General features: G+C 67.4%; 43 protein-coding genes (1 of these 43 running past the window's edge). 7 read left to right on the forward strand and 36 right to left on the reverse strand.

Annotation, left to right across the window (positions count from 1 at the left end; all coding sequences use genetic code 11):
• The first annotated feature begins 314 nt into the window (after nt 1-314).
• Both SX243_05500 and SX243_05505 read left to right on the forward strand, forming a co-directional pair.
• Nucleotides 315-1847, forward strand: coding sequence for a glycosyltransferase family 39 protein (locus tag SX243_05500; GenBank protein MDY7092415.1), 1533 nt, complete (start codon nt 315-317; stop codon nt 1845-1847).
• 116 nt (nt 1848-1963) lie between these two features.
• Nucleotides 1964-3850 carry a hypothetical protein gene (locus SX243_05505; protein ID MDY7092416.1) on the forward strand — a complete coding sequence of 629 codons (1887 nt, stop codon included), beginning with the start codon at nt 1964-1966 and terminating at the stop codon, nt 3848-3850.
• Between the two features lie 274 nt (nt 3851-4124).
• Here the strand turns inward: SX243_05505 and SX243_05510 are convergent, their stop codons facing one another.
• From SX243_05510 to SX243_05605, 20 genes are all read right to left on the reverse strand, one after another.
• The gene (locus SX243_05510) at nt 4125-7679 is read right to left on the reverse strand and encodes an ABC transporter permease (protein ID MDY7092417.1); all 3555 of its coding nucleotides are present in this window, start codon (nt 7677-7679) and stop codon (nt 4125-4127) included.
• Nucleotides 7664-8386 (reverse strand): ABC transporter ATP-binding protein, encoded by a 723-nt coding sequence (locus tag SX243_05515; GenBank protein MDY7092418.1) that lies wholly within the window; start codon nt 8384-8386, stop codon nt 7664-7666. The genes SX243_05510 and SX243_05515 overlap by 16 nt, the downstream gene beginning before the upstream one ends.
• The gene (locus SX243_05520; GenBank protein ID MDY7092419.1) at nt 8383-8862 is read right to left on the reverse strand and encodes a thioesterase family protein; all 480 of its coding nucleotides are present in this window, start codon (nt 8860-8862) and stop codon (nt 8383-8385) included. The genes SX243_05515 and SX243_05520 overlap by 4 nt, the downstream gene beginning before the upstream one ends.
• Before the next feature lie 2 nt (nt 8863-8864).
• Entirely contained in the window at nt 8865-10199 is a 1335-nt protein-coding gene (locus SX243_05525) for a glycosyltransferase family 4 protein (protein ID MDY7092420.1), read from the reverse strand.
• Nucleotides 10196-11707 carry a sodium:solute symporter family protein gene (locus SX243_05530; GenBank protein MDY7092421.1) on the reverse strand — a complete coding sequence of 504 codons (1512 nt, stop codon included), beginning with the start codon at nt 11705-11707 and terminating at the stop codon, nt 10196-10198. Before SX243_05530 ends, SX243_05525 begins: the two co-directional genes overlap by 4 nt.
• Nucleotides 11704-11916, reverse strand: a complete 213-nt coding sequence (locus tag SX243_05535; protein MDY7092422.1) for a hypothetical protein — start codon at nt 11914-11916, stop codon at nt 11704-11706. The genes SX243_05530 and SX243_05535 overlap by 4 nt, the downstream gene beginning before the upstream one ends.
• A 483-nt stretch (nt 11917-12399) precedes the next feature.
• Nucleotides 12400-13110 carry an antitoxin Xre/MbcA/ParS toxin-binding domain-containing protein gene (locus SX243_05540; protein MDY7092423.1) on the reverse strand — a complete coding sequence of 237 codons (711 nt, stop codon included), beginning with the start codon at nt 13108-13110 and terminating at the stop codon, nt 12400-12402.
• A gap of 258 nt (nt 13111-13368) precedes the next feature.
• Nucleotides 13369-14643 carry a tryptophan 7-halogenase gene (locus tag SX243_05545; GenBank protein ID MDY7092424.1) on the reverse strand — a complete coding sequence of 425 codons (1275 nt, stop codon included), beginning with the start codon at nt 14641-14643 and terminating at the stop codon, nt 13369-13371.
• On the reverse strand, nt 14640-15986 hold the full coding sequence (locus SX243_05550; protein MDY7092425.1) for a PQQ-binding-like beta-propeller repeat protein: 1347 nt from the start codon (nt 15984-15986) through the stop codon (nt 14640-14642). Before SX243_05550 ends, SX243_05545 begins: the two co-directional genes overlap by 4 nt.
• 131 nt (nt 15987-16117) lie before the next feature.
• Nucleotides 16118-17449 carry a coproporphyrinogen-III oxidase family protein gene (locus SX243_05555; GenBank protein ID MDY7092426.1) on the reverse strand — a complete coding sequence of 444 codons (1332 nt, stop codon included), beginning with the start codon at nt 17447-17449 and terminating at the stop codon, nt 16118-16120.
• Nucleotides 17436-18653 (reverse strand): PQQ-binding-like beta-propeller repeat protein, encoded by a 1218-nt coding sequence (locus SX243_05560; protein MDY7092427.1) that lies wholly within the window; start codon nt 18651-18653, stop codon nt 17436-17438. The genes SX243_05555 and SX243_05560 overlap by 14 nt, the downstream gene beginning before the upstream one ends.
• On the reverse strand, nt 18650-19858 hold the full coding sequence (locus SX243_05565; GenBank protein MDY7092428.1) for an iron-containing alcohol dehydrogenase: 1209 nt from the start codon (nt 19856-19858) through the stop codon (nt 18650-18652). Before SX243_05565 ends, SX243_05560 begins: the two co-directional genes overlap by 4 nt.
• Complete coding sequence (locus tag SX243_05570; protein MDY7092429.1) at nt 19839-21290, reverse strand: aldehyde dehydrogenase family protein; 1452 nt, start codon at nt 21288-21290, stop codon at nt 19839-19841. Before SX243_05570 ends, SX243_05565 begins: the two co-directional genes overlap by 20 nt.
• A complete protein-coding gene (locus SX243_05575) occupies nt 21290-22384 on the reverse strand; it encodes a hypothetical protein (protein ID MDY7092430.1) in 1095 nt (364 codons plus the stop codon). Before SX243_05575 ends, SX243_05570 begins: the two co-directional genes overlap by 1 nt.
• A 203-nt stretch (nt 22385-22587) precedes the next feature.
• Nucleotides 22588-24090 carry a PQQ-binding-like beta-propeller repeat protein gene (locus SX243_05580; protein ID MDY7092431.1) on the reverse strand — a complete coding sequence of 501 codons (1503 nt, stop codon included), beginning with the start codon at nt 24088-24090 and terminating at the stop codon, nt 22588-22590.
• 41 nt (nt 24091-24131) lie between these two features.
• On the reverse strand, nt 24132-26423 hold the full coding sequence (locus tag SX243_05585; GenBank protein MDY7092432.1) for a PQQ-binding-like beta-propeller repeat protein: 2292 nt from the start codon (nt 26421-26423) through the stop codon (nt 24132-24134).
• Nucleotides 26424-26565: 142 nt separating this feature from the next.
• Nucleotides 26566-28284, reverse strand: a complete 1719-nt coding sequence (locus tag SX243_05590; GenBank protein ID MDY7092433.1) for a sigma 54-interacting transcriptional regulator — start codon at nt 28282-28284, stop codon at nt 26566-26568.
• A gap of 653 nt (nt 28285-28937) precedes the next feature.
• Nucleotides 28938-30119, reverse strand: coding sequence for an ABC transporter permease (locus SX243_05595; protein ID MDY7092434.1), 1182 nt, complete (start codon nt 30117-30119; stop codon nt 28938-28940).
• Entirely contained in the window at nt 30116-30850 is a 735-nt protein-coding gene (locus tag SX243_05600) for an ATP-binding cassette domain-containing protein (GenBank protein MDY7092435.1), read from the reverse strand. The genes SX243_05595 and SX243_05600 overlap by 4 nt, the downstream gene beginning before the upstream one ends.
• A gap of 19 nt (nt 30851-30869) precedes the next feature.
• Nucleotides 30870-32468 (reverse strand): alpha/beta hydrolase, encoded by a 1599-nt coding sequence (locus tag SX243_05605; GenBank protein ID MDY7092436.1) that lies wholly within the window; start codon nt 32466-32468, stop codon nt 30870-30872.
• Between the two features lie 723 nt (nt 32469-33191).
• On the opposite strand from SX243_05605, the gene SX243_05610 reads away from it, so the two are divergent.
• Nucleotides 33192-33710, forward strand: coding sequence for a peptidylprolyl isomerase (locus SX243_05610; GenBank protein ID MDY7092437.1), 519 nt, complete (start codon nt 33192-33194; stop codon nt 33708-33710).
• 93 nt (nt 33711-33803) lie between these two features.
• Here SX243_05610 and SX243_05615 read toward each other — a convergent pair whose 3' ends face one another.
• Nucleotides 33804-34946 carry a hypothetical protein gene (locus SX243_05615; GenBank protein MDY7092438.1) on the reverse strand — a complete coding sequence of 381 codons (1143 nt, stop codon included), beginning with the start codon at nt 34944-34946 and terminating at the stop codon, nt 33804-33806.
• Nucleotides 34947-35031: 85 nt separating this feature from the next.
• Between SX243_05615 and SX243_05620 the strand changes: the two genes are divergently transcribed.
• A complete protein-coding gene (locus SX243_05620) occupies nt 35032-36447 on the forward strand; it encodes an MltA domain-containing protein (protein ID MDY7092439.1) in 1416 nt (471 codons plus the stop codon).
• A gap of 551 nt (nt 36448-36998) precedes the next feature.
• A complete protein-coding gene (locus tag SX243_05625) occupies nt 36999-38129 on the forward strand; it encodes an AI-2E family transporter (GenBank protein MDY7092440.1) in 1131 nt (376 codons plus the stop codon).
• Between the two features lie 99 nt (nt 38130-38228).
• On the opposite strand, the gene SX243_05630 is transcribed toward SX243_05625, so the two are convergent.
• Both SX243_05630 and SX243_05635 read right to left on the reverse strand, forming a co-directional pair.
• Entirely contained in the window at nt 38229-38543 is a 315-nt protein-coding gene (locus tag SX243_05630; protein ID MDY7092441.1) for a hypothetical protein, read from the reverse strand.
• A 102-nt stretch (nt 38544-38645) separates the two neighbouring features.
• A complete protein-coding gene (locus SX243_05635) occupies nt 38646-39029 on the reverse strand; it encodes a hypothetical protein (GenBank protein ID MDY7092442.1) in 384 nt (127 codons plus the stop codon).
• A 320-nt stretch (nt 39030-39349) separates the two neighbouring features.
• Between SX243_05635 and SX243_05640 the strand changes: the two genes are divergently transcribed.
• Nucleotides 39350-40603: a hypothetical protein gene (locus tag SX243_05640; GenBank protein MDY7092443.1), complete on the forward strand. Its 1254-nt coding sequence runs from the start codon at nt 39350-39352 to the stop codon at nt 40601-40603.
• Nucleotides 40604-40723: 120 nt separating this feature from the next.
• Here SX243_05640 and SX243_05645 read toward each other — a convergent pair whose 3' ends face one another.
• On the reverse strand, nt 40724-42313 hold the full coding sequence (locus SX243_05645) for a peptide chain release factor 3 (protein ID MDY7092444.1): 1590 nt from the start codon (nt 42311-42313) through the stop codon (nt 40724-40726).
• A gap of 256 nt (nt 42314-42569) precedes the next feature.
• On the opposite strand from SX243_05645, the gene SX243_05650 reads away from it, so the two are divergent.
• Nucleotides 42570-43793, forward strand: coding sequence for an amidohydrolase family protein (locus tag SX243_05650; protein MDY7092445.1), 1224 nt, complete (start codon nt 42570-42572; stop codon nt 43791-43793).
• A gap of 91 nt (nt 43794-43884) precedes the next feature.
• Here SX243_05650 and SX243_05655 read toward each other — a convergent pair whose 3' ends face one another.
• From SX243_05655 to SX243_05710, 12 genes are all read right to left on the reverse strand, one after another.
• Nucleotides 43885-44163 (reverse strand): ATP synthase subunit I, encoded by a 279-nt coding sequence (locus SX243_05655; protein MDY7092446.1) that lies wholly within the window; start codon nt 44161-44163, stop codon nt 43885-43887.
• A gap of 80 nt (nt 44164-44243) precedes the next feature.
• A complete protein-coding gene (locus tag SX243_05660) occupies nt 44244-44732 on the reverse strand; it encodes a YajQ family cyclic di-GMP-binding protein (GenBank protein MDY7092447.1) in 489 nt (162 codons plus the stop codon).
• 125 nt (nt 44733-44857) lie between these two features.
• Nucleotides 44858-45604, reverse strand: a complete 747-nt coding sequence (locus SX243_05665) for a YceI family protein (protein MDY7092448.1) — start codon at nt 45602-45604, stop codon at nt 44858-44860.
• 75 nt (nt 45605-45679) lie between these two features.
• Nucleotides 45680-48430: an AAA family ATPase gene (locus SX243_05670; protein ID MDY7092449.1), complete on the reverse strand. Its 2751-nt coding sequence runs from the start codon at nt 48428-48430 to the stop codon at nt 45680-45682.
• Complete coding sequence (locus SX243_05675) at nt 48430-49566, reverse strand: metallophosphoesterase (GenBank protein ID MDY7092450.1); 1137 nt, start codon at nt 49564-49566, stop codon at nt 48430-48432. Before SX243_05675 ends, SX243_05670 begins: the two co-directional genes overlap by 1 nt.
• A gap of 80 nt (nt 49567-49646) precedes the next feature.
• Entirely contained in the window at nt 49647-50657 is a 1011-nt protein-coding gene (locus SX243_05680) for an MBL fold metallo-hydrolase (protein MDY7092451.1), read from the reverse strand.
• 144 nt (nt 50658-50801) lie between these two features.
• On the reverse strand, nt 50802-52115 hold the full coding sequence (locus tag SX243_05685) for a bifunctional diguanylate cyclase/phosphodiesterase (protein ID MDY7092452.1): 1314 nt from the start codon (nt 52113-52115) through the stop codon (nt 50802-50804).
• Nucleotides 52116-52264: 149 nt separating this feature from the next.
• Nucleotides 52265-53776, reverse strand: a complete 1512-nt coding sequence (locus SX243_05690) for a hypothetical protein (GenBank protein ID MDY7092453.1) — start codon at nt 53774-53776, stop codon at nt 52265-52267.
• A gap of 55 nt (nt 53777-53831) precedes the next feature.
• The gene (moaA, locus tag SX243_05695) at nt 53832-54911 is read right to left on the reverse strand and encodes a GTP 3',8-cyclase MoaA (GenBank protein MDY7092454.1); all 1080 of its coding nucleotides are present in this window, start codon (nt 54909-54911) and stop codon (nt 53832-53834) included.
• 139 nt (nt 54912-55050) lie between these two features.
• Complete coding sequence (locus SX243_05700; protein MDY7092455.1) at nt 55051-55983, reverse strand: DMT family transporter; 933 nt, start codon at nt 55981-55983, stop codon at nt 55051-55053.
• Nucleotide 55984: 1 nt separating this feature from the next.
• Nucleotides 55985-56923 carry a TIGR00730 family Rossman fold protein gene (locus tag SX243_05705; GenBank protein ID MDY7092456.1) on the reverse strand — a complete coding sequence of 313 codons (939 nt, stop codon included), beginning with the start codon at nt 56921-56923 and terminating at the stop codon, nt 55985-55987.
• Nucleotides 56924-56963: 40 nt separating this feature from the next.
• Nucleotides 56964-57671 carry the 3' end of a hypothetical protein gene (locus SX243_05710; protein MDY7092457.1) on the reverse strand. Its footprint extends 906 nt past the window's final position, so 708 of the gene's 1614 nt are visible here — the last part of the coding sequence; its start codon lies off the right edge, out of view — the gene reads right to left on this strand; its stop codon occupies nt 56964-56966.

A 57671-nucleotide genomic window follows, 5' to 3' on the forward strand; every position in this document is an offset into this window, starting at 1 on the left:
AGCGCCGGAGAGGGGGGACTCCCTTCACACCTCGTCTCAAAGACCCTCTATTGCAGCTGCGATGCCAAACCCTGGAGAGGAGTAAACCGAACCCTCACTTCCTACCGCAAAGGTCACTCATCAAAGCACTTAATGACTCCTCAAAATCCCGCACCGAGCGCGCGGGGGGACCGATGTCACCAAAACTAGCCGGGGCCTTTGCCAACGGTGTGGGCGACTGTGCCTACATCCCGGGCACCTCGAGGCGACTACCCTTTTGCCCGCAAACGCGCTACCCTATCGGCACATCTCAACCAACGACGGGATACAACTTGATGCAAGCGAACGCGCGAAGCGGTCGGGAGCTTGTGGTGCGCTGGGCCTTGCCGGCCATCACGGTGATCTTTTTCCTCGCCACGGCGGTGGGCTATGGAGTCTTTCGGGACGAGCTCTACTACTTCGCCTGCGGGCGGCACCTGGATTGGGGCTATGTCGATCATCCGCCCCTCATCGCGCTGCTGGCGGCGCTGGTGGAGGGCCTGGGAGGCTCCTGGGTCGCCGGTCGCTGGCTAGCGGGCCTGGCGGCGGGAGCCACGGTGTGGCTCACCGGCGAGACGGCCCGGGAGCTCGGCGGCCGACCCTGGGCGCGGGTCACCGCTCAACTCCTCACCGCCACCGCTCCGATCTTCCTGGCGCTCAGCTCGACCTTCTCGATGAATGTCTTCAACCTGCTGATCTGGGCAGCGCTGGGACGGCTGGCGGCGCACCTGCTGAGCGGAGGAGAACCAAGACTCTGGCTGCTCTTCGGCGCGCTGGCGGGCATCGGGCTGCAGAATAAGGTGGATGTCGGCGTGCTGGGGCTGGGTCTCGCCGTGGGCCTGATGCTGAGCCGGCGGTGGGACGTGCTGCGGCGGCCATGGATCTGGCTCGGCGGCGCGGTGGCGGGCCTGATCTTCCTCCCCCACGTGCTCTGGCAGATGGCCCATGGCTGGCCTACCCGAGAATTCATCGCCAACGCCCAGGCGGGCAAGATCGTCGAGCTCAATCCTGGAGAGTACGCGCTGGCTCAGGTGGAGCTCTTCGGGCCGGTGGCCATCGCCCTCGCCCTGGCGGGTCTCGGCTGGTTGCTCTTCGCCGGCTCCGCCCGGGAGCACCGCTCCCTGGCCTGGATCCCGGTGACGGCCTTTCTGCTCTTCGCCCTTTCGGTCTCCAAACCCTACTATCTGGCTCCCGCGGTCATTCTGCTCTTCCCCGCCGGGGCGGTGGCCGCCTCCCGCTGGAGCCGCTCCGAGCGCATCCGCCAGCCCTGGGGCCGAGTGCTCCGCGTCGGCCTGATCGCCCTCATCGTCCTGGGCCTCGCCGCCGCGCCGCTGGCCAAGCCGCTGCTGCCGGAGGACAGCTACGTCGCCTACGCCGAGTCCCTGGGCTTCGCCCCGAGCACCGAAGAGCGCCACGAGCTCGGCCGCCTACCCCAATTCTTCGCCGACATGCACGGTTGGGAAGATCTCGCCGCCACCGTCTCCGGCGTCTATCAGTCGCTGCCGGAAAGGGACCGGGAGAAAGCGTGCTTCTTCGGCACCAACTACGGTCAAGCCGGCGCCATCGATCTTTTCCGCGACACCTACGAGTTGCCGTCCGCCATCTCCGGCCACAATAGCTATTGGCTTTGGGGGCCCGGCGACTGCACCGGCGAGGTGCTGCTCTTTTCCGGCAGCGTCGTTCTGCCGCCGGGCACCAGCAAGGCCCCCGGGGCATTGCACCGCTGCACCGACTGCATGCCCTACGAGAACAATTTGACCATCTGGATCATCCGCGACCTGCCGATGAGCGCGCAGGAGGCCTGGCCCAGCGTGAAGTCGTTCAATTAGGTGGATTCAGGCCGGCAAGAAGCCAGCGCTCTCAGGAGCCCCGAAGATCGGGAATTCGTGACCTCGGTCCGTCTCCTGATAGTGAACACCTTCTCAATTCCCTTCGGGCATCCTCTATGACGACGAAGACCTCCCGTCAGACCGCCGGGCGAAGACCGGTCTCCCTGATCCCACTGAGCATCCTGATCCTGGCCCTGGCGATCACCCCCCGGCCGGCCCAAGCCTTCAACAAGCACGAGCACCTCGGCCTCTCCCAGGCGGCGCTGCTGCTGGCGCTGGAAGCCTTGGAGGACGAGATTCCGGCCACTGCGATTCGGGCCCGACTCGACGATTGCCCAAAGGACGACGAGGAAGCGCAGGAGAGCGAGGAGAACGAAGAGACCCCCAGCTGCATTTCCTTCGCGGCGCTGACCCGGGCGGCGGATTTCGTCCTGCACGCGGAGAACCTGGTCCCCGACGCCGGTCGCTGCCTGGGTGAGCGAGAGCTGGAGGAGCCGGAGCCGGAGTATTGCCGCCAGCCCATCGACCCTTGCAAGCCAAAGATTCGCCAGGCCTTCGAGGCCGCAGGAGACCCGATGAGCCCTTTCGAGGGAGATCTGGACCGGGCGACCCTCGCCCTCACGCGTCAGCGGCTGGACGCCAAGGCCCGCCGCTGGCTCAACCGGCTGGCGGCGGTGCACCGCAACCTCAGCCACTTCGAGGCCTGCGCCGCCGACACCTACAACCGCCTCCACCGGCTGGCCCTGACCCAAGCCTCCGAGCGCGCCGGGCTCCGAGACGACTGGTGGCTGGTGCCGCTGATGACCGAGGCGGTGGCCCTGCACTTTCTCCAAGACTCCTTCCCCCCGGGCCATCTCCTCACCCCCCGGGCCAAGACCCCCGATGTCCTCGCCCGGGGCATGCACAATCGCAAGAACGGCGACGGTGCCCCGGCCTTCGTCGAGAGCTTCGAAGGGATGGAGCGCTTCCTCCGCCACCTGGAAGCGCCGGAACCGCCCCTGGCCGAAGCCCTCGAGCCTTTGGGACTGACTCCCGACCGAATCCTCGACTTCCGTACCGCCCTGCCGCTGGCGGCGCAAACCTTCTACGGTGACGGCGCCCTGGCCCGCAGCTGGCACCGGCCTTCGCCCCGGGCGAAGAAGTACCGCGAGATGCACCGGGAAACCCTCACCCTGCTGCTCCTCTCCGCCCGCTCCATCACCGAAGTGCTAAGCCGAGGGCTGCCGTCCCCTGCGCCGGCTTCCCCCGGCGATCTCCTGAATCTGGCCTCCGCCACCACCACCCATCTCTACTACACGCCGTGGAGCGGTGGTGCAACGCCGGATTCCTCTCCGCCCCAGCTGGACCGGGACGTGATGTTTCGCCCCGGGCTGGAGGTGCTGCTCCTGCATGCCTCCTCTGGCGCGGAGAATCCGGGCGAAGGCTCCGTCTCGCCCCACAAGGTCCCGTCCATTGCCGGCTATAAGCCTTACGCCGAGGCGGACAACCTCGACCGCTGGCACGGCCTGTCGCCGGAGGTATCCCTCGGTCTGCTCCAGGGCACATCCGGCGAAGGGACCGGAGAACGGCTCGAGCTGAGCCTGATCGGTGGTTTTTCCGGCGACGGCGACGTGCGCCACTGCCGCGGCATCGCCAGCGAAACAAGCGAACCCTTCCAAGACACCCTCAGCAGCTTTCACGGATTCACCGCCGCCCTCAATCTGGGTTGGGAGGAATGGTCGAATTATGAAGCGGCCCGAGCTTCGCTCCTCAGTTACCCGTTCCTCAACCGTCTGGGCTCGGCCCACATCAATACCTACGCCGCCGTGGAGTTGGGCCTCAAGCGCTACATGGCAGCGGAGCTGGAGACGGAGAAGTTCTTCTACGGCGTGCGCGCCGGCATCGGGCTAGGGATCATCTTCGCCGAGCTCGGCGCAGAGCGGGGCCACTACGTCGATGCCGCCGGCGAGGTACGGCAAACCACCACGCTCTTTCTCGGCGCGCGGGTACAGCTGATCAAATGAGCCTACGCCGGAAGCGGCGGTCCCGAGGACTGATCTTTGTGGAGCGCTCAGCGCCGCGAGGCACTAAAGTACCTCGCTACTTTATAGCGTCCTCCACTCCGGGAGGACGCCACCCCCAACCACCCCGGAGCCGACTACATTCCAGCGCTTCCAGGAACAATTCCCGGGCGGGGAGGGGGTGTCGTCCCGCCAGGGACGAGATGCAGTAGCGAGGGGTTTCAACCCCTTGCGGGGCTTCCTGAAGCCAGCCAGAGGCCGGCGCTCCCAGGGAGAGCTACTCCCCTTTGAGCCCCTCCAGCAGCTTTCCCCGTAGCGCCTGGCGGGTCGCCAATGCGCAGGCCACGGCGCCGGTGAGGAAGACGGCGAGGAGGGTGAGGGTGAGGGAGCCCCAGGGAATGGCGGCGCCGCTGCCGCCGGCGAGGTAGGGGAAGGTCGAGACGAGAGCGGCGACGGTGCCCAGAGCGATGCCCAGGAGGAGCAGGAAGACCGTCTCGAAGAGGATCAAATTCTTCAGCAGAGAGCGGCGGAAGCCGAAAGCCCGCAGGGCGGCGAGCTCGCCACGGCGCTCGTGAACGTTGCGCAGCAGCACCACCGCAAGGCCGAGGGTGCCCAGCAGCAGACCGAGGCCGCCGAGGGTCTGGAAGGTCGAGATGTAGGTATTCTGCACCGCCTTGAAGGCCGCCAGCCGCTGGCCCGTCTCCACCGCGTCGAAACCGAAATCCGTCAGCCCCGCCTCGAGAGCCGTGGCCAGCTCCCGGATCTCCTCGTCAGAGGCCCCCTCCGGACCCTCCACCAAGAAATCCGTATAGCCTTCAACCCCCGGGAAGTGCTCCAGCAGAGCGTCTTCCGAAATCAGCATCTCGCTCTGGAAGATGCTGGCATCGAGCAGCCCTACCAGCTTCAGGTGCACCGGCTCACCGCGGCCCCCGGGGAGCTCGATGACGTCGCCGAGCTTCTTCTTGAGGATCCAGGTGGCGCTCTCGAAATCCGCCACCGCCGGGATCACCGCGGCGCCGGTCTCCGGGTCCGTGCCCAGGTCCTGCTGGAGGATCGACCACGGATTCGCCGACGGAGCCTCCACCGCTTCTCCGCCCTCGAGGGCATGAAAGTGGAAGCCGCCGCGCTCGATGAACGCCTCCGGCACCCCCAGCACCTGCGGCCGCTCCGGCCGATAGAGGTTGAGGCAGCTGGCATCGTCCCCGGGCAGGCGGCGCAGGGCCATGATCTCCACGCCCTCCCACAATGCCTCATCGTCCGGCAGCCCGAGGTCGAAGCGAGCCTCCGGATCTCCCGGATTCTGGAAGAGAGGCACGTCGCTGCGGGCCACCAGCGCGTAGCCGCCGGTGCCGGACTCCTTGCCGTGGTCGATGGCCGCCGGATCCCGGCGGTTGGCTGCAGCGGTGACGATGACAAAGCAGGCGCAGGCCACCAGGGTCACGCTGAGCACGCTGCGCCCCGGGCTGCGGGCGCTGTTGCGCACCGCCAGCAGAGCCCAGCCACCCCCACCAAAGCCACCCCTACCAAAACCCCCAGTACCAGAACCCCCAGTACCAGAACCCCCAGCACCAAAACTCAGCGCCGTCGAGCCGGTGGCGCGGCACCACAGGGAGAAAAGAGCCAATCCGGTGATCAACACGCCGGCCCCAACCCCGAAGAAAAGAGCCTCGCTGGGGATCTCATCCCCGAGGAGGGCCAACGCCAGAAGCCCCACCGTCAGCGCTCCGCCCAAGCCGGCGAGCCAGCGGGCGGCACGGCCGCGGCGGCGAGAGGTGGCGGGTTCCACCGAGCCCGCCAGCAACGCCGGCGGCGAGACCCGGCGCAGGCGGCGCAGGGTGAGGAGAATGGTCGCCACCACCAGCACCAGCGAGATGACGAAGCCGGTGATCAGGCTAGCTGGGGCGACGTGGAGAAAGAGCCGCTGGGAGCCCACCGCCGGCAGCCACAAGGTTCGCAGGCCGAGCATCAGCAGCGCGCTGTAGCCCACCGCACCGGCGAGCCCCACCGCACAGCCCACCAGCGCCACCACGGTGCCCTCCCCGAGGAAGCGACGGCGGACAGCGCCTTCAGCGAAGCCCACCGCCCGCAGTAGGCCGATCTCCCGCGCCCGCTGTTCGACTCCCAGGCCGAAGAGCAGCGCCACCAAGAGAGCCGCCGCGAGGATCAGGAACCAGCTGAAGGCCAGGAAGAGCTGCGAAAAGTCCGTAGCCCCCTGGGAGGCCGTCAGGGCCTGGGCGCGCACCGGCTCGAAGGTCAGCCCGAAGGCCCCAAGATCCACCCGCCGAGGGAGCTCCTCCGCCAGGCGGGATTCCAGAGCGCCGACATCCTGCGTCTCGGCGCCGGCAGCTTCCGGCCCATCGGAAGGCTCTTCGGACGCCGAGCCATCCAAGACCGGGCCCAGCCGCAGCGCCGTGACGCTGCCATAGCGCGAACGCCACAGGGCCTCGCCGGTGGCAGCGGAGACGAAGAGCTTGGGCGCCGCGCGGTACTCGTCCCAATAGGCCTCGTCCTCGGTGGTCACCAGGTCCAGCTCCACCGGGAAGGGCGGATCCCAATCGGCGATATTGTCGGCGTCGGAGATGCCGGGATATTCGGGAGTGAGGGTGGGATCAGCTCCCAGGCCTTCCATCTCCACCACGCCCACCAGCTCCAGGGTGGCCGTCTCGGTGTACAGCTGCTCCCCCTGGCCGACGCGGAAATACTCGATCTCCAAGGTGTCGCCGGCGGCAGCCCCCAGGCGCTCCGCGGCCCAGCGGTTGAGCAGGGCCTGGGCCGGCCCCAGCTCCGGCGCCGCCTCGCCGCTGGTCAGAATGAGCTCTCCAAAGCCTGCCGGCGGCGTCTCAAAGGCGGCGGTGGCGGCGTAGGGCAGCAGCGTGCCATCGTCTCGTCCCGCCACGCGGACCTTGTTGGCCAGATAGCTGTGCAGGCGCCAGGCGGTCAGCCTCTCCTCCGCGGCCAGCTCCTCCTCCGCCAGCTGCTCGATGGCCGTCACCGTCTCGTCCCGCAGCACGAAGCGCTCGCTTTCCACCGAGACCGTGCCGTCCCGGGCGATGGTGCGCAGCTGCAAATCCTCGAGGGTCAAACGCTCCCGCAGAGTCTCCGCCAGGCCCGCCGCCGCATCTCCACTGGACTCATTCCCGGCCAGCAGCAGCGCGTTGACCCGGCCGGGACGATCGACGGCGGCCTGCAGGCGGGCCAAGGGAACAAAGGCGTTGAGGGGCTCGGTCTGCCGCGGGGTGAGACCGAAGGCACCGGGGCCGCTGGCGGGGATCACCGCCGCCACCGTCAGCCGCAGCGTTTGCAGCACATCGCCGGCCTCCCGGCGCCCCAGGAGCGAACCCCGGGGAATCTCTGCCGCGCGGCCGAAGGAGAGCAGTACGGCGTCGCCGGGCTCGACCCCGAGCTGATCTTGCAGCGGCTGGTTGAGGATCACCGGCGGGAAGAGGCCGCCGGAGTCCAAGGCCTCCGCCGGCCAAGGCTCGGCCTCAGGCCACAGGCCGGGGAAGCCCTCGTCGAAGCCCACCAGCGTCACTCCCGAAGCCCGGGCGCGGCTGCCGGCGGCGACGGCGCTGCCGTTGAGCAAGAGCACCGGTACGACGCGAGCCTCCCCACCCCGACTTTCCTCGAGCTCCGCCGCCAAATCCTGCCGCACGAAGCCGTCGGTGGCCAGGGCGCGCTGGGTGTCGCCCAGGCGCTCCAACGCCAGATCCCGCAAGCTGGTGCGCACCGAATCCCCCACCAGCAGAGCGCCGGTGAGCACCGCGCAGGCCACCGCCGCACCGGCGGCCACCGCCAGATGGCGGCGACGGAAATAGATCAGGCTTCGTAGCACCGGCCGTCCTTGAGCTCAATCCGCCGCGGGAAGCGTTCGGCGAGCTCCGGGCTGTGGGTGATCACCACCAGGGTGTTGCCCTCCTGCTGCCGCAGCTCGAAGAGCAGCGCCGCCACTTCCTCGGCGGTGCCTTGGTCCAGGTTGCCCGTGGGCTCATCGCAGAGCAGCAACCCCGGCCGCCGGATCAGCGCCCGGGCGATGGCGGTGCGCTGGCGTTCACCGCCGGATAGCTGCGCCGGGCGATGGTCCAGGCGGTGGCTCAGCCCCACCCGCTCCAACAACCGCCGGGCGCGCTCCTCCGGTGCCTCATCCCCTGCATCCTGCCCGGGGAAGGCGAGGGTCGGTAGCAGCACGTTCTCCAGCAGCGAATACTGAGGCAGCAGGTGGTGATCCTGAAACACGAAGCCGATGGTGCGGTTGCGGAAGCGGGCCAGGGCCTTCTCCTCGAGGGCGAAGGGATCGGTGCCGCCGATCTCCAACCGGCCGTCGGTGGGAGCGTCGAGGGTTCCCAGGATGTGCAGCAGGGTGCTCTTGCCACAGCCGGAAGGGCCGGTGATGGCCAGCGCCTCGCCGGAGTCCGCAGCCAGATCGATGCCGGAGAGCACCTCCAGTGGCCCGGCGCCGGTGTCGAAGACCCGGGTCACTCCCTCGAGACGGAAGGAGGCCCCGGCGCCGTTCTTGGAAGATTCGTGAGACGATTCGCTCATGCTCCCTCCTTCGCCTCCGCAATGCGCGCCGCCAGCTCTGGCGGAATCGCCATGCTCTCCAACCCCTTGGGGCCGCCGAAGCGACAACAGGCGGCGGCCAGCCGCCCCTCCGCCACCAGCCGGTCGCCGATCTTGAACTCGAATTCGTAGGTCATGGACCGCTGCCCCTTGCGCTGAACCCGCAGGCGGATGTCCAGCACGTCCTCGAAACGCGCCGGGCTGCGGTATTCGCAGTGGGCCATGAGCCGCGGCCATCCCGCCTCCGCTCCCTCGTGGGTGAAGGCGACGCTGGTGCCCAGATGGCGGAGGAATTCATGCTCGACGCTCTCCATATAGATGAAGAATCGAGAAAAGTGCATCATCCCCGCGGTATCGGTGTCGGAGAACTCCACCCGCCGGGTGGTGCGGTACTCGGCGATGGGCTCCATCGAGGACTCGACGGGCGGATTGGCGGGGGGGACGGTGGTCTGGCTCATGATCAGGCTCCCGAGGCGATGGGTTCCGACAGCGTTCCGTTCCCGAGGATAGCGCGATAGACCTCCAAGAGGTTCTCCGCCGCCGCATCGGCGCCGTGGAGGCGGCGAACCTCCCGCCGCCCGGACTCCGACAGCCGTCGCCGTAACTCCGGATCCTGCCGCAGCTCATCCAGCGCCGCCCCCACCGACTCCGCCGATTGGGACTCCACCAACACCCCACCGCCGGTGGTCTCCACAAGCTCCGGGAACGCCCCGTGCCGCGGCAACACCACCGGCACACCACTGGCCAGGGCCTCCAGGGCGAAGAGGCCCTTGGGCTCGTGATAGACCGTTGGCACCGAGAGCACGTCCAGGCTATGGAGGAAGCTCACCTTGCCGGCGCGGTCCACCTCTCCCACATAGTCAAGGCATTCCGCCAGTCCCCACTCTCCCAGGCGCCGCCGCTGCTCTTCGAAGAAAGCCTCGTCCTTCGGTGCCAGATAGCCCGCCACCCGCAGCCGCACCGCGTCCTTCCCGGCCCGCTGCGCCAGCTCCCGAAAGCCCTCGACGGCGAGGCCGAAGCCCTTCTCCGGGCAGATGCGGGCCAGGTAGCCGACGGTGAACCGCCGGTCGCCGTCCTTCTCTGCATCAGGCTCCGGCGCCGGGAAATCCTCCAGGTTGAGCCCCAACGGCACCACCGACACCGCATCCTCCGCCAGCCCCATGAGCTTGGACATATGCCCGGCGTAGTAGCGGCTGTGGGCGACGAAGCCGTCCACGTCGCCGCGCTTCTCCTCCAGCAATTGCAGGGCTCGGCTGTGGTAGGGCTCGATGAGCTCGTCGAGGAAGAGATCCTCCCCCTGGAGGGAGCACACCACCGGCACACCCAGCTCCTCCCGCAGCCGATGGCCGAGGCCCAGGAAGAGGGAGTTCTGCAGGTGGATGATCTCCGGCTTCAAATCCGTCGCCAGCCACTCCACCAGCTGCTCCAAGGCTTCGCGGGTGGGGCCGTGCTCTCCTTCCAGCACCGCCAGGGTCAGCTCCCCCAGCTCCTTGGCGTCGGCGGAGGAACCCAGCCGGCCGACCCAATCCAGCAGCCTGGGGCGGTCCAGCCATCGCCCCAGGGGCCGCAGGAGCTTCCCCAGCCGCGGCGCCCGCACCGCCAGGTAGGTATTCACCGCGCCGAAAAAAACGCGGTCGATGCTGACGTTGGTCTCGTCGGTGCGCAGCGGCGTGTAGAGAGGCACCAGCACCGCGTCGTGGCCCTGCCGCTGGAGGGTGGAGGCCAGGGTGTTGTCGTGGATGCAGCTGCCGCAGTACATGCCCGCCGCTCCGCCGGAGAGAAACGCGATCTTCATCCTCTGCCTCCTTCGAAGCGGCTGGCTTCTGCCTCAGCGACACGGGATGGGTTGGGGAAGAAAGAGTCCACCTGTTCTTTGGGCGGCGGCGCCGAGAGCAGCGAGCCCACCACCATCGCCACCGCCGAGGCGGCGAACATCACCGCCACCGGCATCACGCCGGTACCGCCGACGGTGTACCCCGCCACCGAGCCGCCGCGCAGGAAGAGCAGCACCCAGGTTACCGCTACGGTGATCACCGCTGCCAGCGCTCCCGTGGCGGTGCTCTGGCGCCAATAGAGCGCCGCCACCACCACCGGCAGCAGCGCCGCGTACCCGCTGAAGCACCACACGCCGAGGCGGAAGATGGTGGGCGGCGTGACCAGGGAGATGAGATAGGTGACCAGCAGCAGCCCAAAGACGAAACCCCGCCCCAAGAGCACCTGCCGACGCTCCGTCAGCCCGGGGAAACGGCGCCCCACCACGTCCTGGGTGAAGAGGGTGCTGAGGGAGAGCACCTGGGAATCCAGCGACGACATGATGGCGGCGAAGACCCCCGCGGTGAGCAGCCCCGCCAACGCCGCCGGCGCGTGACGGCCGATCATCGCCACCAGCACGCCGCTGGTCTCCGGCCCGGTGAGTCCCGGCAGATCCCCCGCGGCGATCACCCCCACCAAGACGCTGGGGATCCACACCGCCGCCACGCAGAGCGGATAGGCGATGACCGGCAGCTTGAAGGAGCTCGAGCTCTTGGCCGACAGCCAATGCTGGAAGATGTGGGGGAACATGCCCACGGACAGGGGAACGAAGGTGTAGGTCAGCAGCGTCCATGGCGACAGCGCCTCGCCACGGATGAGCAACTGCGGTGCAGTCTCCGCCACTGTCGCCAGCGCCGCCGACAGCCCCCCCAGATCCTTCACGATGAGCACCGACGCCACCCCACCCAGGGTCATGAAGACGAGGGTCTGAAAAGTATTGACCCAGCTCGTCCCCCGCAGCCCTCCGTAGCTGACATAGAGCGCCACCACCCCGGTAATTACCAGCCCACCGACCCAGCTGGGGATGGCCCCGCCGGAAATCTGCCGGATCGCCACTCCCCCACCGAGGATGCCGATGAGCAGATACGGAATCAGAAAGCCCACCAGCAGGACGAAAAGCAGCAGCCCCAGCGTCGGCGAGCCGTACCGCCGCACGAAGAATTGCACCTGGGTCTGGAACCCCAGGCGCTTGCCCACCGCCCACAGCCGGGTACCCACGAAGAGAAAGACCAACGGCACCATCAACGCCGACGACGACGCCATGAGCCCGAAGACCAAAATCCCCCGCCGGTGGGCCTCCGCCGACGCCCCCAGCAGCGAGAACGCCGTCATGTGAGTCCCAAAAAGGGACATGAGCAGGATGAACGGCCCGATAGTGCGGGTGGCGAGGAAGAAATCCTCTCCGGTCCCTCGGAAGAGCCGATGGCTGGCCAGCCCGATGGAGATCACCAGCAGCAGGTAGGCGGAAAGAATCCCCAGAGTCAACGTCAAACCCCGTCCTCCCCATCCCCCAACGGATCCTCCCCCGGCCAAGCCCACCGCACCACCGCCGCCAACAACGCCGCCGCTACCAGGCAATACACCAGGTGGTACAACAACCCCACCGGCAACCCGGCCACAAACCGGCCGTCATCCCACAGCCACAGGTCATTGTGCAGCAAATACAGCACCGCCAGCGCGGCGTAGAGCCATTTCTTCACGACGTAGAATTCCTCCCCGAGCGGCCAAGCGCCCGCCCAATCCTACGTCATGGCCGCAAAGAGGTTGCCCTCGTGCCCAGGGGTCCTTCCACGAGGCGAACCAACAAGTGGGTACCACCTATCGTCGAGCCTCACGATTCCACTCCCCACCGCCCTATTCCCGACGCCCCGAAGGCCACCAACAGTGTGCGCGAAGCCGGGATCCCCGAGGATGGCCGGTCCGCCGGCCACCCGCAGGGACCCCGGCGGAGCGAGCGAGCACACCCGCCCCTCTCCTCGACCAACAAGTGGGTGCCACCTAGCTAAGTCGTTGAAAAATATGGCACCAACAAGTGGGTACCACCCGTTGTTGATGGCGTCTCCAAGCACAGTAGGACGATGCCCCCAACGATTCCGGAGCCGGCCGGAGGCCGGCGCTCCCAGGGAAAACCAACAAGTGGGTACCACCCGTGGGATCTCGCCTCTGGAGAACCGGGAATCAAGTCAGAAGAACGATTCTGCCGTCTCTAGCCGGGCTGCTTCTACAACGGCTTCGGCCTCCGACTCCAGCAGATCCACCGGACGCCGGCCGTCCAGCCAGCCACTGGGGCCGGTGAACCATAGGGCCATGGCCCAGGGAGACACGCCCGAACCTTCGAAGATTCCCAGCACGTCTTCAATGACCGTCAGAGGCTGGCCGTCGGTGTCGAATTGGAAGCCCGGCCAGAGCTGTTGGCCTCGGTGGGGCACGGTGAAGACTCGGCCTTCCTGCTTCCATCGGTTGGCCAGTGCGGCGCGATTCTTGGCCGTGGAACCCGCCAGATCCGCCACCTGCGCGCTCGAGAACAGGCCGAACTCCTGCGCCAGCTCGACTCGGGCGACGGCGCTTCGGCGGGCCTGTGCCAGGGCGGTGAGGCTGGGGACCTGGAGGTCCGGGGTCAGTGCCTCGATCAGACGATCCAGGACCGCAGGACCAGCCCTGCCGACGGGCGCTTCTGCCCCATAGACTGCAGCCGGTTCTGCCACTTCACCGGCAGCCTCAGACTCCCCCTCCTCCCAAAGAGCTGCAGGAGCTTTCGCCCGTCCTCGCCCACTGGAGTAGCGCGCCAGAAATCGTGCTCCGTCTCCGGACACCACGACCGCCGGAGCCACCGGATCGAGCTCAGGATGATCCTTCGCCAACCGGCGGCACTCGTCCGGGGACAGCTCGGCCATGGAAAAGTTCGAGGGGTCTAGTCGATTCATGATCACGGGGCCTTTCTGAGTCACGCTTAGTGATGGAAATGATCATACCACATACTCATCCCCTGCATCACCTGACCCAGAGCCGGCTGGAAGCCGGCGCTCCCAGGGAGCCGTCTCTCAGAAACCAACAAGTGGGTACCACCCCTGGAAGAGCATCCCAAAGACGCACCTCTCCTCAGCCCCGGGATCGACCCGAGGCGAGGAAGAGGACTTAGCTTGGGAGGAGGCTCAGGCCCAGGAGACCGGCAGCTTGGCCATCTCCGCCATGGGCTTGAAGAGGTCGTCGACGCCGTCGCGGAAAACGTTGCCGATGAGGATGTGCACCAGGTCTTCGCGGTGCTCGGGGTGGCGTTCTAGGAATTGGGCGAAGCTGAAATCGCGGTCGTAGAAGGCGTAGACCAGCTTGCGGATGGCTTCCATGCCGCGTAGGAACTCCGCCTCGAAGGTGCCCAGGCGCTGGGCGGAGAGGTCGCCGGCTTCGAGGGCCTGGTGGATGGCGTCGGCCGCCATCTCGCCGGATTTGAGGGCCAGGAAGACGCCGGAGGAGTAGAGCGGGTCGACGAAGCCGTAGGCGTCGCCCACCAGCACCCAGCCGTCGCCGGCGCGCTGCTTGGCCTTGTAGGTGAAGTCCCGCAGCACCTGCACCGGCCGCGTTTGCTGCGCCGCCGCCAGCCGCGGCAGCAGGCCGGGGCATTGGAGCAGCTCTTCCTCGAAGACTTCCTGGGGCGGACGCTTCGGGGGCCGAACCAAATAGTCTTGGGGACCGACCACCCCGACGCTCACCGTGTCGTCGGGCTGGGGGATGTACCAAAACCAGGTCTTCTGATGCTGGGTGTGCATGATCAGCGTGGCCCCTTCGTCCCGGCCCTCGTCCCGCTGACCGCCCTTGAAATACGTGTAGATCGAGGCGTTGCGCAGCTTCGGATCGTCCTCCTGGAGGCCCAGCCGTCGGGAGATCATGGCGCTCTGGCCAGAGGCGTCCACCACCACCTTCGAGGCCAGATCCGTGGTACTGCCGTCTTCGGTGCGCACCCGTACTCCCACCGCCTTCTGTGAGCCGTTCTCGCCCTCCGCAAAGAGCACTTCCCGCACGTTCACCCCATGATGCACCTCGACGCCGTGGGCGCGGGCGTTCTCCACCATCATGTGGTCGAACTCGCTGCGCACTACCTGCCAGGTCTGGGGGTGGTCGGCGCAGGAGACGTCGGAGAAATAGAACGGCGAGGAAGCCTTGCCGTTCCGGGAGAAGAATTGCACGCTGTACTTCTTGGGGAAATGACTCTCCTGCAGCCGGTCGATCATCCCCAAGCGCTCCAGGGTGTCCCAACAGGCGGGCATCAGCGACTCGCCCACCTTGTGGCGGGGGAATTGGTCCCGTTCCAGCAGCAGCACCCGGTGACCGGCCTGGGCGATCAGCGTTGCCGCGGTGGCACCGGCGGGGCCGCCGCCGATGACGATGGTGTCGTATTCGCTGTGATCAAAAACGCTCTCTGGCGAAGTCATGATCCCTCCGGCGCATTCAACGGCGCCACCCGCAGGCTCAGCAGAGTCTCTCCATCGCGTAGGAAGAGCCGGCCGTCCACCAACGTCGGCATCGTCCAGCATTTGTCTCCCAGCACGTCGACGCTGGAGATCTCCCGGTATTCGTCGGGGTTGATCTCCACCAGCGCCAGCCGGCAGTTCTCCCCCAACACCACGAGGTGGTTCTTGGTCGCCAGCAGCGAGCCGTGTTGGAAGCCGCGCTGTCGCCACACGTCCTCGCCGGTGTTCAGGTCCACCGCCTTGAGGATCGAGTTGTCGAAGCCGTAGATGCGGTCCCCCACCACCACCGACGAGCTGAACTGATTCTTCAGCCGCCGACTGCTCCACACTTCCCGGGTCTCCAGCGAGCCGCCTTCGCCAGCGACAATCTCCAGCAGAGCGGCACCGGTGTCGTAGCCGGAGGAGACCAAGAGCCGGTTGGGCGGCAGGAAGATGGGGGTGGCGGCGTTGACGTCGTAGGAGGTCTTCCAGGGGCGGCGCCAGAGCTGCTCGCCGGTGGCGGGATCCACCGCCAGTAGCTGGCTGGCGGTGAAGAAGACCGCCTGGCGCCGGCCCGCGGCCTCGAAGATCACCGGCTGGGAGTATCCGGCGCCGTCGCTGCCGGTGGACCATTTCAGACCGCCGGTCTTGCGGTCGAGGCCGACAACGCTGTAGTCGTCCCGGCCGCCGACGTCCACCAGCAGCACGTCCCCGTCCACCATCGGCTGGGTCGACACACCCCAGCTCGGGCTACGGGCACCGAAGGCTTCTTTCAGGTTCTTGCTCCACACCACCGAGCCGTCCTCCGCCTTCAGAGCGTCGAGCTGCCCGGAGGCGCTGAGGGCGTAGACCACGCCGTCCACCACCGTCGGGGTCGAACGCGGGCCGTCCCCTTGGCGGTCACGGTATTCCTTGTCCAGGCGGTGGCGCCAGAGCTCTTCGCCGGTGGCGGCGCTGAAGGCACCGGCCCATTGCGAGTCCCCCTGGTTGAAGAGGGTGAAGAGCCGGTTGTCAACGATGGCCAGTCCCGAGTACCCGGGCCCTAGGGGCCGGCTCCAAATCTCCGGCGGTCCGCCTTCCGGCCATGGCGCCGGCAGGGTCACGTCGGCCACCACCCCGTCGGCAGCGGCGCCTCGATAGGCCGGCCAGGAGCCCTCCACCGGCGAAGCGTCCGCCGCCGGCCCGGGCTGCGCGGGAGTCCCCGCCGGTACTTCGGCGGTGGTCTCTCCACCGCTGCCGCAGGCGAAGAGGCCCAAAGCGGTCAGCAGCACCAAGGAGCTGAGCTGGAGACGGGAGGAAGAATCTTTGGAGTCGAGAAGCATCATGGTGGTCTCCACTGAAAGGTCGAGTGGACGGTTACGGTAAAAACTTCGCTGCCGCGGCGTCTCTAGATGTCAGGGCTCGAGGCTCGGGTCTGAGGACCTATCGATGACGAGCTTCGATCGCGCTCGCGGGCTCAGGTATAGCGCGCGCCGCGGTATTCCGGTGCATAGAATTTCGGCAGGAGCGTATCGACCCGCAGCAGCCCCGGACGGCGCAACTCGATGCGATCTCCTTCGATATCCAGAAGATTCTCTTCCTGGAGCTCCGCCAAAGGCTGCAGGAAGCGTTCCCGGATATCGACGCCGAACTTCTCCTGGAACGGCCGGCGATCCAGCCAGCCGCGCTTGAGCTGCAGAATCACCTCCCGGGTGAGCTTCTCGTCCTCCGAGGGCACGAAGGCCCGGCTCACCGGCAGCTCGCCCTGCTCGACGCGTTCCAGATAAGGGGTCCAGCCGCTCTCGTTCTGGAAGTGGACGCCGGAGAGGTGGCCGAAGGAGGAGACTCCCAGGGGCAGCAGATCCGCTCCCTGCCACAGAGAATCGCGGTAAACGAAGGGGTCGTGGCAGCCTTCCTTGACCATGGTGTAGGCGCTGGACACTCGATAGCCGTTCTCCGCCAGACGCTCGAAAGCGTAGGCCTGCCACTCGCGCTTGAGCTCCCAATTGGCGATGGGCGGGCCGTCACCACCCTCCAACACCTGCTTTGAATAGACGGTGTTGTAGGGCAGCTCCATCTGGTAAATGGTAACGCTGTCCGGGGAGACCTCCAGGGTCCTGTCGATGGTGTGCTTCCAGGTTTCCCAGGTCTCTCCCACCATGCCGGCGATGAGGTCGATGTTGAGCTGAGGGAAGTCCAGCTCCGCCACCCACGGCAGCACCCGGTCGATCTCCTTGGTGACGTGAGCGCGGCCGTTCTCCTTCAGGATCTCGTCGTCGAAGTTCTCCACTCCGAGGCTCAGGCGGGTGACGCCGATGCCCCGGATGGCTTCCAGCTTGGAGCGGGTGAGGGTGCCGGGCTCGCATTCGAAAGCGATTTCCCGGGCCTGGTCCCAGGGCAGGCTCTCCTGGACTCCGGCCACCAGCTGTTCCAAGTGCTTGACGCTGATGTAGGACGGCGTGCCGCCACCGAAGTAGACGAAATCCACCGGCCGCCCGGCCAGCGCCGCCCGGTCCTTGTACATCGCCGCTTCGGCGATGAGGGCATCGATATAGCCCTGAATCTGGTCCGAATTGCGGTCCGTGAAGACGCGGAAGTAGCAGAATTTGCAGCGCCGCCGGCAGAAGGGAATGTGCATGTAGAGCCCCAGGGGGACGCCGGGGCGGGGCGGCTGATCCAACACCCGATGCACCTCCTCCACCGCCTCCGGAGTCCACTGGGAATAGGGAGGATAGTTGGAGACAAAGACGCTGCCGACCTCCGTGGAGGTGGGGTCCAGCGTCTGAGTGGCGGGTTCAGGATTGGCCATCGGGGTCCTTTCCAGCGGCGTTCTTGGACGCCGCTCCGAAGCTGTAGATGACACCGTCGTCGGCGGCGATGAACAGGCGGCCTCCGGCCACCACCGGCGAGGCGTTGAAGGAAGTGCCGAGCTCGAAGCGCCAGACCTCCTTGCCGGAGGCCAGGTCCAAGGCGTAGAGGTTGCCGTCCTGGCCAGCGGCGAAGACCCGGTCGCCGACGATCAACGGCGAGGCCTCGAAGCGCGCTCGGCTGGCGAAGGTCCACAGCCCCTCCCCGGAGGAGCGGCGGATGGCATGGACCATCTTATCCCGTCCCGCCGCCACCACCCGGTCGCCGGACACCGCCGGGGACGCGTAGTAGGGGAACTTCCGCTGCGGGTGGGAGTAGCGCCAGACCACCTCGTCCTGGGACAGGTCGAGGGCCAGCACCTGCGCCTCGAAGGTGCCCAGATAGCCGATGCCGTCCACCACCGCGGCGCTGGCGGCGACGTAGCCGCCGAGCTCCAGCTGGCCCACTTCCTTGCCGTCGGAGAGCCGCACCCGGCGCAGGATGCCGTCGCAGCCTCCCACCACCGTCTGGCCGTCGAAGACCGCCGGCGTGCCGTGCACCGGACCGCCGGTCTCGACCTTCCAGCGCAGGGAACCGTCCTCGGGCTTGAGACAGTAGAGAAATTGGTCGTAGGAGCCGAAGAGCACGCATTCGGCGGTGATGTTGGCGGAGGAGAGGATCTCGCCTTCGGTCTCGAAGCGCCAGCGCTCCTTGCCGGTGGCGGCGTCGACGGCGTAGAGGATGCCGAAATCGTCCCCCACGTAGACCGTCCCGCCGGCCACCGTCGGCGAGGCGCGAAAGCCATTCTCGATCTTCAGCTCCCACCGCGCCTTGCCGGTGGCGGCGTCGAGGGCGTGGAGGCGGCCGTCCAGGGAAGCGGCGTAGACCGTGCCGTCCGCCACCACCGGGGTGGCCTCGGCACCGTCGCCGGCAGCGAAGGTCCACAGGACCTCGAGCTCCGCCGGCAGCTTCCTCGCCTCCTGGGCGCTCACGGCGCCGGTGTTGCGGGCGTCCCCCCGCCACATGGACCAATCCTCGCCGGAGCCAGCCGCGGCAGCAGTACCCACCCAGGCCAGCACTAGCGCCGACATCAGCGCCGTCGCCAGCAGCAATCGGGGCAAAGACGCCGCTGTCCGCTGCCCGCCGAATTCGTTGCCAAAGCTCATCGTGACCACACCTCCCGATACAAAGCTTCCAGGTCTTCCGCCTTCACCGGCCGCGGGTTGAAGCTCGCCGTCCACTGCCCCGCCGCCTCCCGGGCCAGCGCCGGCAGGGCTCGCTCCTCGACCCCGGCGGCGGCGAGATTCGCCGGCAGCCCCAACTGGCGCAACAGGCGCTCGATTCTCCACGCCAGCACCTCGCTACTCTCCCGACCGGCGATGCTCTCCGCGGAGCGTTCGCCGGCGGGAGCCTCCCCCGCCGCGGAGAGGAGCTCCCGATACCCGGTCTCCGCCGCCTCGGCGTTGAAGCGCACCACCGACGGCAGCATCAGCCCCACTGCCACCCCGTGGATCACTCCGTAGTGGGCGGTGAGGGGATTGGCGCAGGAGTGAGCGATGCCCAACATGCTCTGCTCGATGGCGGCACCGGCGAGATGGGCGCCGAGGAGCATGGCGGGGGCGGCTTCGGCGTCCGTCGGATCCGCCACCAGCCGCGGCAGAGCCGGCAGCAGCCGCCGGAAGGCCTCGCGGGCATAGAGCTTGGAGATGGGGTTGCGCAGGGTGCAGACGTAGCTCTCCACCGCGTGGGAGAGGGCGTCGATGCCGGCATGGGCGAGCACCGAGCGCGGTGCGCTGGCCAGCAGCTCGGGATCCAGGAGCACGGCGGCGAAGCGCGCCTGGGGGTCACCGCAAGCGAGCTTGGCGTGATCCGTGACCCGCGAGATCAGGGCGTAGCTCTGGGCGTCGCTGCCGGTGCCGGCGGTGGTGGGCACCGCCAGGGCCGGCAACATGGGCTGGGTGGTCTTCGCCCAGCCGCGATAGTCCTCCATGGAACCACCGTTGGTGAGCAGGAAGTTGATCCCCTTGGCGCAGTCCATGGGGCTGCCGCCGCCCACCGCCACCAGCAGATCGCAGCGGTGCCGGCGCGCCACCTCCAGCCCCTCCCCCACCGTGTCGGTGGTGGGGTTCTCCTCCACCCGGTCGAAGATCTCCGGCGTCAGGCCGGCGGCGGCCAGGGAGTCCAGGGCGCGCTCCGCGTGGCCCGCCCGCCGCAGCCCTGGGTCGGTGACCACGAGGGGGCGACGGCCGTAGCCCGCCGCCACGTCCCCAAGCTCTGCCAGCCGGCCGGCACCGTAGAGCAAACGGAGCCCTCCCAGCTCAGCGTCCCAGGCGGTGGCATCCGCCGGCGCCTCAAGCAGCTTGGAAGGCACGTTGCTTGTAGAGGTGATCGAAGAGGTTCCCTTCATGCGGCTGATCCCACGCGATGTGGTGGGTGGGAATGGCACCGAAGTTGAGGCGGTCGATGTGCTCCGCCGCCAGGGCCCGGCGTCGCAGGTCCGAACCTTCCCCCAACACCGTCGCCACCAGGGTCAGGCAGGCGGTCTCCACCAGTTGATCTTCCGGCACCTCGAGGACCGAAACGAAGGGGAAACCGTATTCCGCTTCCGCCAGCGGGTGGCTGGGCTCGTCGCACCAGATCACCGTCGGCAGCAGGAAGGTGCAACCGCCGGCCTCCGCCACCCGGCCGCCGGAGCGGAAGCGGGCGGTGAGGTCCTCGGCGCCACCCTGGGCCAGCTGTTGATCGATGATCTCGCTGATGCGCCGGGCCACCGCCGGGTTGGCGAAGGCCGCCAGCTCGGCATCGGAATCGTCCAGGGGCCGGGCCTCCACCGCCGCCAGCCGCTCCGCCAGCGCCAACGCCAGCTCGCGGCCGGCAGCGGCGGTGCGGACGCTGGAGAGGTTAATGCAGGAACGGCCGCCGTTGGCCGCCACCGACTCGGCGATTAGATCCAGGTGCTGACGCCAATTCTCGCCCTCCGCCCGGTCCAGGAAGACCTTGCTCCACCCCGGTCCGTGGGCCTGCACCCGCAGATCGCTACTCCACCGCTCCACCGTCGACTGGTCGCCGAAGACCATGGCCCGGCGGCAGGAGAGGAGGACCTGGTTGGCGCCGTCGTGACCGCTGGGGTAGAGCCCCAAGGCCTGCGGCGGGCAGCCGGCGGCGAGGAACGCCTGGCAGATGCGCAACGGCGTCCACGGCTCGGCGCTGCCGGGGCGCAGGGTCAGGGGCGTCTTGAGGGGAATGGACGGCAGCCATAGGGTGTGCACCCCGGGGGAGTTGTTGGGCAGCACCACACCGAGGGAGTCGGCCTGGCGCAGATAGCTCAAGCGGCGGTCGTCCTGAACGCCGTAGCCCTGGTCCAGGATGGTCAGATCGAGCCCGCGGGTGAGACCGCCGAGCACCGCCTCCATGCTCTCCAGGGTGCGCACGATCTTGTCCATGTTGGAGCGCCCCATGGCCACCGGCATGCCGGCGGTGGCGGCGAGCTGCTGCAGATAGTCATCGCGGCTCTGGAGCACGCCGTCGGGCTCCGCCAGGGGCAGCTCGGCGTCGAGGAAGAGCGCCGCGGCACGACGGCAGATGGCCACCAGCTCCTCCGTAGAGTGCTCCTCCAACGCCCGCCGGGACTTTTCCGCATCCAGCAGGTCCCGGGAGATCATCCCTGGCAGAGCCTGGCTCATCTCCGCCACCGTTTCGCCGGTGCGCAGGTCAGTGAGGGTGGAGGTGCTCAGGCTGCGGTAGACCTCACCGCCCCGCAGCAGGGGAACATGAGGCAGGCTCTCGCTCTTTGCACCACCCATCAATACACCCCAACGGCGACGGTGGTGGCGAGGCTCGAGAGCAACCGCAGATTGCTCACTCCGTCCCAGGGATAGAGGTCGATGGGCACCGCCCGCTCTCCTTCGTCCCGTTCCGGGAAGCGGGGCATGAAGAACTCCCGGGTCAGGGTGGTGAGCAGCACCTGGCCGGTCTCGCCGTAGTCCACCGGCTGGCTGGGGTCGTCGGGATTGACCAGCTCGAACACCGCCCGCGGCGCCGGCGGATAGTAGGAGATGGTGTAGTCCTTGGCCACCGGATCGAAGGGCTTGGGCACCGCCAGTCCCATCAAGGTGTTGCCGTAAACCGGCACGAAGTCGACCCCGGGCACCAGCTCTTCGCGGGCGAAGCGGTGAAATTGAGCGTTCATCTCAGTGCCGCCGCAGAAGATGCCCTGGATCCCCAGGCGGCCCAGGTTGACCTTCTCGCACAGCGCCTGGAGGAGCTTCGGAGTGGTGAACACGCAGCGCACGCCGTCGTGGGCCCGCAGGATGTTCAGCGCCTGGTCGATGACGTGGTTCTTATACGCCTCCATCTCCTCGAAGCGCTGGCCCTTGACCAGCTTGGAGACCCAACGCGGGTCGAGGTCGACGTGGAAGGCAATGCCGCCCCGGTGCTGCGCCAGGTGCTCGATGGCCAGGCGCAGCCGCCGGGGGCCGGTGGGGCCGAGCATCAGCCAGTCGCTGCCCAGGGGAAAGGTCTCCGGCGACAGGGCGTCGCTGAGCATCTCGTAGTCGATGCGGAAGTCTTCGATATTGATCCGGCTCTTGGGCACGCCGGTGGAGCCGCCGGTCTCGAAAACCGAGATGGCACGGTCGGCGTAGGCCTTGGGCACCCAGCGGCGCACCGGGCCGCCCCGCAGCCATTCGTCTTCGAAATGTCCCAGGCGGGCGAGATCGTCGTAACCGGCGATTTCCTTCACCGGATCGAAGTCGAGCTTTTCAGCGTACTCCAGCCAGAAGGGGGTGCCGTGATCCGGGTGGAAGTGCCAGGCGACGATCTCCCGCACGTGCTCGTCGAGACGAGTGCGGGCCGCCTGCACCTTTTCCGTCAGCTTTTGGTCGAGGATTTGTACCATGATGATCCTATTTTCCCCCAGCCCTTGTGCTACGCACGCCGGGCGTCAAGGTTTGGCTTGGCAGCCTCCTGGACACCCGGCGATTCTTGAATACCGCCGCGCCCGCCAGCTCCAAAACAGCCGGCCAGCTCCAAAACAGCCGGCCAGCTCCAAAACAGCCTGCGATCCGCAGAACCGTCGCCGATCTATCAGACCTCTTCGGCTCAGCGGCCGGCGGCAGCCTTGGCTTCTGTCTCGGCGGGCGCCTTCTTGCCCGCGCCCTCTTCGATGGCGAAGAGCTCTTTGCGGCTGAGGATGTAGAGCACCCCGTCCTTGGCGATGGGGGTGGTGTAGACGGCGCTGCCCATGTTGACCTCGGAGAGCACTTCCATCTCCTTGCCGGTCTTGAGCACCACCACGTCACCGTCCTCGTCCCCCAGGTAGACCTTGCCGTCGGCGACGTAGGGGGAGCCCCAGACGGCGGCGAAGGTGTCGTACTTCCAATGCTCCTTGCCGGTGTCGATGTCGAGGGCGTAGAGGAAGCCGGTGAGGTCCGAGACGTAGACGATGTCGTCCTCGATGGCCACCGTCGACATGGAGCGGTGGAAATCCTCCCCGCCGCGGTGCCAGATCACACCCTTCTCGGTGATGTCCCCCTCCAGGGTGCCGTCGAGGGCGTAGAGGTGGCCGAGGCCTTCGCCGTGCTCCGGATCCTGGCCGACGGAGATGTAGACCCGGTCGTTGTGGATCACCGGCATGGCGATGATGTTGTTGCGGGTTCCGGCGCCGCCCAGCCGCCACTCCGAATCCTTGGGATTGCAGTCGAACTTCCAGATCAGCTCGCCGCTCTTGGGATCGAAGGAGTAGAGCCAGCCGTCACCGCCGGGGAAGACCACCTGGGCCTTGCCCCCCATGACCCCGTAGGCGGGATTGGACCAGCTGCCGTGGAGAATCTTCTCCCCGGGGGTGGCGTCCTCCCACAGGACCTTGCCGGTCTTGGCGTCCACCGCCAGGAAGCTCGGCGCGAAGGGAGACGGAACGTTGATGTGTCCTTCGTCGACGCCGTTGCCGGTGACGGTGAAGAGCACTCCGTCCACCACGATGGGCGAGCCGGCGGCGAGGTTGTGGGGGAAGACGTCGAGTTCGTTGATCATGTCCAACTGCCACTCGATGTCGCCGTGGTCGGTGGTCTTCTTGCGCTCCTCGGTGAACGGGCCGTCGTTCTCTTCGTCGGCGAAGCCGCGGGCGTCGGCACGCACGATCTCGGCGCGGTTGGAAACGTAGTAAACGTCCTCACCGTCGACGTAGGGAGTCGAGCAGATGCCCTGCAGCGGCCAATCGTTGACCCGGCCGGCGACCAGCTTGTCGTGCACCAGCTGCCATAGGAAAGTGCCCTTCTCGGCGTCGAAGGCCATGAGAACGCCCTTGTCGCCGGTGATGGAGGGATCCCGCGGAGCCTCGTTGTTGGTGCCCACGTAGACCCGCCCCTCGGCGACCACCGGACCAGCGTAGCTCTGGGAACCCACTTCCTGGGACCATTTGATGTTGGCGCCGCTGTGGGGATCCCAGGAGGTGGGCAGCCCGCGGGCCTGGTCCGCCATGTTGCGGCTCGGGGTGTTGCCGAGCATGGCGGTGTCCGCGGCCCCGGCGTCGAAAGTGACGGCGCCGGTCCCCAGCAGGAGGAGCGGAGCCAGGACGGAAAGGACGATCGCGCGAGTTCGGTTCATGAGTTCTCCGCTCTGGTGTTCTGCACTCGAAATTTCTGGGCTCAAGGGTTTTCGACCACGGTGACATTGTCGAAGAAGAGGTTGACCGGCGAGTAGCCGAACAGCCCCGGGCTGCCACTGGTCACCGGCAGCGGATCCTCGGCGGTGAGGGTCCACTCCTCCGGCTCCGGCTCGCCTTTCTTCCACACCTTACCTCGGATCACCGCTTTGTCCCCTTCCTGGGCAACCTGCATCTTGAGGGTGTACCAGGTGTCCATATCCCAGGCGAAATCGGTACGCTCTTCGACCCGCAGCTCGGCGTCCCAGGTGCGCAGCACCAGCCGTTGGTGGTTGCCCTGGAGGTCCATGGTGTAGCCGCTGTTGATCAGCCCCACGTCGGGACGCCGGCGCCCTTCCTGGGTGCCCATGGCATCGGTCTGGATGGTGTAGTTGTCGAGGTCCGAACGGCCGATGAGCATGTGATGGCGATGGATGCCGCGGTCTGACGGCGGCTTCATCAGCATCATCTCGCCGTCCCGCTCCACCACCTCGAATTTGCCCGAGCCGATCCAATAGGAACGCTTGCCGCCGGGCTCGAGGGAGTCGAAATTCTCCGCCAGCGGCAGGTCCCCGCCGATGCGCACTCGGGCGCTGGCGGTGAGACCGCCGAAGGTGGCCTGGACCTTCCCCGCCTGGCTGCCGGCGGCGGCATCGGGCTGGAAGGTGCCGTCGTCGGCGACCTTGCCCTGGAGCCCCGCCAGGGACCACTTCGCGTCCACTTCCTTGATCAACCGGCCCTTGGCGTCGAAGACCCGGGCGGTAAAGTCTTGGCTCTCACCGGGTCGCAGAATCAGCTCCGCCGGCACCACCTGCAACACCGCCGCTTCGGCGTCCGCCGGTGCCTTGGCGGGCCTGGGCGGCGCCGGAGCATCCTCGGCCTCGAAGGGGGCGTCCTTGTCCCCCAGGGCGAAGATGCCGTTCTCGGTGGTGAAGTAGATGCGGTCGTAGGCGATGGCCGGCGAGGAGTAGATCTCCGCGTAGCGCCCGCCGGGCATCTCGATGTGCTCCTCATCGAGCTTGGTGGCGCCGTCGGGGCCGACCTTGAGAATCACGAAGTTGCCGTTGACCTCGGTGACGTAGAGCTTGCCGTCGGCCCACACCGGCGAGCCCTTGCCGACGTTGCCGTAATTGCTCTCCCACAGAGCCTTGCCGTCGGCGGCGTTGAGGGCATGGATGTTGGCGGAGTTGTCCGCCACGTAGAGCACGCCTTCGTGCAGGGTCGGCGAAGCGTAGCCGGCGCCGATGGCGGCGCGCCACAGCTCGTGACTGCCGGTGATGTCCCCGCTGCCGGTGCCGTCGATGGCCACCACCCGGCCCATGGTGCCCTCGTCCACGTTCTCCTCGCTGTGGGCGGCGTAGACGCGGCTGCCGTCCACCACCACCGAGGCGTTGATGCCGCGCTTGCTGAGGTTGAAGCCCCAGACCTTCTCGCCGGTACCGGCCTTGACGGCGTAGATGCCGCCGTCGGCGTTGCCACCGATGATCAGCCGCTGGCCGTCGATCTCGGTGATCACCGGCGTCGAGTGCGTGTTGAGATCCGCCGGACCACCGCCGGGGGTGGAGACCCACTGCACCTCACCGGTGCGCTTGTCGAAGGAGAAGTAGCGGTGCCGCGGTGCGCCCTGGTCGCCCCAATTGCTGTTGATCACGCTGAGGATCAGCTGATCGCCGTCGATCAACGGCGTGTGGGTGCGGCCGCCGTAGCCGGAGAAGCGTCCCACGTCCTCCCCCAGGCGCCAGGACCACACGGTCTCGCCGTCCCGGTCGAGGGCCAGCAGCTTGCCGTCCACCGTGTGCACGTAGAGGTAGCCGGTCTCCGGATCTCCCGCCGGATTGCCCCAGCCCACCCGATTGAACGGCACGGTGGTGAGGAAGATGTTGAATCGCCGCTCCCACAGCAGCTCGCCGGTGCCGGCGTCCCAGCACGCCACCACCGCCTGGCGCTCCACGTCAGTGCCGCGGCGGCCGTTGGCGCACACCCGGCCGTCGAAGGCCACCGGCGTCGAGCGGCCGGTGAAGTCGGCCCGCCAGACCAGGTTCTCGCCCTCCAGATTCCAGCTGTCGATGAGGCCGGTCTGAGGCGACACGCCGGTGCCGTCAGGTCCCCGCCATTGAGCCCACTGCCCAGTTTCGGCCGGTTCGGATTCGGCCGGTTCGGATTCGGCGAAAGCTGGACCAGCGACCAGGCTCGAAGCCAGGGCCACCAGAGCCAAGACGAGCAGCGCCGGAATCGCCGGCGGCAGGTCGAGCCAGCGGAAGAATCTTGTATTCAGGGGAGAGAGTCGGTTGCGCATGGAGATCACCTCTTCCAATCGATCGGCGCCGGTGGGCGCTCTAGATGTGGATCAACAGCCTACTATGGGCGTCGTAGCTGAACAAGATACGGCAACCCCGCAGCCTAAATACGGCTCTCCAGGCGCAAAGTTGCCGCGAGCCCTAACCGTTGAGCTCCCGCAGCCGCTGGCGCAGCCCGGCGGCGGAGACTTCCAGGCGATCCACCATGGCCTCCAGGTCGCCGCCGCACTCTTGCCGGCAGGCTTCGATCTCCTCCCGGCTGAGCTCCGAAGCCTTGCGGATACTCGGGTGGCGGTCCACCAGCATGTAGAGGGACGAACGGGCCAGCCCCAGGGCCCGGGCGGTGGGTTTGAGCTTCCAGCGGTGGGCCTTGAGGGCCGCCACGAGCTCCTCGTCCCCAACGTCCGACGGCGAGCGATGACTCTTCGCCGCAGGCTCTCGGGGCACCTCTCGGGACTCCTCCCGGAGGTCCTCCCGGGAAGGAGGCCTCGGAGTGTCTTGAGCGCCCACCGAGCCCGCCGCGCCCGCGCCCTCCGACGAGGTCCGAGGCGGTGGCGAAAAACCTCGGGCGTTGCCGGAGCGCAGCATGCGCTCGACCTGCGGCCCCACCATCAGCCGGTCACCGCCACGGCTGCCGATGACCATCTGGCGCACCACATTGCGCAGCTGGCGCACGTTGCCCGGCCACCCCTGCATCGCCAGCCCCGCCACCAAGGACGCCGGCAGCCAGGGATCGCGGCCGCCCAGCTCCGCTTCCAGCCGATGCTCCTCCCCGACCTCCCGCAGCTCCCGGCGCAGGAAGTGGAAGAAGAGCCGGCCGAAGTCGTCCCGGCGCCGGCGCAGCGGCGGCAGGACGATCTCGAAGCCGCACAGACGGTGCAGCAGCGGCGCCTTGAAGCCTCCGGATTCGATGGCCGCTTCCAGGTCCGCATCGGTGGCGGCGAGCAGCCGGACGTTGACCTTCTGCGCCTGGGCGCTGCCTACCCGCTGGATTTCCCCGGTCTCCAGCACTCGCAGCAGAGCCACCTGGACCTCCGGCGGCGTCTCCCCCACTTCGTCGAGGAAGAGGGTGCCGGCCTCGGCGCGCTGGAAATAGCCGGCGCTGGGCTTCACCGAGCCGGTGAAGGCCCCCTTCACCGCTCCGAAGAGCTCGGAAGCCGCCAGGGAGGCGGGCACGGCACCGATGTTCACCGCTAAGTACGGTTCCCGGCGCCGCTGGCTGGCGTCGTGGATGGCCCGAGCCACCAGCTCCTTGCCGGTTCCGGTCTCCCCCCGCACCAGCACCGGGACGTCGAGATCCGCCACCCGCTGGATGTCCTGCCGCACCTGCATCATGGCGGAGCTCTCCCCCACCAGCGCGGGGTGTCGGGGAGGCGGGTCGTCCTCGGGCTGGTAGAGGTGCAGCACCAGCACTACCCGGCGCGCCAGCATCAAGATCACCCCAGACTCCAGCTGCGCCGGCGAAAGCTCGACCTGATGTTCCACCGGCACCCCGTCGATCTCCAGGGGCGTGCGGCTCTCGCCCTTCTCCAAGCGCAGCCAGCCGCCGGATTGGGGCAGCAGACGCAAGGGTGTGCGGCTGATGTAGAGGTCTTCCAGCGGTCGCTGGGGAGCGCGGCTAGGCTGGCCCGCCGGCTGGACGGAGGGTTGGCTGAAGAAGGGCTCCATGCGCGCCAGCCGCACCGAGCGCTGCGAGGACAGCGCCGACAACAGGCACCGCTCCCCTACCCGCGACGCCTGGGGATGGTAGAGCACCGTCAGCGCCGGTACCGGTGGACGGGATCGCCGTAAGCGCTCGCTGCCCCACTGCCCCGGCTCGACCAGGGAATGGGCCGTCCGCGTCTGACTGTCGTCGGCCATTTGGGCGATTCTATCAGCCCAGGGCACGCTCAACACGCTGCGCCTCTGCACCTTCAGGGCATAAGAAAATCCCCGGCGGTCAAGCCGGGGCGTCTGCCGTCGAGCATCGGGTGGTTGGTGGTCCGGGCGCCGATTCGCAAGGTTTCTGCGAGGGCGTTCGGGTCGATGTCGACCAAGTCTTGAAAATCGAGGACCGGGAGGGTTCGTCGTCCAGCCCGAGCCACCGTCGGCGAGCCCGCCCGGTCCTCTCGAGATCGCTGTTGTCGTTATCGCGATCACTTGTCTATAGAGCACGCTCCGTGCCAACCCTCCGCAAGGACCCACAAGTGATTGCAAACAGGAGACTTAGGATCCATTCGCACGACTTTTGGGTTCCGGACGTCCAGGATGCCGAAGGGGTGTCAGCAGGGGTGTCGGTGGGTGTCGGTGGGTGTCAGCAAGGGTCGGACAGTGTCAGGGGGTGTCAGCCGAGGCCCCAGCGGGGCGAGACTGGGCGTCGTCACCCCGGAGCCGGCGACAAGCCGGCGCTCCCTCCGTACTTGGATAGAGCTCTTGGAGAGGGTGGGGGTGTCGCCCCGTCAGGGCCGATATGCAGTAGCGAGGGGTTTCAACCCCTCGTGGGGGTCAGATTTGAAGACATTCCTGCGTCAGCGTCAGCCGCCGAAAATCACCCGCTCGGAGCGATAGAGGCGCATCGCCACCGCCAGCAGCGCCGCCGCCGCCAGCAGGGTCATGAGGGCCGAGACGGCAGTGTGGAAGAGGTCGATGGCCTCGCCGCGCATCAGCTGTTGGATCAGCAGCTGCTGGCCGAAGGTGGGGATCATCATCATCCACAGCTTGGCCTTCACCGGCAGGAAGACCAAGAAGAGCCCCGGCAGCGCCGGCACCAGCGGCAGCATGGAGAGATAGTTCTGCGCCTCCTTGAAGCTGCGGGTGAAGGTGGCGATGACCAGCTGGAGGGCCGCCGCCAGCAGCATCATGGGCACGGTGATGAGGAAGATGGTCCCCAAAGCACCGGCGCCGAGGGCGAAGCGGGCGCCGAGGAAATCTTCCAGCGGCAGATAATTGAGCGCCACGGCGAAACCCGCCAGGGTCTCGATCACCGCCACGGCGGTGAACACCAGGGTGGCGGCGTATTTGCCCAGGACGATCTGCCAGCGGGGCACCGGGTTGATCAGCAGCGGCTCCAGGGAGCGCCGCTCCCGCTCGCCGGCGGTGGTGTCGATGGCGAGGTACATGCCGCCGATGAAGATGGCGAAGATGATGAAGTACGGCGCCATGCCCAGCAAGCTGGCGCCGCGGCCCTGGGCGGTGGCGACGCTGCGCCGCACCACTTGCAGGGGCTCGATGACCTGAGGATCCACCCCCCGGGCCAGCAGCCGCAGATTGGCGATCTGGCGGCCGTAGCCGTCCAGGAGCCCCTGCGCCCGGCGAATATTGACCCCGGCGGTAGTCCGAGACTCGTCGAAGATCAGCGTCAACGGCGCCGGCCGGCCGGCCTCGAAGGCCTCGCCGAAGTCCGACCCCACCACCAACACCACCTCCAGATCCCCGGCCCGCACCGCGGCCTCCGGGTCCTCCGGCGGCGGCTGGATCTCCACCCGATGCTGCTCCAAGAACCCGATCAAGGATTCGGCGTGTTCCGCTCCCACCACCGGCAGCTCCAGCGGCTTCTCCGCCCGCTCGGTCATGGAATTGACCGTCACCCCCAGGAGCACCACCAGCAGCACCGGCCCGAGGAGCGGATAGAGCAAGGAGGCGAGGAGGGTGCGGCGATCCCGCACATTGTCCACCACCTCCTTGGTGGCGACGACCCATGCTGCCCGCCAACTCATTCCAAGCCCTCGGTGGTGCCCAGGGTGGCGACGAAGGCGTCCTCCAGGCTGCTCTCTCCGGTGGTCTCCAGCAGCTCGTCGGGAGTGCCCCGGCTCAACACCCGGCCTTCGCCGACGATGACGATGCGGTCACACAGCGCCGCCACCTCCTGCATCACGTGGCTGGAGAAGAGCACCGAGCGGCCGTCGTCCCGCAGCCGGCGAACGAAGTCCCGCATGGCCCGGGTGGCCATGACGTCGAGACCGCTGGTGGGTTCGTCCAGCAGCACGTTGCGGGGATCGTGGACCAGCGCCCGGGCGATGGCCACCTTCAGCTGCTGGCCGGTGGAAAAACCCTCGGTGCGGCGATCGATGATGTCCTGCATGTCGAGCCACCCCACCAAGCGCTCGATATTGGCCTCCAGGGCTTCTCCCTGAAGACCGTGGAGACGGCCGAAGTAGCGCACATTCTCCCGCGAGGTCAGCCGTGGATAGAGACCGCGCCCGTCCGCCGGCAACACTCCGATGCGCCGCCGCACTTCCAACGCCTGGCGCTGGGTGTCGAAGTCGTCGACGGTGGCCCGGCCCTCGTCCGGTTCCAGGGCGGTGTAGAGGATGCGTAGGGTGGTGGTCTTGCCGGCGCCGTTGGGTCCCAGCAGCCCGGTGATGGATCCCTCCGGCACCTGGAAGGAGACCCCCGCCAGGGCCTGCACCTCGCCGAAGCGCTTGGTCAGCCCGTCCACTGCGATCATGATCGATCCCCCACCGGCGTCACGGCCGCGGCCCCGAAAAATTGAGGAAGAAGGGAGCGGCTTCGATGGCCTCGACACACTCGGCGTCCACCGCCTCCAGCGATCCCGCCTCGATGAAGGCCTGCACCTGCTGGGGCAAGCACCCGCGCAGGATGACGTTGTGCCCCAGCCCCGGCGCCACCACCGTCAAGCTGTTGCTCAGGGTCTGCGCCGTGCGCTCGGCGAAGGCCGGCGGCGTCACCGGATCCGCCTCGCCGGAGAGTAGCAGCGAAGGTACGTCCGAACGCACCGCCGATCGCACCGTCGCCGGCAACTCGGCGTAGGGCCAGACGCTGCAGATCTCCTGCAGGCTGTCGAAGAAGCTCTCCCCCAGGTAGGTGCCCCGGCTCGCCTCCGCGGAGGCCTCGACGTCGACGAAGGGCACGTCCTCGGCGCAGGTCACGGAGTAGGACAGCCCGGCGCTGATCTGCGACCCCACGCCGTCGCCGACGGTGAGGGCCAAAGCCGCCAGCCGCCGCAGATCGTCGTTCTCCACCGCGTCGGTGATCAGCAACGGCACCAGTGCCGCGGTCTCCGGCGCGTAGGTGAGGAGGCGCAGGCCTCCCGCCAGGGTTTCCTCGTTGAAGGTCAGCTCCACCGACGCACCGGTGCGCGGATGATCCAGCCGCACCGGCCGGGGGTCTTCCGCCAGCGACGCCATCAAACCGTCGAGCTTCTGCTGCAGGTCGGGGAAGGCCTCGCCACAGGCCTCGTCGTCGGCACAGCGCTGGAAGATCAATTCCAGGGCGTTCTGAGCGTCCCGGGCCAGGGTTTCTCCCAGGGCCACGTCGTGGGGCACCACGCCGTCCAGCACCAGCGTGCGCACCCGCTGCGGGAAGAGGTCGGCATAGGCCAGCGCCAGGCGAGTGCCGTAGGAAACGCCGTAGAGATTCAGCTGGGGGTAGCCCAAAGCCTCTCGCAAGGCTTCCAGATCCCGAGCGGCGGCTTCGGTGGTGTATTGGCGCGGGTCGGCGTCCTGGCTCAACTCCTCCACGCACTCCTGAACCAGCGCCTTGAGCTCGTCGTCGTCCGGCATCTCCAGGCTCTCCTCCATCGCCAACCCCGGGCACTCCAGGGCATGGGAGGAGCCGGTGCCCCGCTGGTCCATGAGCAGAATCGGCCGGTCGTGGTTGAGGGGGCCGATGGCCGGCGACACCTGCAGATAGGTCTCCGTAGAAGCTTGCCCCGGACCGCCGGCGAGGAAGACCACCGCGTCCTCCTCCGCCGTCCGGCTCACCGCCGGCAACACGGCGAAGTACAGGTCCAGGATGCGTCCGTTCTCGACCGCGCGATTCTCCGGCACCTCCAGCGTGCCGCAGCGGGCGTCGAGGGTGGCGGGAGAACCCGGGGAGGTCAGCTGGCAGTCTTCCAGCTGGGCCTCCAGACTGGCTTCCGGGCTAGGGGAGGAATCTTCGCCATCGCCGGAGCCCTCCGTCGCCGGAGCCCCGCCGCAGGCCAGCATCAGCCCCAAGATCAACGCCAGCGCCAGGGGGCCGAGGGCCTTCCGGAGGCCAAGCCGTGGGAGCTCGTCACCGGCACCGATGGCGTTGCGAGAGCTGAAATTCGGATGGATCTTCATGATTCGGTCGCCCGTCGGCGGCGATGGTAACACTGTCAGTGGCGAGCAGGGCCGAGGCCTGAGTGGATTCAAACTAGCTCCGCCACCGCCTGAGCCCCGCCCCGGGATCAATCCCGGGGCTACCCAGGACACCGCCGGATGAATCCGGCTCCCAGAGCCTACTCACCTATAGCCTCCCCTCCGGAGCCAGCGAAGCTGGCGGCGTTTGAGTAGCCCGGGGATTGGATCCCCGGGCGGAGGTGCCGAGATCAACATCCTTTCCCACTACCCTCACCCTCTCCGTCATTCCTTTCGTCATTCCCGCGAACGCGGGGGTGACCAGCTTCCCAGTGCTCACGAGTAGGAAACACGAGCCCTCAGCTTCTTCCAGCCAGCGTCAGGTCCGAACACGCCCCAGGGAGACAGATCTTTGACCAGGTGCGTGAATTCTGCTAGAGATACTGGACGCCGGTCAGCCTTGTCAGGCTTGCCGAGGCAAGACTACTCGATTGAGTCAACCCGAAGAGGCCCAACCCAAACGGCCCGATCCCAAGAGGAGAATCTGACGCGATGAAACGGATGCGCCTGGCCTGGTCTACTACCGCCCTCACCCTGCTGGCTCTTTCCGTTGTGATGCTGGCAGCGCCAGCCGGAGCTGTCCCCGCAAACCTGCAGGACGGTTCTGAAACTCCCTCCTCCGAGGAGGCCTCGTCCGAAATGGCCACAACCGAACAGAAAGGTCCCATGAGCAACCTGCACGCAACCATCAAAACCGACAAGGGCGACATCCGCATCGCCCTCTTCCCCGACCAAGCCCCCCTCACCGTCGCCAACTTCGTCAACCTGGCGCAGCGCGGTTACTACGACGGCGTGGTCTTCCACCGCGTGGTGCCCAACTTCGTGATCCAGGGCGGCGATCCCACCGGCTCCGGCAGCGGCGGCCCGGGCTACCGCTTCCAGGACGAGTTCTCTCCGGAGCTCAAGCACGACGGCCCCGGCATCCTGTCCATGGCCAACGCCGGCCCCGGCACCAACGGCAGCCAGTTCTTCATCACCCACAACGCCACCCCGCACCTCGACGGCCGGCACTCGGTCTTCGGCAAGGTGGAGAGCGGCCAGGACGTGGTGGACGCCATCCGCCAGGGCGACAAGATGGTCAAGGTCACCATCGAGGGCGAGACCGCGGAGCTGATGGAGAAGAATCAGGAACAGCTCGCCGAGTGGAACAAGATCCTCGACAAGAAATACCCCGCCAAGAACTGATTCGCTAGCGGCTGCCGGCTCCTGTCGCTCCGCGTCCGCGGGCGAGGGAGCCGGCACCTGCTCCGCCTCCTCTCCCTCAGCCCTGCCTCTCCCTCAAGTCTCAGTCCGCAGCAGATCCGCGTAGAGATTCCGGTAGAGCTCGTCGCCGTGAAGCGCGAAGGCCTCGAAGTAGGCCGTGTACCACTGCACCAACGAGGCTCCCGCGTCGAGGGAACGCCGCACGTCCTGGGCGTCCTCCACGCCACCGGTACGCACGATGTGGAATTCCCGCCCCAGGCCACAGCGCTCTCGGTGCTCCGCCGCCGCCGACACCAGCCGCAGAGAAGCCTCCTTCAACGGCCGGCCGCTGACGCCGCCGCCGAAATGATGAGTGAAGTAGCGGTAGAGGGCCTGCTCCTCCGGCGCGATGTGCTGGCGGTGGGCGGCATAGTCGGTGGAGGTATTGCCGAAGTTGACGCCGTCGTAGCCGTGCTCGAAGAGCAGATCCAGGACCCGCGGCACCAGCGCCGGCGCCAGATCGCAGGAGAGCTTCACCACCACCGGCGGCTGTCCGGATCCTGCGGGGAAATGCTCTCGAAGCCTCGCCAGGCGCCGCCCCATCGCCCCGAGATTCCCGTCGCCGGCCTCCACCGCTTCGGTGTTGGGGCAGCTCTCGTTGACTTCCAGGAAGTCCACCGCGGCTTCGGCATAGGCCTTCATCCCCCGCGCCAAGGCTTCCAGCGCCGGTGCTTCGTCGAGCTCCGGCGGCGCTCCCAGGCTCGCCCCCACGGGGCATCCCGGTCGCCGGTCCAAACCCTTCAGCAGCCGCGCTACGGCGAGATCGCCGGGGTTGGGCAAGCCGAGCCAGTTGGAAGCGGCACCGGAGCGCGGGTAGGGAGCGAAGGGCCGCCGATGGTGCCCCTTGCGGTTGCCGCCCCGGGGCAGGGCGGTGGTGGTGCCGGCGAGGAAGAAGCCCGCTCCCTGCCCCGCCACCACCTCATACCCCTGGCCATCCTTGAACATCCCGGCGGCGTTGCCCAGGGGCGACGGGAAGGTCACTCCCCAAAGCTCGGTGGCAAGCTGGGCAGGAGTCTGCCCGTAGGGCTCCGGGATCTGCGGCGGCCGGCGGCGCACGAAGGCGGAGAGGAAGCGCTCCCGGCCGCGGGAATAGAGGTCCACCGCCAGCGGCGTCGGCAGCCGCACCAGGAGCGGCCGCAGATGGTGTTCGAGGCGCGCCAGAGTCTTGGTTCCGAGCATTGAAAAAGTGCCTCCCGGCGGGACTCTACCAGCCTCCGAAAGTCCCGCCCTGGAGAGAGCAGATGCTGCTACTCTTGACCACTCCATGAGCCGCCACTCCACCCACCGCATCTGGCGCCCCCTCGCCATCGCCTTCTTCCTCACCACCGTCGCCGCCGGAGCGCTGTTGTTCTGGTGGATTCGCCAGCCGGAGGCGCCGACGGTGGAAGTACGCCATGAGCCTCTGCCCCGGCCGGTGCCCGTCGAGGCGGAACCGGTGCTGCGCCTCGAGGCGGCGAGCTTCGAGCAGCTCCCGGGGTGGCGGGAGGACCCCGCCGCGGAGGCCCTGCCGGCCCTTCGAGCCTCCTGCCGCCGGCTGCTGCGACTGCCCGCCCCTCGGCCCCTGGGCCCCGACGGCGTCGCCGGCACCGCCGGAGATTGGCGGCCGTTCTGCAGCGCCGTCGGAAGGATCGGCGCCGGGGATCACTCAGCCCTCCGCGCCCTGGTGGAACAACGCCTGCGCCCTTGGTCCACAGCTGACGGGTCCGCAGCAGACGGGTCCGCAGCTGACGGGTCCACAGCCGGCGGCGCGGGGCCGGAGAGCCGCCAGGGCCTGTTCACCGGCTATTACGAGCCCACGCTGCGCGGCAGCCGCCGGCGCCAGGGCGCCTACACCGTGCCCCTCTACCGCCGCCCCAACGACATGTTGAGCATCGACCTCGGCAGCTTCCGGGAGGAATTCGCCGGCCGGCGGCTCACCGGACGGCTGGAAGGGCGCAAGGTGGTGCCCTTCCACGACCGCCAAGAGATCGATGCCGGAGCCCTCGGCGGCCGGGGGTTGGAGCTGGCGTGGGTGGACGACCCGGTGGCGGCCTTCTTCCTCCACATCCAGGGGTCCGGCCGGGTGGAGCTGGCGGAGGGGGGCGTGATGCGGGTGGGCTACGCCGGCCAGAACGGTCACCCCTACTACGCCATCGGTCGTGAGTTGGTGGCCCGGGGAGAGCTGGCGGTGGAGGAGGTCTCGCTGCAATCCATCCGCGCCTGGCTCCACGACAACCCCCGGGAAGCGCGGCAGGTGCTGCACACCAACCCCTCCTACATCTTCTTCCGCGAGCTCAAAGGCCCCGGCCCCCTGGGTAGCGAGGGCACCGCCCTGACCCCCGGCCGATCCCTGGCGGTGGACCGCAGCTTCCACGCCATGGGGGTTCCCATGTGGCTCGATTCCACCTATCCCCAGGGCGCACCCACCTCCACCTCGGCCACCCCTGCGGCTCCGCAGGCCGAGGAGGAGTCCGAGCCCTCAGGACCGCCCCTCCAGCGCCTGCTGGTCGCCCAGGACACCGGCGGCGCCATCCATGGCCCGGTGCGCGGCGACGTCTTCTGGGGCCCCGGCGCCGAAGCCGAAGAGATCGCCGGCCGCATGCGCCAGCAGGGGCGCCTGTGGGTGCTGCTCCCCCGCTCCGTCACGCCGCCGGCGGAGGTGCCGGTGCCTGCTACAGAGGCAGAGAACGGAGCCCGGTAGGGTTTTGGTCAGTTGTTCGGTGGTCGTATAGGGAAGAACCCTCACCCCCTCGATCCCCCTCTCCCAGCCCCCCAACCCACCACCCGGTAGAGGGGGAAGCTCATCGAGCAGCACCGTGCCGAGCCTGAGCGATTCGAGCCGCAGCGGGACGAACATTACCGAGCCGAGCTTTATAGGGATGGGCGGGGGCGTCCCTCTCCCGGTCGGGGGGCGGGAGGACTGGGAGAGGGAATGAGGGTGAGGGCTCTGAAAATCCCAGCCATGAAGATCCAGCCATAGGCCTGAGCCCCAACTCCAACGCGTGCTAGAGTTTCCCCGTACCTCGAAACTGAAACACCAGCACCATTTAGCAGCCCGTGGTAAAAGTCAGACGCCAGCGAGAGCGAGGAATTTTTCGTCGAATCAAGGCCGGAAAACCGCAGGCGATGCTGGTATCGGCGAGGTTTTCGAACGAAGATTCGGCGAAAAAGGGCCGCTCGTAGCGCGGCTCGACTTTTACCACGGGCTGTTAGCTCGTCGTTCTCCATCAGATGCCGCCCGAGGAGGACCCTATGCCCCTGAATCTCAGCGACCGCCAGAAGAACGCCATCGGCACTGCCCTCACCCTGCTCGCCGCGGCGGTGATCATCGCTTCCATCGGGCTGCTCTTCTGGGCCATCGGCGCCTTCTTCCAGCGCTTCTCCAATGTCTTCCTGCCGCTGGCGGTGGCGGCGGTGGCGGCGCTGGTGTTCAATCCCTACTTCGAATGGCTGCGCCGGCGGCTACACATGCCCACGGCGGTGGCGGTGGCGGTGGTCTTTCTGTCCGCGCTGATTCCGCTGACGGCGTTCTTCTGGTTTTTCGGCGCCCTGGCGGTGGAGCAGATCACCGAGCTGGTGAAGCAGGTCCCGGCGTGGTGGGAGAACGTCCGCGCCGAGATCCAACGACGGTTGCCGGAGATCCAGGACTTCTTCCAGAACAACCCCTGGGGACAGCGCATTCAAAGCGCGGTGCAGAACCAACAGGAGGCCATGCTCCAGGGCCTGAGCGAGGTGAGCAGCCGCGCCGCAGACTTCGGCGCCTTTGTGATGCGCAGTATCGGCACCCTGCTGGCCTGGGCGGTGCTGCCGGTCTACTTCGCCTTCTTTCTCATCGCCGAAATGCAAAAGCCGCGCAATCCGGAGGCCTTGCTGCCCTTCCTCAAGCAGGAGACCCGCCGCGACGTCATCTACCTGGTGCGGGAGTTCGTCAACATCATCGTCGCCTTCTTCCGCGGCCAGCTGCTGGTGGCCACCTTCCAGGGCCTGCTCTTCGCCGCCGGCTTCTCCATCGTGGGGCTCAAATACGGCTTCGTCCTGGGGCTGGTGCTGGGCTTCTTGAACATCATCCCGTACCTGGGCAGCATCGTCGGTCTGGGAGTGGCGCTACCCTTGGCGTATTTCCAGGACGACGGCGGATTGCTCAAAGTGGGGCTGGTACTTCTGGTCTTCACCATCGTGCAGATGATCGAGGGCTACATCCTGACTCCCAAGATCATGGGCGACCGCACCGGTCTGCATCCGGTGGCCATCATCGTGGCGGTGTTCTTCTGGGGCTCAGCCCTGGGCGGCATCTCGGGCATGATCCTGGCCATCCCCCTCACCGCTTTCCTGGTGGTCTTCTGGCGCCTGGCGCGGGAGAAGTACATCCAGGAAATGCTCTGATCTAGCGCTGCAACAAAACAGCCCCGCTACCATCGGGCAGCGGGGCCGCAATGCTCTACTCGCGGGATGAGCCGAGCTCCGTCGGCTCATCCGGGGAGCTCAAATACCGCCACAGACGAGGCCCAGACGGCCTCTGCTGCAAATACCGTCCGCCAATCCACCGTGAAGCCCACAGGCCTGCTCGCCGGCCTGGCAGCACTCGCCGAAGGTCTCGTCGGGACAGAAGTAGCCGAAGCCGTAGCCGTCCTCGCATAGGAAGTCACACACGATCTCGTCGGCCTCCTGGGCGTTCCCCGCAGAGGTCGAGGGACCGTCCCCCGGGGCCTTGGCCTGCACCGCCGGTGGCGCCAGGACCAGCATCAACGCCGCCGCCCCCACCACCACTAAAGCCAGAGCTAAATAGAGCTTCCGCACACTGCACCTCCTTGAAGATGGGACTGAATAGATACCAACTCCGGAGGCCGCCACCGAGCCTCTCTGGGAGGCCCGACGGGGGCCAATCCGAAAGCTAGGAGCTCAGATGCCGTCGCAGGTGTAGTTGACGCTGCCCTGCCAGCAGGAGCCCTCGTCGACGCCACCGTGGTAGGACCAGCAGGCGTCCTCACCAATCTGGCAACAATCCGGGAAGCTGCCCAGCTTGCAGATGTAGGCGAGACCGGTGCCGTCGTCACAGGTGATGGCGCAGAAGATCCCCGCCTCCTGGGCGCCGCCGGCACTGCCGGAGATCGAGCCCTGGGCGATGGGTTCCTGGGAGGCTGCTTGCTGGGAAAGAGATTGCTGAGAAGCGGGGCTGTCAGGGGTCGCAGCGGCGGATTGGGCTGCCGCTCCTTCCGCCGCCATCACCGACATGGATCCGGCCACCAACGTCAACACGGCCAGGGCATAGAAGAGCTTCTTCATCGTAGTCCTCCTCCTCGTTCGAGGGTCCAAAGAAGGGCCACGCCAATGCACCCGAAGCCGGAGCGGTCACGCCCAAAGCCAAGAGGGGCCGCGAGGCCCTGATATCTCCCGCAAAGCAGAGATAAAGAATAGTTACTAAGGACACTATACCTATTTAGAGCAAGTTGCAATTTCGCTCTCGCATCATAACGACACGCGGTGATGAGCCCTGGAAAATGAGACGTCCGCCGAATGCTTTGCGCTGGAACTAAGAGAAGGAGAAACTCAGTGCGAGCCCCGCCCCTGGATCGCGATCACTGGTCCCGACGAGGAGAGTCCCCATGGATCTGGCCTATTTCATCACCACTCTGGGATTGATTCCCTACTTCACCTCCCGGGCCTTCATCCCCCTCTTCGCCACCGCCCTCACCGCCCGCTTCGGTCCGGACATGGGCTTTCTGGCCCAGGACGTGATGGGGATTCAGCTGCTCGAAGCGGTGCCCGCCTGGACCACCTCCAACACGGTGCTGTGGATCCTCGGCGGCTTCACCGTCCTCGAGATCCTGCTCAACAAGAACCCCGATCTGCGGGAGCTGCTCTCCCTCACCGACAGCCAGCTCAAGGGCCTGGCGGCCCTCAGCCTGTGCCTGGTGCTGGCCTCCGCGGAGCCGTCCCAGCTGGCGGCGCCGCTGGCCCAGGCGGGTCTCTTGGGCGACCTCTCCTTCGCCCACTTCTGGGCCCTCAGCGCCGGTGCCACAGTCTGGTTCTTGGCCACCCTGCGCAACGCCATCTACGGCTTCCTGATGGAGATGGACGAGGACGACGACCTGGGGCTTCAGAAACTCCTGAGCTGGATGGAGGACGGCATCGGCTTCGTCGGCGTGCTCTTCGTGGTGATCCTGCCCATGGCGGCGCTGGCGGTGACCGGCGTCACGGTGCTGGGGCTCTATCTACTGCGCAAATATCTCGAGCATCGGGAGGAGAAGCAGAAGGTCCCCTGCCCCACTTGCGCCAGCCCCAACTCTCCCTGCGGCATCCACTGCGCGCAGTGCAACCAGCCCCGGACCGAGGTCCGGCAAGTGGGCTGGATGGGGACGGTGCGCCAAGCCGTGGCGACGGATCTGGAAGCCCACCGATTCCAGCTGCGGGCGCAGAAGCGTTGCCATCATTGCGGAGAGCGGCTGCGGGGGCGGCAGCTGGATCTCCAATGCCAGCTATGCCACAGCCCGTGCTTCGCCCACCGCGGCGAGCTGGAAGCCTACGTGCAATGCCTCCAGGGCACGCTGCCGCGGGCGCTGCTGATCCTGCTGGTCCTGGGGGCTATCCCGCTGGTAGGCCTGATCCCGGGGATCCTCTACTATCGGCTGTCGCTGATCTCCAGCCTACGACGCTATCTGCCCCGCTCCACCCGCTTCTTCAGCCGCTGGCTGGTGCGGGGCATCAATCTGGTGCTCATCTGCCTGCAGCCGGTGCCCTTCTTCGGTGCCTTCACCCTGCCGCTGCTCTGCCTGTCGAATTTCTGGATCTACCGCCACTTCCTGCTGCGGGAAGGGCAGGCGAAACTATCGCTGGAGGCTGCCGCTTCCGAGAGCTGAGGAAGCGGCGAAAGCAGGCTGCCGAGACGGGCACCGGATCGTTGCGATGGTGGGCTGGCGCCCACCCTACTCGCTCAGATCCAAAACTCGGGTGGTGACTGCAGCGAGTCGTGAAATCGGCTACTGAACCTGCTCTTTGGTCTTGCGGAAGCGAATGGCGGGGTTGTCGTCCACCGTGGTGGTGAGATGCCAGTCGTTGCGCGCCAAGAAGACCGGGTGCCCGTTGTGGTCCTCCGCCAGGGCCGCCTGATTCTTGTCGGTGAAGGCCTTGAGGGTGCGGGGGTCGTCGGCCTCCACCCAGCGGGCGGCGTAGACGGCGGTGGAGGTGAACTGGACCTCCAGGTCGTATTCGGTGCGGATGCGGTCCGCCAACACGTCGAATTGCAGGGCGCCGGCGACGCCGACGATCCACTCGCCGCCGAGGCGGGTCTTGAAGGCCTGGGCGGCTCCCTCCTCCGCCAGCTGGGTGAGGGCGCGGCCCAGGTGCTTGGCCCGCAGGGGATCCAGCGGCCGCACTTTGCGCAGAAACTCCGGCGCAAAGCTGGGGATACCGGTGAAGCGCAGCTCCTCGCCCTCGGTGAGGGAGTCACCGATGCGCAGGGTGCCGTGGTTGGGAATGCCGATGATGTCGCCGGCGTAGGCTTCCTCCGCCAGCTCCCGATCCCGCGCCAGGAAGAGCACCGGGTTGTGCAGCTTGATCTGCTTGCCGCTGCGGGTGTGCTGGACCTTCATGCCGCGCTCGAAACGACCGGAGCATAGGCGCAGGAAGGCGATGCGGTCCCGGTGCTTGGGGTCCATATTCGCCTGGATTTTGAATACGAAACCGGTGAGGGCCTTCTCCAGCGGATCCACTTCCCGCTCCGCTGCCGGCTGCGGCCGCGGCGGCGGAGCCCAGTTCACCAGGCCGTCGAGGAGCTCCCGGACGCCGAAGTTCTGGATCGCGCTGCCGAAGAAGACGGGGGTGAGGTTGCCCTCCCGATAGGCCTGGAGATCGAAGCTGGGACACAGCCCCCGCACCATCTCGACCTCCTCCCGCAGCTCCGCCACCGCCGACTCCGGCAGCAGCTCGTCGAGCTTGGGATCGTCCAGCCCCTGGCATTCGGTGGCCGGCGCGGCGATCTCGCCCTTGCCCCGCTCCATCTTGAGCAGGCGATCGTGGATCAGGTCGTAGCAGCCCAGGAAGCGCTGCCCCATGCCGATGGGCCAATCCGCCGGCGCCACCTCCAGCTGCAGAGTGTCCTCGATCTCGTCCAGGAGCTCGAAGGGATCCTTGCACTCGCGATCGAGCTTGTTGATGAAGGTGATGATGGGCACGTCCCGCATGCGGCACACTTCGAAGAGCTTGCGGGTCTGGGTCTCGATACCCTTGGCACCATCGAGGACCATGACGGCGGAGTCGACGGCGGTGAGGGTGCGGTAGGTGTCCTCGCTGAAGTCCTCGTGACCGGGGGTGTCGAGGAGGTTGAAGGTGCAGCCGCGGTATTCGTAGGTCATCACCGAGGCGGTGACGGAGATGCCCCGCTCCTGCTCCACCTTCATCCAGTCGGAGCGCGCCCGCCGCCGCTCGCCCCGCGCCTTCACCGCTCCCGCCATCTGGATGGCTCCGCCGAAGAGCAGCAGCTTCTCCGTCAGGGTGGTCTTACCGGCGTCGGGGTGGGAAATGATGGCGAAGGTGCGCCGGGAATGAATCTCGTCTTCGAATTTGCTCATGGGGATCTCCGCGGGGCCACCGCTCCTGGAACCGGGGCGGAAGGACGGATCCTAGCAGATGTGAAGATTGAGTCGATGGGAATCCGATCTTGGCCGGACCTGTCATCGCCAGACTGGTCATCGCCAGACTGGTCATCGCCAGACCTTGGGCCGCAGCGAGACGGAGCGCTATGCTTCCAGGACTCTGAACCATCCGGCGCAGGACACCGTATCCCCATTGCGCACCTCGAAACCATCCCCCTCGGAGACCCGCACCATGAGCTCAGTCCCCTACCTAGCCCACGCCTTTCGCCGCCCGCTCCTCTTCGTCCTCTGTTGCGCCGCGGTGGCGGGGCTGATGGTGTTGGCTGCGAGCTCAGCAAATGCCCAGCCGCGGGCGGAGGATTTGACCACCGAGGGGGTAGACGTGCCGGCCTTCTATGCCTACGACCCGCCGTCGACGCTGGTGGTGCCGGAAACGCCCGTCACCCGGGCCAAGTACCCCTTCATCGACGTCCACAACCACCAGTCGCGGATGCCCGAGCAGGACCTCGGCGAGCTGGTGGCGGCCATGGACGAGCTCAATATGGAGGTGATGGTCAATCTCAGCGGGCGGGGATTCCGGCGCATCGAGCAGCCCGACGGTAGCTTTTCCTTCGGTTTCCAGGAGCCGGAGTACCTGGGTCGGGCGATCGAGAAGGCGCGGGAGGAGGCACCGGGGCGCTTCGTGGTCTTCACCAACGTCGACTTCAGCGGCGTCGGTTCCGAGGGCTGGGCGGAGGCGGCGGTGGCGCAGCTGGAGAAGGACGTAGCCGCCGGGGCCGCCGGGCTCAAGATCTACAAAGGGCTGGGGCTGACCACCGAGGATGTGGACGGAAAGCGCATCCCCACCGACGACCCGCGCCTCGACCCCATCTGGGCCAAATGCGGCGAGCTGGGGATTCCGGTGCTCATCCACACCGGCGAGCCGGCGCCCTTCTGGATGCCCAAGGACGACCAGAACGAGCGGCTGTTGGAGCTACTGGAGCGGCCCAATCGGTATCGCGACCCGGCGGTCTATCCGTCCTGGGAAGAGATCATGGGCGAGCAGCACAACCTCTTCCGCCGCCACCCCGAGACCGTCTTCATCAACGCCCACCTGGGGTGGCTGGGCAACGACCTGGCCAAGCTCGGCGAGCTGCTGGACGAGCTACCCAACGTCTACACGGAGATCGGCGCCGTCCTCGCCGAGCTCGGCCGCCAGCCGCGTTTCGCCCGTCAATTCCTCACGGAGTATCAGGACCGGGTGATGTTCGGAAAGGACAGCTGGAATCCCGAGGAGTACCACACCTACTTCCGGGTGCTGGAGACCGACGACGAGTATTTCCCCTACTACCGCCGGCGCCACGCCTTCTGGCGCATGTACGGCCTCGACCTGCCGGACGAGGTTCTCAAGAAGCTGTACTACAAGAATGCTCTGAAGGTGATCCCGGGCATCGACCCGGCGCCCTTCCCGGACTGAGCTGGCCCGGTCTCGCCAGGCCTGAGCTCGCCGGGCCTGAGCTCGCCAGCCATGCCTCGTCAGCGGCCGCTCTGGTCCGCCACCCGCTTCTTTAGCGACGGAGGCCCGGCACGCCGCCGTAGATCAGGGTCAAGGCCAGCCGGGCGACGATGAAGCCTCCTACGGTGGCGAAGAGCTCAGCCCAGCGGCCCTGGAGCATCAGCCACACCGCCGCCCCCAGCACCGGAAGGGCCCGGAGCATCCAGCTCATGGCGATGAGCAGCAGCGGCCGAGAGCTATCCGCCAGCAGGCGGACGGTCCACCACAGGCCGGCGTAGGCCAGAGCCGCGAGACCGGCACCGAGCAGTGCGAAGAGAGCGATGTCGATCATGAGGGGATGCAGGGCTCCATCGGAAGCAGCCGACTAGTAGGCAGCGGGCCCGTCGAGGAAGAGGCCACTTGCGGAACGAATCAGTCCCGGAAGTTGACGAATTCCAGCTCCAGGCCCACGTCCTGCCCCTTGGCATGCTGGATCACCGCCTGCAGGTCGTCCCGCTTCTTGCCGGTGACCCGTACCTGATCGTCCATGATCTGGGCCTGCACCTTGAGTTTGAGGCCCTTGATGGATTTCACAATGGCCTTGGCCTTGTCCATGGGGATGCCGCTCTGCAGGGTCAGCTTCTGCCGCACGGTGCTGTCCGCCGCGGGCTCCACCGCTCCGCTTTCCAGGTTGCGCACCGAAACACCTCGCCGCACCAGCTTGGACTTGAGCACGTCGAGGACGGCGCCGAGCTTGTACTCGTCGTCCCCCACCAGGGTGAAGGTTTGCTCTTTGTCCCAGTCGATGCTGCTCTTGCTGCCGCGGAAGTCGTAGCGCTGGGAAATCTCTTTGCGCGCCTGGTTGACCGCGTTGTCCACTTCCTGCAGGTCGTTCTGAACCACGATGTCGAAGGAGGGCATAGTCGCCTCGATTCCAATTGAGTCGATTTCAAGTCAAGGGGTCTGCTAACAACAGCGGCCCCGAGCGTCGCCCGTCGACCGGGCAACGTCCGAGGCCGCTGACGGGCAAAGACGGATCTCCGGCCTCAGCCGTGGTCCGCGGTACCTTCCTCGTCCATGGAGTCCGTTTCCATGGAATCGCCTTCCATGTCGTCCTCTTCGATCACCATCTCGCCCTCGCCGCCGCCGGTGGCGACGATGTTGAGCTTGATCACCACCTCGTCGCGGATCAGGTCGTCCTGACGGCCGGGGTACTCGATGCCGAAGTCGAAGCGCTTGATGAAGAACTCAGCCTGCGCGGTGACCTGGTCCTCGCTGACCTCGATGGTGGCCGGGAAGGTGATCTGCTTGGTGACCCCGTGGAGGGTCAGGTTGCCGGTGACCTCATACTCGCCGGCGGTGTCGCTGGGAACCACCTTGGTGCTGGTGAAGGTGGAGGTGGGGAAATTCTCGACGTCGAAGAAGTCGGCGCTCTTGAGGTGACCGGTGAGGTCCTCGTTGTCCGACCACAGGGAGGTGTTGTCGATGGTGACGTCGACGGTGGTGCCCTCGGGGGTTCCGTTGACCACCTCGACGGTGCCCTCGAACTGGTTGAAGCCGCCATCGTGGCTGCCGGTCACCTTGGAGCCGACCCACTCGATGGAAGAGGCTTCCTGGTCGATGAGATAGCCAGCGACGGTCTCGGTCTCCATCGCCATCTCTCTGCCTTCCTGGGCCGCCGGCTCCTCGACCTTCGCCTCGCTGGCGTTGTCGGCAGGGTTCGGGGCGCAGGCAACGGCCAGCAGCAAGAGCATGCAGGCCAACATCTGGAACGGATAAACAACTCGCTTCATGATTTTTTTCTCCTGTTCTCGAGGTCGCGCCCTCGCCTGGAAAGCGGGGCTGGATCTCATGAGCTGCGCATCTTATCAGGCTTGTTCTATCTTTAGTCGAGTCAGTTCAGCCCGGCGCCGGCCGCGCAGACGGAAGCGCTGCTGGGCTCCCAGAGCGTCGAAGTGATCTTCGTGGCAGCTGAAGACCAGGATCTGGAGGTGCCTGGAGGCTCGATGGAGGACGGCGAGCATGGCCTCCCGGCGTTCTTCGTCGGAGCTCACCAGAGCGTCGTCGAGGATCAGCGGCAGCCGCTCGCCGCCGGCCAGGATCTCCCCCAAGGCCAGCCGCACCAGCACGCTGAGCTGCTCCCGGGCACCCCCGGAAAGCTCCTCGAAGGCCTCCTGGGTGTCGCCGGTGAGCAATCCTTCGACGATCCAATTTTCGTCGATGGCGAGCTCGGAGCCTGGGAAGAGCTGTTCCAGATAAGGCTCCAGGCGGCGGCGCACCGGAGCCGTCAGGCGCTGCTGAGCCGCCCTCCGCTCGTTCTCCAAGATCGCCAGCAGCCGGCCGGCGGCGGCGGCTCGGGCCTCGATGCGGTCGAGGTTGGCCTGGGCCCGAGCCAGCTCCTGCTCCCGCTCCTGGGCTTGTTCGTGGAGCTCCGCATCCGCCAAGCTGTCCAGCCGCACCTGCAGCGTCAGGTTCTCGTCCTGCCCCCGGCGGCGCTCCTGGACCAACCCCTGGAGGCTGCGCTGCAGGCGCTCCAAGGTCTCCTCCGCCCGCGCTCCGCCGGTGGCCCGGTAGCGCTCTTGGCGCTCTTCCAGCTCCCGTAGCGCTTCTCCCAGGAGGGCCTGGCTGTCTTTGAGCTGCTGTTCGAGGGAGGCGTCCGCGGAGCCCTCCGCCTCGCGGCTCAGCACCGCCTCCAGCCGTGCCAGCTCCTGACGCCGGGCCACCAGCTTGCCCGCATTCTCCGCCTGCCGGCGCCGCAGCTCTTCCAACGGTTCCAGGGCGGCAGCGCGGCGGGTGCGGGCTTGGCTCAGGGCCTCTTCAGCCCGAGTTTCTGCAACTTGGGCCTGTTCCGCGGCCTGGGCGGAGTCCTGCTCCTCGAGCTCCGAAGACTCCCCGGGCTCCGATTCTCGAGGGAGGGCCTGCCGCTCCTCCTCTAGCGACTCGCGCCGCTGTTCGAGGACGGCGAGGCGCTGCTCCAGCGTGCCGTCTCGTTGGGCATCGGAGCCGCTTCCCCGCTGCACCCGCAGCTCCGCGTCCAGTTCCTGTTGGCGATCCAGCCGCCTTCGAGCCTCCGCCGCATCGTCGACGCCCAGGGCTTCCAGCTGACGGCGGTGATCCGACTCCAGATCCCGCAGCCGATGCCGCAATTCCTCGCCGGCCCCCGCCGCGGGCTCCACCGTCAGCCGCAGAAGGGGCTGAAGTTGCCCATCCCGCTCCTGACCGAGCTCCAGCTGGAGCTCGTCGGTCACCGGCCATCGGCGGTTCTCCTCCGCCGCCAGAGTGTCCTCGCCAGCGTCCTTCTCGATCACCTCCAGATCCGCCAGCGCCGTCACCGTCAGCCGCGCCGCAGAGCCTTCCAGCCGGCTGCGGGCCACCGCCAGATCCCGCTCCAGCCGCTCCAGACCCTGCACCGCCGAGGGCTCTACCGCGACCTCCCGGCGCTGTCGCTCGAGCTCCCGTACCCGCTCCCGACGGGCTCGCAGCTCCTCCACCTCCCGATCCAGAGCCTCCAGGCGTTCCGTCAGCTCCTGCTGCCGCTGGCGTCGCTGGGCCGCGGCCCGGCGCCGGCGCGCTCTCTGGTGCTCTTCCTCGGCCTTCTGCACCGCCGTCTCGGCCTCCGTCAACCTCTGCTGCAGCTGCTCCAGCTCCGCCGCATCCCGGGCTTTCTGCGCTTCCAGCTCCGCCACCTCCACAGCCACCTCATCCCGGCTGCGGCGGGCCTGGCGCCGGCGCTCCAAACGCTCCTCGATCTGCTCCAGCCGCAGCCGGCGGTGGGCCACCTCCCGCTCCTGCTCCTCCACCCCGCGCTGGAGCTGCCGCGCCGCCTCGACGGTTTCGGCGAGAGTCTGCACCTCTTCCTCCCGCTCTCCCACCCGCCGTTCCAACTCCTCCAACTCCCGCCGGCCGCGGGCGAGGGTTTCCGCCAGGGCGTGGGCCTCCTCGCGCTTCGCCACCGCCTCGTCTCGCCGCTCCCGGAGCTCGTCCCGGCGGGTCATGGCCTCCCGCAGCTCGCCGGTGGGGCGGCCCGTTTTCTCGGTCAGGTAGCGGGCGGCCTCGGTGCGGGTGCGTTCCAGCAGTTGCTGCCCCAAGGGGCCGGCGGCCACCTCCCCCACTTCCCGGGAGAGCCGGTCCTGCAGGTCGCCCCGGGGGGCGTCGTGGAGATCCTCGTGGGGCGGCTCCTGGGACTTTCCCTGGGGCAGCCAGAGGAGCGGCCACAAGCCGTAATCCTCCCGGCTCACCCCCCGATTGCTTCCGGACCGGCTGCCCAACAGCTCGTGCAGCCGCGCTTCCGCCGCCTCGTCCTTGAGGGTCTCGCCACCCCCTTCGAGCTTCGCGTAGCCGCCCTTGAGGAAGCCCTTTTCGATGCGGTAGGGAGTGTCGTCGAGGACGAAGCTCACCGCCCCCCGGGGGCTCTCGGTGGAGCTCCAGCCCTGGAGCTGCTTCTTGTATTGAGCCTCCCCTTTGTAGGACTCGAAGAGCACGAACTCCAGAGCCTGAAAGAGGCGCGACTTGCCCGCCTCGTTGGGGCCGTAGACCAGGTTGAGCCGTTCGGAGAAGGGCCCCAGCTTCTCGTGCTCCAGGCCCCGCCAATGCCAGACCTCCAGAGAGACCAGATGCATCAGCTCTCCTCCTGGAGCAAGCGGTAGAGCAGCCGTAGGGCTCCCTGAGCTGCAGCGCCGTCTTCTTCCCGCGTGCTTTCTTTGCGCAGCCGTTCCACCGCCCGACCGACAAAGCCCTCCAGCCGCAGCTGCGCCAAATCCTCCTCCGAGGGTTCGGTGACCAACCGCCCATCGTCCAGCCGCAGCTCGAGCAATTCCTCTCCCGCCGCCGCCAACAGGCGGTCCAGCCGCGCCCGCTGGGCCAGAGACAGGGCGCCGTCCAGCTGCAGCCGCAGGAGTGTCCAGCTGCGCTCCGGAAGCTCTTTGAGCCAGCGCTCGAGCTCGTCCACCGCCGCCTCGCCGTCGAGGGTGCGGGATTCCGTCAGCCAGCGGCTGCGGGCCAGTTCCAACACTTCCACCCGCGGCTCCTCGCCGGCGCCGTCGATTTCCACCACCAGCGCCCGCCCCGGCTCCTTCTCCTCGAAGCGGGTGGGTTCCGGGGTTCCCGAGTACCAGACCCGGTCTCCCCAGCCGGCGGAGCCAAACCGCAGCAGGCCGTGCCAGTCCCCCAGGGCCAGATAGTCGAAACCCCTGGCCAGAACTTCTTCCGCCGCGATGAGGTTGGGGCTTTCGGTGGACTCGCCGAAGTCGAGAACGCCGCCGTGGGCGATGGCCACCCGCACTGCGTCTCCATCCTCGTGGGTTCCATCCTGCCGGGACGGCAGCCAACGGGTGGGGTCGTCGTGGGTGTGGCGGCGCAGCAGCGGGCAGGGGTAGTAGACGGTGTCGCCGATGGTCAGGGGCTCGGCGACGAGCAGCGGCCGCACGTGGTCCAGGCCGTGCTCCTCCGGCGCCAGGCGCCGCAGGGCGCTCTCCGGCGTGGCGGCGTCGTGATTGCCCGGCAGAAGCAGCACCGGGATCGGAGCGAAGGCGGCGAGGGCGTCGCGGGCGGCCTGCAGGGTGGCAGCACCGACGGCGTTGTCGTCGAAGACGTCCCCCGCCACCACCACCGCCTCCACAGCGTGCTCGTGGGCTGCCGCCGCCAGGCGTCGCACCACCTCGAAGCGTTCCAACCGCAGCTTGGCGCCGCGATCGCCGTCGAGGAAGCGCAGCTTGAGCCCGAGCTGCCAATCCGCGGTGTGGAGAAAACGTGTCATGAATGAGGGATCCCGTCCCCCAGAGACTACAACGGAATCCCGGCGAGAGCCGCGGGGTGTGTTTCGTCGTGGGAAAACGCTCAGGTGCCGGGAGCCGCGCCGCTGAGCCCTAAATAGAGCAGATAGACCAACTGCCTCGCCCGCCGCTCTCCCCCCAGCTCCTCGGCATAGTCCTGGGCCAGCTGCAGGTCCACCGTCTCCTGGGCGCTCTTGCCCGCCGCCACGGCGTCCCCCACCCTCCCGGCGACGGTCTCCAGCAGGCTGCGATAGCGCTCCAAACCCTGGCGGTCCACCACCGCGCCATGGCCGGGCACGAAGCGCGTCAACCGGTGGGTTCCCCCTTCGGAGGTCGCCTCCGGCAATGCGTCCGGGGAGCGCCATTCCAACACTCGATCCAGAGCCTCCAAGATTCCTTCCAAGGAGCCTCCGGCCCACCAATCGATGAACGGCGGAGCCCCGACCTCCAGCAGGTCTCCCAGATGCGCCAGGCGGGCTCGGTGGAAGATCAGCACCAGGTCACCGTCGGTGTGGGCCGCCGGTGCCGGCAGGATCTCGATGCGTTCGTCTCCCCAATGCACCGTCGCCGGACCGTGGATCTCCAGCTGCGGCAGATCCGCCTCCGGCGACGGCTCCCGATGCCAATCCCCCCATTCCTCGATCACCACGTCCCGCCGCGCCTGGGTCGCCACGTTGGCGTGGGCCATCACCATAGCCCCCTGGGCCCGGAAGGTCCCGTTGCCGCCCAGATGATCGGCGTGGTAATGGGTGTTGATCACCAGGCGCACGGGCAACGGCGGCAGGGTCTCGAGGGCCGCCAGCAGCCGCGGCAGAGCGGCGGCGCTGCCGCTGTCCACCAACAGGCGTCCCCGAGGGCCGTCCACCGCCACCACCGCCCCGTCGGCCCCCAGCTCGATGCGGTGGATCCCGGGCGCTAGTTCCTCGATGGGCGCTGGTTCTGCGACGGCGGCGGGCTCGTCCGCGGCCCCAGCGGGATAGCCCACCAGGAAGCAGCAGCCCAGGATCACCAACAGAGGAAGGCTGCAGAGCCCTCGGCGGGCGGGGGAGATCGGCAGGGAGGGGAATCGGCTCAAGGCTTGGCTCCTTCGGAAGGGTTCGGGGTCCTCCCCCTCTACGGCATCGGAGGCCGAGAGTTCTCGCGCCCCCGAGGGCCGGGAGCTCGTACCGTCTTGGGAGGAGCTCAGCTCAGGAGAGAACCGGCTTAGGAAAGACGCAGCTCAGGAGAGACGCAGCGTGATGCTGTTGGGATCCACCGTCGGACGGGCGAAGAAGAAGCCCTGGGCGAAGGTCACGTTCATCTCCCGCAGCACCTGGCATTCCTCCGCCTTCTCCACTCCCTCGGCGATGACCTGGGCGCCGATGCTGTGGGCGATGGTCAGCAGGCTCTGCAGCAGGCTGCGCTTGATGGGGCTTTTGTGCAGGTCGCGGATCAGCGACAGGTCGACCTTGAGATAGTCCGGCTGTACCTCCGCCACCGATTGCAGCGACGAGTAGCCGGCCCCCATGTCGTCGAGGGCGATCTGAAAACCGATGAGGCGCAGGGCGGCGACGCTGCGGCGGAAGTCCTGCCAGGCGGTGATGGCGACCCGCTCGGTGATCTCGATGACGATATCCGCGGGGCGGAGCCCACAACGCTCCGCCTGGTCCACCAGATTGCGGCAGAAGAGCTCGGGATCGGTGAACCCCCGGGCGGAGCAATTGAGGAACAGGCGCCCGCTGTTGCCCAGCTCGCCGGCGCGGCGGATGGACTCGAAGCGGCAAATGCGCTCCAGCTCGACGATGTGATCCGTCTCCTCGGCGAAGGCGAAGAGCATCTCCGGATTCTCGAACACGCCGCCGGTGGGACCACAGCTGAGGGCCTCGAAGCCGTGCACCTCGCCGCTGTCGAGGCTGATGATGGGCTGGAAGCGTACGGTGATGTCCACCGCCGAGACGATGCGCCGGAGCTCCCGAATGCGCTCCGAGTGCTGCTTTTCCCGCTCCCGGCGGCAGATGGAGCGGAGGGTGTCGAGGGTGCGGTAGAAAACTCGTTCGAGCCGCACCATGGGGTCCGGCAGGAGCAGGTCGGCGGCGCTTTGCACCGACAGGGGACGCGGACTCTCGTTGTCGAATTGCACCCGCAGCCGGGCGGAAAGGTGGTCGGCGATGCGTTCCTGCAGCTCCTCGAGCCTCTGGGCCGCGCTGGCGGCGTCGTCCAGCCCCACGACCAAGACGAACTCCTCCCCCCGGACGTTACAGATGGCGAGCACGTCGTCGGAGCTCAGACGGTCCCGTTGAAAGACCCCCAAGGCTTCCGCGACCTGGCGCAGCAGCCCGTCGTAGGTCTCCCAGCCGTAGATCGACTCCAGCGGCGCTTCGGCGCTCAGGTCGAGGTAGAGCAACCCCAACCGGCGACGGTTCTGGACCAGCTCCCGAATCTCACTCAGCACCGCCGTCAGCGACGGCAGCTCGGTGTTGTGATCGACGAGAGCACCGCGTAGCTCACGCCAGCGACTCTCCTCCTCGGCGCTGACGGTGTCTTGGAGGCTCACAGCCTCAGCTCCAAGATCTTGCACCTCATTCCTCGTTGATTCGTCCGGCGGCTTCAAGACCGCCGAACCCAAGATAAACGCATCGAATACCGTAAGTCTACAACGTCAAATAGCTCCCGGGGCATCAAATCTAGCCTCCGGAAGAATCGTTACCCCTCGCCGCCCTTTTCGAGGGAACGGAAGCGCCGCAGCTCCGCCTCCAACGGATCTGCCGGCTGGTCGCCGAGGATCAGGACGAAGGGCTCGACCTCTCGGTGCCCGGGGAGGGTCGAAAGCTTCCAATAGAGCAGCCCCGCGACCAGCTCCGGATCCACCGTCTGCGCGGCCCGGCGCAGCGCCGCCAGCGCCTGCGCCCGCTCCTGCGGAGCCAGGGGCTCGTCGGTCCACACCATGAGCCGGGTGGAGGGCAGGCTGGGTTCCGTTGCGGAAGTCTCGTCGGCCTCGGAGGTTTCGTCAGCCTCGGTGGTCTTGTCGGCCTCGGAGGCCTCGGGCGCGGGTTCCGGCTCGGGCTGCGCCGGCAGGTGAATGAGGGAGAACCCCTGGCTCGCCCAGGGCTCCACCGTCGAGCCGCGGCGGGAGGTATAGCCGAGCTCGGTGAAGATCACCGGCATCTCCCCCAGCTCTTCCTCCAAGCGGAAAGCGACGATCTCCTCGAGCACCGCCTTCCAGCCTCGCTCCAGCTGCTGCGACAGGTCCCCCGCCGCGGGATCTCGGGGATCCGGCGGCGTGCGCAGCTGAAAATAGCCGTTGATGCCCATCAGGTCCAGGTGATCCCAGAAGCCCACCTCCTGGTATTGATCGAAGTTGGCGGCGTAGGTGAGCCGGCCGCCGTAGATCTCCCGCACCTTCGCGATGAGCTCCAACCAATGCTCCTCGAGCATGCGGCGGCGGCGGTTCATCACGTCCCAAGGCTCTTCCCCCTCCGCCGGCGGTGCCGGGCTCTCCACCATCCCCCGGGCCCAGGCCACCCGGGCGCCGATCTCCGCGTCCAGGTAGTCACCGAGGGTAGCGAAGCCGTCGGTGCCCGGCGACCACAGATGATGCTTCTCCATGCCCTGGCGGTGGCTCAGCACCGAGGCCTTGTACTCCTCCTGCTTGAGGGGATTGAGGTAGTACTCCTGGAGGGCCGGCATCTCGTCCACCGGGCGGGTGGAAGTCATGGAGTTGAGCTCGCTACCGATGCCCAGGACGTCCACCCCCTCGGCCTCGGCGTGGCGGGCCCAGGCCTCGACGAAGTTGCCGTATTGGAGAAACCAGGAGCGCACCGCCTGATCACTTTCGGGCATCACCTGGCCGTGCCATAAGAAGCGGTTGGCTTCGAAGGCGTGGTCCAGGGCCAGGCGCAGAATCAGCACCACCTCGAGCCCCGCCGCCTTCGCCGCCCGGATTTCCGAAAGCACCGCCGGATTGTCGGTGTCGTACCAAAGATGGTCGGTATTCCAATTGCCCTGATGAGCGTAGACCGTCACCGACACGGTATTGAAACCAGCGTCCAACAAGCCCTGCGCCCAGGCCTGATGATCCGGCTCGTTGACCTGGATGCCCCCGAGCAGGAACGGCTCCCGGGGCTCCGCCCAGCCGTTCCACACCAGCAACGCCAGGCCAGCGAGAATCACCAGCACACTCACCACGGCGGCGCTGCGCCATCTTCTACCGGTCATCAAACTCTTCGCCTCATGGGTTCTTCCACCTCATCCATCGCCCCTGGGACCTCTCTCAGCCTCCGATGCGGAACATCTCGATCTTCTCCGCCGGCGCGAAAGTGCCGCGGCGCAAGGCCTCGGTACGCTCCTCCGAATAGCGATCGGTACGCCGTCGCCAGGTCGCGGCGATGAGCTCCGCCAACTCCTCGTCCGCCGCGCCGGCGCGCAGCGGCGTCTTGAGGTCCAACCCGGCGGTGGCGAAGAGGCAGGTCAGGAGCTGGCCCTCCGCCGACAGCCGGACGCGGGAGCAGTCGCCACAAAACGGCTGGGTCACGGAGGCGATGACCCCCACCTCGCCGCCGCCGTCACGATAGCGCCAGCGCTCCGCCACCTCGCCGGGGTCGGTTTCCCCGGCAGGGTCCCGCGGCACCGGCTCCAAGGGCATCTCCCGGTCGATGCGGCGGAGAATTTCCTGTGCCGACAGCACCTCCGCCTCCTGCCACCGGTTCACCGTCCCCACGTCCATGTACTCGATGAAACGCAGCACATAGCCCTGCTCCCGCGCCCAGCGGGCGAGGTCGACGATCTCATGCTCGTTGATGCCGCGCAGGGGCACGTGGTTGAGCTTGATGGGAGCGAGGCCCACCCGGCGCGCTGCCTCGAGCCCGTCCAGGACTCGCTGCAGTGCGTCGTCACCGCCGCGGGAGCCGTTGATGCGGGCGAAGGTCTCCGGGTCCCGGGAGTGGAAGGAGACGGTGACCCGGGAGAGCCCGGCGGCGCGCAGGGTCTCCGCCTTCTCCGCCAACAGATAGCCGTTGGTGGTCAACGCCAGGTCGTCGATGCCGGGAATGGCGGCGAGCTGGCCCACCAGGGTTTCGAGCTCGGATCGCAACAGCGGCTCGCCGCCGGTGAGGCGGATCTTGCGCACTCCCAAACGGCTGAAGATCGCCGCCAGCCGGGACACCTCCTCGAAGGTGAGAATCTCCGGCCGCGGTAGGAAGTGATAGCGCCGATCCCCCGGCATGCAGAAGCTGCAGCGAAAATTGCAGCGGTCGGTGACGGAGATGCGCAGGTCCGTCATGGGCCGCCGGAAAGCGTCTCGCAGCGGTTCCACCGCCGGATCATGGGTGCTGGAGTGGGTCGGATCTACCATGGTCGCAAGGGCTCGGGCTCGGCGCCGCCCAGCTGCAGGGCTGGTTCCGAACAAGGCACCGGAATCCTCTCATATCCGCCGGCGCCTTGGTGCCCCAGCGCGGTGGAGGGTGGCTTCCCCGGGGGAATCCTGGGACGACTCAGAGCGCCGGCCCCGTCGCCGGAGGCTTGCTCGCCGGGCCGCTGCTCAAGAGCAAATGGCCGGCGGTGGCGAGGAGAATGACCGTGCAGCCGACGACGGCCCAGGCCTCTGGAGTCTCGCGGTGGAAAAGCCACGCCCACAGCGGATTGAGCACCGGGTCCATCAGCAGCAGCAGCGAGACCTCCAGCGCCGGCAGATGGCGCACCGCGGAGGTCAGGAGCCGGTAGGCCAGGGCGATCTGCACCACCCCCAGGAAGATCACCGCGCCGGCGTCGGCGAGGGAGATAGAGGTCAGCGGCCAGGCCGCCGGCAGACAGACGACGAAGGCCAGAACGCTTCCGGCGAGCACCGCCGGCCCCGCGGCCCCCGGTGCGTCGCGATTTCCGGAGCTCTCCAGCCAACGCAGTCCGAGCACCGTCATCCCCCAGCACATGCCCGTCACCACCCCCACCAGATTTCCCGCCAGCGGCCTGGGAGCGGTGGCGGTAGGTTCCTGGGCGCCGAGAAAGAAGAGGGCCATACCGGCGGCGAGGAAGACCATGTAGAGCAAATCCCGGCCGCGGATGCGCTCCTTGAGCACCCACGGCGCGACGCACAGCACATAGAGGGGGGCGGTGGATTGGAGGAAGATGGCGTTGGCGGCGGTGGTCCATTTGGTCGCCACCACGAAACAGGTGAGGGTCCCGGCATAGGCCAGGGCCACCGGCCAGATGCGCAGCGGCGGCCGGCGCCGGGCCGAGGGCAGCAGCAGCGGCAGGGCCAGGGCCGCCACACCGCAACGCAGGCTCGCCACTTGCCAGCTGGTGAGGGAGGCCGCCTTCACCGCGGCGCCGCCGGTGGAGAACAAGATCGCCGCCGCCACCGCCATCAGCCAAGCCCGCTGCCGCAGAGCCCTGGCGTCCAGCTCTCTCGCGGAGCCGGCCAAGCTCATGTCAGGACGACCGGCGCCGGTAAGGCAGGGGGCGTTCGCCGAGATACCAACGAGGCCGGGGGGCTCCCGGCGGCCCGTCCCGCAGCTCCAGACCAAAGCGCCGCCCGACCTGGGAGACGATGAAGCTCGCCGCCTCCTCCGGCGAATCGGTGACGAAGAAGCGCTCCGGGTCGTGGGGGGCGATGGTGCCGGCGGAGACCATCTCCCGACCGATGAAGTCGAGGACGCTCTGCCAATACTCCGTGCCCATGATCACCAGCGGAAAATCGAGAATCTTGCCGGTCTGGATCAGGGTCAGGGTCTCGAAGATCTCGTCCATGGTGCCGAAGCCACCGGGCAACACCACGAAGGCGTAGGAGTATTTGACCAGCATCAGCTTGCGAACGAAGAAGTAGCGAAAGTCCACCCATAGATCCAGATAGGGATTGTGGTGCTGCTCGTGGGGTAGCTCGATATTGCACCCGATGGAACGGCCGTCGGCTTCCTTGGCGCCGCGGTTGGCCGCCTCCATGACCCCCGGTCCACCGCCGGTCATCACCGTAAAGCCCGCCTCCGCCAGCTCCGCTCCCAGCTGCCGCGCCAGCTGATAGTGGCGATGATTCTCCTTGAAGCGGGCGGAGCCGAAGACCGTCACGCAGGGGCCGACGAAATGCAGTTTGCGGAAGCCCCGGATGCACTCGCCGAAAATCCGCAATGCCCGCCAAAGATCCTGAGCGCGGCGCTGGGGACCGGCGAGAAAGGCCGCCTCCTCCAGCTCCGGGGGGACGCGCGTGGGGGCGCCAGGGTCCTCCGGCCCCGGTGAGCCACCGGCCGCCGGTTCTCCGTCCCGAGCTTCCCGATCCAGGGCATCCCGCGCCTCGACCTCCCCCGACTCGGCCCCGGGAGCCGGTCCGGCGGCCTGACCGACGGCCTTGTCGGCTCCCTCTTCGGGGCCGAGCACCTCGGCCTTCCTGCCCTCCTCTTCGCGGTCCGCCACGGCCCTAGGTACAGGTCGCGAAAGCGAAGGTGTCTTGGATCGGCTGGAAGGGATCGCGCAGCTGGTTGGAGTAGGTGCGCTCCGTACCGGTCTCCGTGTCCACGACCCGGATCTGGACTTCGACGTTGGTCAGACCGCCGGCGAAGACCCAGAAATTGCCGTTGATTCCGCAGCCGTCGAGCACCTTGATCACCACCTCGACGTTGGCAGCGTTGAAGAACCAGAAATATCCGGTATCGCCGGTGAGCTCCACCGCCTGACCGGTGCCCACAGCCCCGGCGGCGGTGGCGAAGGTCGCATCCACCGCGAAGCGCCCTGCCTGCAGGCAAAGGGTGGTGGCGTCGGGCTGGCAGCCGGTGGTGGCGAACTCTTCATAGAGGAAGAGGATGCCGGCGCGGTCATCGAGCCCCAGCTGGCCACCACGGCCGTCGTCGTGGACGAAGGCGCGCATCAGGGCTTCGTCCTTGACCGCGGTGTCACAGGGGCCGGAAGCGACATCGCCGCAGGAGTGGCGCAGGCCCAGAGTGTGGCCTAGCTCGTGGCTGAAGACCTCCTCGGAGACCAGGGAGTCGGCGAGCAGGCAGCCCGAGCCGGCGTTGGTGACGATGTCGGCGCCGATGATGTCGATGTACTCCGCTCCGCGGTAAGTGTGAGTTTGGGAGGTGTCGAACCAGGGCCCGCCGAGGGCGATGACGCCACCGGTGATGCAGCT

Source organism: Acidobacteriota bacterium, from assembly GCA_034211275.1.
Lineage (GTDB): Bacteria > Acidobacteriota > Thermoanaerobaculia > Multivoradales > JAHZIX01 > JAGQSE01.

Coding starts and splice junctions, on each gene's coding strand:
- SX243_05625 (MDY7092440.1), top strand. CDS start 36,999: ATGCCCCTGAATCTCAGCGACCGCCAGAAGAACGCCATCGGCACTGCC.
- SX243_05575 (MDY7092430.1), bottom strand. CDS start 22,384: ATGGTACAAATCCTCGACCAAAAGCTGACGGAAAAGGTGCAGGCGGCC.
- SX243_05540 (MDY7092423.1), bottom strand. CDS start 13,110: ATGGCCGAGCTGTCCCCGGACGAGTGCCGCCGGTTGGCGAAGGATCAT.
- SX243_05520 (MDY7092419.1), bottom strand. CDS start 8,862: ATGAGCCAGACCACCGTCCCCCCCGCCAATCCGCCCGTCGAGTCCTCG.
- SX243_05640 (MDY7092443.1), top strand. CDS start 39,350: ATGGATCTGGCCTATTTCATCACCACTCTGGGATTGATTCCCTACTTC.
- SX243_05600 (MDY7092435.1), bottom strand. CDS start 30,850: ATGATCGCAGTGGACGGGCTGACCAAGCGCTTCGGCGAGGTGCAGGCC.
- SX243_05590 (MDY7092433.1), bottom strand. CDS start 28,284: ATGGCCGACGACAGTCAGACGCGGACGGCCCATTCCCTGGTCGAGCCG.
- SX243_05505 (MDY7092416.1), top strand. CDS start 1,964: ATGACGACGAAGACCTCCCGTCAGACCGCCGGGCGAAGACCGGTCTCC.
- SX243_05515 (MDY7092418.1), bottom strand. CDS start 8,386: ATGAGCGAATCGTCTCACGAATCTTCCAAGAACGGCGCCGGGGCCTCC.
- SX243_05650 (MDY7092445.1), top strand. CDS start 42,570: ATGAGCTCAGTCCCCTACCTAGCCCACGCCTTTCGCCGCCCGCTCCTC.
- SX243_05570 (MDY7092429.1), bottom strand. CDS start 21,290: ATGGGTGGTGCAAAGAGCGAGAGCCTGCCTCATGTTCCCCTGCTGCGG.
- SX243_05610 (MDY7092437.1), top strand. CDS start 33,192: ATGAGCAACCTGCACGCAACCATCAAAACCGACAAGGGCGACATCCGC.
- SX243_05545 (MDY7092424.1), bottom strand. CDS start 14,643: ATGACTTCGCCAGAGAGCGTTTTTGATCACAGCGAATACGACACCATC.
- SX243_05560 (MDY7092427.1), bottom strand. CDS start 18,653: ATGAGCTTTGGCAACGAATTCGGCGGGCAGCGGACAGCGGCGTCTTTG.
- SX243_05555 (MDY7092426.1), bottom strand. CDS start 17,449: ATGGCCAATCCTGAACCCGCCACTCAGACGCTGGACCCCACCTCCACG.
- SX243_05615 (MDY7092438.1), bottom strand. CDS start 34,946: ATGCTCGGAACCAAGACTCTGGCGCGCCTCGAACACCATCTGCGGCCG.
- SX243_05550 (MDY7092425.1), bottom strand. CDS start 15,986: ATGATGCTTCTCGACTCCAAAGATTCTTCCTCCCGTCTCCAGCTCAGC.
- SX243_05595 (MDY7092434.1), bottom strand. CDS start 30,119: ATGAGTTGGCGGGCAGCATGGGTCGTCGCCACCAAGGAGGTGGTGGAC.
- SX243_05635 (MDY7092442.1), bottom strand. CDS start 39,029: ATGAAGAAGCTCTTCTATGCCCTGGCCGTGTTGACGTTGGTGGCCGGA.
- SX243_05655 (MDY7092446.1), bottom strand. CDS start 44,163: ATGATCGACATCGCTCTCTTCGCACTGCTCGGTGCCGGTCTCGCGGCT.
- SX243_05580 (MDY7092431.1), bottom strand. CDS start 24,090: ATGAACCGAACTCGCGCGATCGTCCTTTCCGTCCTGGCTCCGCTCCTC.
- moaA (MDY7092454.1), bottom strand. CDS start 54,911: ATGGTAGATCCGACCCACTCCAGCACCCATGATCCGGCGGTGGAACCG.
- SX243_05585 (MDY7092432.1), bottom strand. CDS start 26,423: ATGCGCAACCGACTCTCTCCCCTGAATACAAGATTCTTCCGCTGGCTC.
- SX243_05665 (MDY7092448.1), bottom strand. CDS start 45,604: ATGAAGCGAGTTGTTTATCCGTTCCAGATGTTGGCCTGCATGCTCTTG.
- SX243_05620 (MDY7092439.1), top strand. CDS start 35,032: ATGAGCCGCCACTCCACCCACCGCATCTGGCGCCCCCTCGCCATCGCC.
- SX243_05670 (MDY7092449.1), bottom strand. CDS start 48,430: ATGCATCTGGTCTCTCTGGAGGTCTGGCATTGGCGGGGCCTGGAGCAC.
- SX243_05605 (MDY7092436.1), bottom strand. CDS start 32,468: ATGAAGATCCATCCGAATTTCAGCTCTCGCAACGCCATCGGTGCCGGT.
- SX243_05690 (MDY7092453.1), bottom strand. CDS start 53,776: ATGACCGGTAGAAGATGGCGCAGCGCCGCCGTGGTGAGTGTGCTGGTG.
- SX243_05645 (MDY7092444.1), bottom strand. CDS start 42,313: ATGAGCAAATTCGAAGACGAGATTCATTCCCGGCGCACCTTCGCCATC.
- SX243_05700 (MDY7092455.1), bottom strand. CDS start 55,983: ATGAGCTTGGCCGGCTCCGCGAGAGAGCTGGACGCCAGGGCTCTGCGG.
- SX243_05675 (MDY7092450.1), bottom strand. CDS start 49,566: ATGACACGTTTTCTCCACACCGCGGATTGGCAGCTCGGGCTCAAGCTG.
- SX243_05500 (MDY7092415.1), top strand. CDS start 315: ATGCAAGCGAACGCGCGAAGCGGTCGGGAGCTTGTGGTGCGCTGGGCC.
- SX243_05660 (MDY7092447.1), bottom strand. CDS start 44,732: ATGCCCTCCTTCGACATCGTGGTTCAGAACGACCTGCAGGAAGTGGAC.
- SX243_05525 (MDY7092420.1), bottom strand. CDS start 10,199: ATGAAGATCGCGTTTCTCTCCGGCGGAGCGGCGGGCATGTACTGCGGC.